Below are 56,132 nucleotides of genomic sequence, written 5' to 3' on the forward strand. Positions count from 1 at the left end.
GTCCTTCGCCTGGACCGACCGGCTCCGCCGATCCGGCGTGCGTATCTCAATGGATGGGAAGGGCCGCTACCTGGACAATATCTTCATTGAGAGGCTCTGGCGAACCCTGAAATACGAGTGTGTCTACCTGCATGCTTGGGAGACCGGATCAGAAGCGAAGGCAGGCATCCGGAAATGGATGACCTTTTACAACAACCAACGCCCACACTCAGCCCTTGGCGGCAGGCCGCCAGCCGTGGTCTATTGGCTGAGAAATGACAGAACACAACCCGATCAGCAGGAGCAGAGAGTAGCTTAATTTACGCCAGATCCTGTCCAACAAATGGGGAGTAGCTCAACTCGGACGGAAGCCCAAGATTTACACGGTTGGGTGAGGGTTCGGAAATAAGCTACGATGGGTATGTAGATATTTTCAGCACAAATGGTCTCTCCAGCAGAAAGAAATCTCTTTACCTTGTGAATGCGGGTGTAAATGACGAGCCTCTAATCGAGGCTGGCGAGCGGTCAGTCGATGAAATTATTGGCTGGTTAAAGTCCATTTCTATGGTGTGCCCGAAGTCCGTATTCTGGTCTATGCTAGATCGCGGGTTTCATGAGCGTCCGGGAACCAATCGAAGAGACGAAATCATTGATGTGGTTAATGATTATCTTGCATCTGAAATGGGCATTCGCTTCCTGAATGTCCGTGCCTACTTGGCGAGTGAGCAGGCTCTCGTGGACGCTCTTGAGTATAACCCATCATTCACCTCTACGCAGGATGATGAAGATGCTGTCGCTGGTGACTATTGCCCTCCTTCATTTCGAGCATCCAGCGGCACTGTCCATCTGAACGAACTTGGGCACTACCTTCAGTCCAAGTTTATCCTTCAAGCACTCAGAACAACACTCTCCGACCTACTGTGAAAGGTAAGTAAAATGGCGACTATTTTGAAACGACTGACCGGAAATAACCCTGCTTCTGAGGGGCTTCCGTCTATTGTTCCCAGTGACAATGAAATCTCGATCTTCAACACGTCCTCGCTCGTTCGTTGGTTTCGTGCTGAGAATGACTTCAATCCGGCAGAAGGGTGGACCTGCATAAAGTCCGGTCTTCAACTAACACCGCTTCGCACCCCTTATCTGCCCACAAAAACAGAATTGTCGGCTTACAATAATAAACCGGCACTCGTGTTTGGGTCAGGATCAACCAATGGGGGCATGACAGCCGCGAACGCACTGCCTCTAAGCAGTCGGACTTTTGTCATCATTGGTCGCTCAGGCGAAGATGATAACGCATATCTGATTGGTGACGGAAAAACTGGTGGTGGTTCCGTTATTAACCAGTTGTCCAGTCGTGAAATTAACGGCACCACGGAGGGACTGTCTGGGGTCGCTGGTTCCATAGGCAAATCCTACTCCGCTGGCCCCAGCATCATTATCTTCAGCTATAGTGCTGAGTTGCAACAAAACAATATGCGCATTGACCGTGGCGTGGCAGATGAGTCTTCTACCCCGGGGACTATTACGGCCACCCCAACGGATGCTAATTTGACCGTAGGTGCTCGTGGTCTCGCGGGCACTTTCAACGTGGACTATAACGGCACACTCGACGGTGGAGATATTGCGGAGGTTTTGGTGTTCTCAGAAGCCCTCTACCTTAACCCGACGCTCTTGGCGAAGGTCGAACAGTATTTGGGTGATAAATACGGAATTCCGCCTGTGTAGGTTGTGCAATGGCATTTCCACAAAACCATATCCCCTGACCTGTCCGCACATCTGGGAGGTCAGGGGATGATCCGTTGAGCCTACAGAGTTTCACCCTTTTTACTGAGGGAAAAACGCTGACAAATTTCTTTCGTTTTCATGTCAGAGTTTTTTTCGCGCTACAACTGCGCACAGCCACGGGACATGTTGTCACAGGATTACGCCCCCGCGACATATGCGGTCACTTAGCATGTTTTGGGAAGGGGGAGGATTGGAGCGGGCGGCGGGAATCGAACCCGCGTCATTAGCTTGGAAGGCTAAGGTCTTACCACTACACAACGCCCGCGCAGTGGACCCGTATTTAGGCGATGGAGTTTGGGGCGTCAAGTGGCCTTCCTGCCAATCGGGGAATGGGATATGACGAAATCTGCCGATCACGGTTTTTGGAGCCGTCTTGACACGGATCAAATTTCCGAGTGAAAAGCTCAAGTAAAGACGGGCCATCCGTTCCGTTCTATCGAAAGCCAACCGTCCATGACTTCCAAATTGCATGTTTCCGCTTTTGCCTGCCTTGCGCTGCTCTCGGCTCCGGCGCTCTGGGCGGAGGACCTCGCCACGCTTGAAGACCTCGGAGAGGCGTTGTTCTTTGATGTGAACCTGTCGCAGAATCGCACGCAGTCATGTGCCACCTGTCACGATCCGGACTATGGATTCGCCGATCCGCGTGGCATGGCCTCGCCGGGAGATGACGGGGTGTCTTTGGGTGATCGCAATGCGCCGACTGCGAGCTATGCCCATTTCGCTCCGATCTTTCAAAAGCGCGAGGATGGCACCTATGTCGGGGGTCAGTTCCTTGACGGGCGGGCGGCGACCCTTGCGGATCAGGCGGGCGGGCCACCTGTGAACCCGATTGAAATGGGCATGCCCGATGCCGCCTCTGTCGTGGCGCGGCTGGAGGAGAATCCGGCCTATGTCGTGGCGTTCAAGGACCTGTTCGGGGAGCGTGTCTTTTCCGATCCGAATGAGGCCTATGCCGCGATGACCAAAGCGATTGCGGCTTTCGAAGAGACCGATCTGTTCTCGCCGTTTGATAGCAAATACGACCGTTATCTGCGCGGAGAGGTGGTGTTGACGCGTCAGGAGCTTTTGGGTGAGACGCTGTTTTTCTCGCAGCAGTTCACCAACTGTAACCTCTGCCACCAGTTGAAACCTCAGGCGGGGTCGGAAGGTGAGACCTTCTCCAATTACGAATATCACAACATCGGCGTGCCGGAGAATGTCGATCTGCGCGAGATGAACGGCGTGGGACCGGGGGTGCCCGATCTCGGACTGGCGCATAATGACATGGTGTCAGAGACCGCAGGGCTTGAGGGCAAGTTCAAGGTGCCGACGCTCAGAAATGTCGCCGTGACCGCGCCTTATATGCACAACGGTATTTTCCAGGACCTGCGCACGGTTGTCCTGTTTTACAACACCTACAACACGAAATCCGAAGCGCGGATGATCAATCCGGAGACGGGAGAGCCCTTCGGCCCGCCGGAAGTGGCGGAGAACCTGTCGCTGGAAGAGCTGGAAACAGGACCGGCCTTTGAGGATCGAGACATTGATGCGCTGGTGGCGTTCATGAAAACGCTGACGGATGCACGGTACGAGCATTTACTCGATGAGTGAGGGCGTGGGCGCGCGTCTCGGGTCTTGAGATGCCTAATCCAGTGAGCGTGCGGTGATGGCCTCGGCCACCTCATCGGCGGTCTTGAGGGTGCGGACCACCAAAGGCACCACAAGCGCCAGCATGTTGCGGTCCAGACCTCGGGCGCGTTGGGCCTCGCGCACCTCGTCGAACTGGGCGCGGATCATCGGGATGAACCGCCAGACAAGCGAGATGGCCAGCGCGATTTTTGCCTTGGGCACCCAAGAGGGAGCGCGGGAGAGGAGCGCGAGAAGGCCTTCGGTAAACTCGCTGGCCCGTGTGGTGTAGGTCACCAATGCGGCAGCCATAAGCAGGGCGAAAAGGCGCAGCGTGACGTAGATCGCCAGCCAGAGTGTTTCGAGCCAAAGCTGGGCCGCGAAAATGATCGCCAGAACAAAGAAGGCCGGACGGATGGCCGTATAGGCGGCGCGCGGGCCGAGGCCTGCGACCGCGTAGCCAAGCGCGATCGTTACAAGACCGATGGCGAGCATCACGGGGTGCGTGACGACGAACAGGAGCGTGCAAAAGAGAAAGAGCAGCACCAGTTTCCACGCGGGGCGGGCACGATGCAGCGGGCTGTCGCCGGAGATATAGAGATCCGTCAGCATCCGCTTACATCTCGCACAGGGCGCGATAGGCGGGGATCACCTCTTCGGGGCGTCCGTCGGCATGGATGCGCCCGTCTGCAATATGCAGGATGCGGTCGAACCCAGCGAGCAGGTCAAGGTCATGGGAGACCACCACAGCGGGCTGGGGCAGGGTGGCAAGGGTGCGCATGAATTGCATCTTGTTGCGCAGGTCCAGAAGCGTGGTCGGCTCGTCAAAGCAGATCAGATCGGGCTTTGTCACCAGAACCCCCGCGAGGGCAACCATCTGTTTCTCGCCGCCGGAAAGCTGATGCGTCAGGCGGTCGCGCAAATGGGTGAGCGAGAGATCATGGAGCACGCGCTCGATACGCTCCGTCACCTCCGCCTTTGGCAGTTTGCGGGACTTGAGACCGAAGGCGAGGTCTTCTTCGACCATCGGGTATACGATCTGGTTGTCGGGGTTCTGGAACATGAACCCGACATGGCGGCGCAGATCGTCCGTGGTGTCGCCAAACCGCACCGTGCCCGAAGAGGGCGTTTCCAACCCGTTGAACAGGCGTAGAAAGGTGCTTTTGCCCGACCCGTTGTTGCCGATCACGCCGATGCGATGCTCGGTCAGTTCCAAAGTGATCTCGGACAGGATCTCCCGCGCAGCTTTGGTCACGCAGACCCTGTCAAAGCGCATTCCCATGGATCAGGCGGCCCCGTGTGTCTGGCCGATGATCGGGTAGGATTTCTTCACCGTCACCATCACCGCAGCGGAGATCAGGGCTTTCACAATGTCGCCGGGGATGAAGGCCACGGACCCCATGAAGGCTTTGGAGAGCGGGACACCGGCCACGAGGGAGATGCCGGGGATGCCGATGGCATACATGACAACGATACCGCCCGTGACGCAGATCAATGTGGCCGAGACAAAGGACAGCCCGTCCCAGAATTTCTCGGTCATCCAGCCGATCGCGAAAGCGGCCACCAGCCACCCCAGAAGGAAGCCCGACGTCGGGCCGAAGAAGACGGACAGCCCGCCGCGCCCGCCGGAGAGAAGTGGCAGGCCCATAGCGACCAGAACGAGCAGCAGCAGAATGGCAAGCCCACCGCGTTTTGCTCCGAGAACGCCGCCTGCGAGCATCACGCCCAAGGACTGCGCGGTGATCGGCACAGGTAGAAGCGGCAGCGTCACCGGTGGGAAGATTGCCATCACGGCGGTGAGGGCGGCAAACAGGGCGATCAGTGTGATGTCGCGTGTGGTCATGAGGAGTCCTCCAAAGGGCACGTTCATATGGGCCGTTTCTTTGGGATGGAGTGATAGGACTATCTTCGCTCGATGGTAAAGCCCTTTTGGGTTTGCGGCGGCTTTGCTTTGCAAATCTGCGGAAAAACTCTGCAAACCTCCGCACCACGGCGAAGGGCTGCAAAGTTTCTCAGCGCCCGATCCGCCGCGCTGCGATAAAGCTCAGGCCGGAGAGCACGCCTGCGGTGGCCAGACAGAGGGGCAATCCGCCGATCTGGTAGGACAGGCCCGACAGCAATGTGCCCAATAGCCGACCGGCGGCATTGGCCATGTAGTAAAAGCCCACATCCATCGTCACCCGCTCATCGCCGGAAAAGGCCAGAATGAGATAGGAATGGACCGAGGAGTTCACGGCAAAGACAAAGCCGAAGAGCAACAGCCCCGCGACCAGCGAGAGGGTCAGCCACAGTGTTGGTGCCCCCGCGATCAGGGCCAGTGCGGCCAGAGCAAAGGGGATGGGGGTCAAAAGCCCCACCCATTTCACAGCCATAGCCGTGCCCGCGGCATCATCTCCGGCCGCCCCTTTGAGAAAGCGCGGCGCGATGCCTTGGACAAAGCCGTAGCCGATGATCCACGCGGCCATGAAGGCCCCGACGATGAAGAATGCACGCTGTGCGCCTTCAGGCGTGCCGTCGGAGAAGATCGCCTTGAAATAGATCGGGATGCCGACCACGAACCAGACATCACGCGCGCCAAAGAGGAACATGCGGGCGAGCGACAACTGGTTGATCCGGCGGTCCTTGGACCAGATCGCGGAAATCTTGGTGCCTTTTTTGCCGGTGGGAAGCCCTTTGGCCATGAACACCGCAACAGCCACAAGGATGACGATCAGGACCGCAGCCATGCCCCAAACCGCCGTTTTGAACCCTGCCACGGCCAGCAGGGCCGCGCCGAGGAAAAAGCCGAAGCCCTTGACCGCGTTTTTCGATCCGGTCAGCACTGCGACCCATTTGAACAGGCTGCCGTCGCCTTTCGGGGCAAGGATCTTGACTGCCGATTTGGACGACATTTTTGCCAGATCCTTCGCCACGCCGGAAGCCCCTTGCACGGCCATGACATAGATGACGGAGGCCGGGACTGACCACGCGGGATCAAGCCCCGCAAGCGCGGCCAAAGCGCCAATCTGGATGAGCAGCCCCGCGTAAAGCGTTGAGGTCAAGCCGAAACGCGCGGCCAGCCAGCCGGCGGAGAGGTTGGTCACGATGCCCGCGATCTCGTAGAAGAGGAACAGATAGGCCAGCTGGATGGGGGTGAAGCCCAAGCCGTTGAAATGTAGCAGGACCAGCATACGCAATGCACCGTCCGAGAGCATGAAGGCCCAATAGGCCGCCGTCACGGCCATATAGGCGCGCAGAGGGTTGCCCTCCGGCGCGCTGTTCGGCGTGCTTGCGGGGCTGTCCATACCGGATGCCATCACATCGCCCCCGCAACCATCCGCGCCACGTCGGCCAGACGGCAGGCATAGCCCCATTCATTGTCATACCATGCGTAGATTTTCACCTGTGTGCCATTCACCACCATGGTCGATCCCGCATCCACAATGGAGCTGCGCGGATCGTTGATATAGTCGCAGGACACAAGCGGGCGGGTCTCATAGCCAAGAATGCCCTTGAGGTCGCCTTCGGAGGCCGCTTTGAACAAGGCGTTGACCTCCTCGGCGGTGGTCTCGCGGTTCACTTCGAACACGCAATCGGTCAGCGAGGCATTGAGCAGAGGCACACGCACCGCATGGCCGTTCAGCTTGCCTGTGAGTTCGGGGTAGATCAGCGTGATCGCCGTGGCCGATCCGGTGGTGGTCGGGATCAGGTTGGTCAGCGCGGAACGTGCGCGGCGCATGTCTTTGGCGGGGCGGTCCACGATGGTTTGTGTGTTGGTCACGTCATGGATCGTGGTGATCGAGCCATGTTTAATGCCGAGGTTTTCGTGGATCACCTTGACCACCGGCGCGAGGCAGTTGGTGGTGCAGGAGGCGGCTGTGACCAGGTCATGCACCTGCGGGTCATAAAGATCGCTGTTTACGCCATAGACCAAGTTCAGCGCGCCGCCGTCTTTCACGGGGGCGGATACCACGACTTTTTTGACGCCGGCCTCGTAATAGGGCGCGATTTTCGCGGCGGTTTTGAACACGCCCGTGCAGTCAATCACCAGATCGACCCCCATCTCGGCCAACGGCAGGTCTTCGATGCGAGCCTGACGCGTGAGGCGCATCTTGGTGCCGTTGACGGTGAGACTGTCCGCCTCGGCGCGGATGTCCGCCGACCAGCGACCATGCACGGAGTCAAATTCGAGCAGGAGCGCATGTTGCTCCGCGTCTCCGGCCAGATCGTTGATGAGCACAATGTCCTCGCCAAGACCACGATCAAACAGATCACGCAGCGCGAGTTTTCCCATACGGCCAAGGCCATTCAATGCGATTTTGGGCATGTTCGTTCCTTAAACCCTTTTGCAGTTCACTTGAGACACAGGTGGATTGCAGACGGTCCACGACATCAGTGTCTTGTGCGGAGCTTCCCGAAAGCCCGTGGTGCAGGTCTTTCGGGAAACGTTTTATATTTCAGAAAGATCGTCGATTTTCGCCTGAAGCGACATGCGATCCAGCTTGTCGAGGGGCAGGGCGGTAAAGACCTCGATGCGGCGGCGCAGCGCGTCATAGGCTTTGGCAAAGGTCAGCGCGCGTTCGGCTTCGGTGCCTTCGGCCTTGACCGGATCTGGCAGGCCCCAATGTGCGCTTAAAGGTTGCCCGACCCATGGGGCGCATTCCTCGCTCGCCGCCGCGTCGCAGACGGTGAAGACGAAGTCGAAGTCCGGCGTGTCGTCGGCTTGATAGATCGAGATGTCTTTGGAATGCAGGCCTTCGGTGCTGTGGCCGTTGCGTTCCAGAAGGGCGAGGGTCTGTTCATTGACCGCGCCACTGGGCTGTGTGCCAGCCGAGAAGACATCGAACCGGCCTTTGCCGAGATCGCGCAGGAGGGCTTCTGCCATGATCGAGCGGGCGGAATTGCCGGAGCAGAGGAACAGCACCCGATAGGGGCGCGTTGTCGCGTCCGGCAGAGCGCTCAGGCAGGTTTCCGGGCGTCCGCGGCAGCAGTCCATGACCAGATAGCTGACCAACGCGTCACAGTTTTCCATGTTGATGCGATAGAATAGCGATCTACCCTCGCGCGTGGCGTCGATCAGCCCCGCTTGCGCCAGGTCGGCGAGATAGCCCGACAGGGTGTTGGGCTTCATGTCGAGAGCATCCGCGATTTCGGTCGGCCGCGCGGGGCGCGGCGCGAACCGCATCAACAGGCGAAAGACGGAAAGACGACCGGCATGGCCGAGAGCGGCAAAGGCGTGCGGGGCGGTGTTCGTGTCGAAGGTCATGGCCGTCTCACTTTAATAATTCGATAATTCGTGAATAAAGGAACCATATAAGAAAACCAAATCAAATCGAAGAAAACCGGATGAAACTTTTATGACAAAATGCTGTTTGTCCGAGGCAGCCGACAGGTGAGGCACCCCGCCGCAGTCGGGGGAGAAAGCCGCCGTTGCGATTGCACTTCGCGGCGCAACGTGCCAGCAAAGGGCACTCGCATAATTTATAACGCACGCTCGGATCACAGGCGCATGACACGACACAAGAAAAGCCGGCCGGTCAAACCGGAGCGGCAGATGCTCAAAACACTTCTGTCCGGTCAGCAACGTGCGATCAAGACCGCCTCCTATCTGACGGCGCTCTCCGCTCTGTTGTGGTTGCCGCAGGCGGCGTTTGTCGCCGGTGTATTCTCCCGCTTGCTGACAGGCGAAGGGGGCGTCGGAGTTGCCACCGGTGCCGTGGCCTTTCTGGCCTTTGCCGCTGTGCGCCTCGTGCTGAACTATCTCGCCGAAGGTTTGTTGTTTCGCGCCGGTCAGGCCATTGTCACGCAGACGCGGCAGGAGATTTTGACCCGCGAGGCACGCACGCATGGCGTGTCGCCTCTGGGTGGTCCCGGTGCGCTGGCGGCGCTGGCGGGGGAAAAGCTCGACGCCTTGTTGCCCTATATCACCCGCTATGCGCCCGCGCAGACCCGCGTGATGACCGTGCCCTTCGCGATCCTCGCACTGGCTTTCTGGCAAAGCTGGGCGGTGGGGGTGGTCTTCCTGATCGCCGCGCCGCTCATTCCGGTGTTCATGGCGCTGGTGGGCTATGCGGCCCAAGAGGCCTCCGAGCGCCAGATGAAGGAAATCGGCTCCTTGGGCGATCTTCTGGTGGACCGTCTTGCGGCTTTGGCCGACATCCGGCTCTTGGGCGCGGCCCCGCGTCTTATCGGGCAATTCGAACAGGCGGCAGACGACCTGCGCGCGCGCACGATGGCCGTGCTGCGCATCGCCTTTCTGTCCTCGACCGTGCTGGAACTCTTCGCTGCGCTGGGCGTGGCAATGGTTGCGGTCTGGGTCGGGTTCTCGCTTTTGGGCGAGTTGTCCTGGGGCGCTTATGGCGGCGGGATCACGCCTTGGGGCGGGATTTTCCTGTTGCTCTTGGCCCCTGACTATTTCCAACCGCTGCGCGATCTGTCGACCGCATGGCATGACAAGGCCGCGGGGCTGGCCGTTGCCGGTGAATTGGCGACATGGAAAGCGCATGAGGCCGAAGCTCTCATGGGCACGGGTGAGAAGGTCGCACCTTTGTCCGGTTCTGCGGATATTCATCTGCAAGGCCTCACAGTCCAGCGTGGCAGTCGCTCCATCGCCTATCCGGAGGCCCACATCCCCGCAGGGGCGCGGGTGGCGCTGTCCGGACCGTCCGGTTCCGGCAAAACTACGTTGTTGCGTCTGATTGCGGGGCTGGAGCGTCCGGCCTCCGGCAACGTGCAGGTTGCTGGGCAGGTGTTGGGCGAGGACATCGCCGATGCATGGCGGGCGCGGCTCGGCTGGATGCCGCAAGCGCCGATGTTCATGGGCCGCTCCTTGCGTCACAATATTGCTTTCGGTGCACCTGTGAGTGCGGATCTGATCGACGAGGCGGCGCTCAAACTGGTGCTCGACGCGCTGCCCAAAGGGGATTTGACCGTTCTGGGTGAAACCGGTGGCGGTCTGTCCGGCGGAGAGGCGCGGCGTGTCATGCTGGCGCGGGCGTTGGCGGCAAAACCGGATGTTGTGCTGGCCGACGAGCCGACCGCCGATCTCGACCGTGAGACCGCAGATCGGGTCACGGAGGCGCTTCTGGCGCTGGCGGAGCGCGGTGCGACGCTGATCGTGGCAACCCATGACGCGCGGCTGATTGCCAAGATGGATCAGGTGATCGAGGTCGCGCCGGAACGTTCTGTGACAGGCCCCCAAGGGCAGGAGGCCGACCATGCGTAAGCTCTGGCATATCTTCCGTCTGATGGTGCAGGGCGAGCGCAAGGCGCTTTTGCGCGGTCTGGCCCTGTCGATTCTTGTCCTGATCATGGGCGTCTCGCTTCTCGGCCTGTCGGGCTGGTTCATCGTCGCTGCCTCTGCCGCCGGACTGATCGGCACAGGGGCCGTGTTCGACGTGTTCCGCCCCTCCGCGATGGTGCGGTTTCTGGCGATCGGGCGCACGGCGACGCGCTATGGCGAACGTATCCTGACCCATGACGCCACGCTGCGCGCCTTGGCCAAGCTGCGGGTGACGTTGTTGGCCGCCTTGTCGACCCGCTCGCATGACCGGCTGATCCGGCTGCGCGGGGCGCAGGCGTTGAACCGGATTGTGGCCGATGTGGATGCGCTGGACGGGGTGCCCTTGCGCCTCTTCCTGCCGCTGATTGCAGGCGGGATGACACAGCTTCTGGCGTTGGTCGTGTTGTCATGGCTCGTGGACTGGCGCGTGGCGGTGGTCATCTTTGCAACTTTCACCTGTGGCGGTCTGGCCGTGGTGCTTTGGGGCATCCGGCAGGCCCGCCAGCCCTCGCGTCGGGCAGAAAGTGCGGCGCAGGCCTTCCGTTCGCGTTTCATCGACCTTGTCACCAGCCGCGGAGACCTCACGGTTTACGGGCAATTGCCGGATCAGGTCGCGGCCTGTCAGGTGGCGGAAACACGGCGTCAGGCGGCGGCGACAACGACCGATCTTATCGAACGTCAGGCTGGGGCGGGGCTGATGGTCATCTCGGCTCTGGCAGCCGGTGCCGCGCTCTGGATCGGTGGTGGTTTGGCCGAGGCTGGCGAGATCACGCCAGCCCGCGCCGCCATCGGGTTCTTCGCGGCTTTGGCGCTCATGGAGACCGTTGCGCCCTTGCGCCGTTCCGTGGCCGAAATGGGCCGGATGATCGGAGCCGCGCGTCGCGTGACCGAACTGACAGATGTGCCGGAGCAGCCGGAGCGCCGTGTTGCGCCGAGCGGGCCGGTCAGTTTGCGCTTTGACGCTGTGACATTCGGACGCGGTACGGCGGCCCCCGTGCTCAAGGATTTCACCTTGTCCGTGGAGCCCGGCGAGTGGGTTGCGCTCAAAGGCCCGTCGGGCGTGGGGAAAAGCACCGTGCTTTTGCTGGCCGCAGGGGCGCTTGTGCCCGCAGAGGGGCGTGTGTGTCTCGATGATCTGGATGTGGCGGATTTTTCAGATGGGGCCACGACCTTGGTGGGGCAAAGGGCGGCTCTGGTTCAGGACAGTCTGGCCGACAACCTGCGACTGGCCGCACCAGAAACCAGTGACGCAGAGCTTTGGGCCGCACTGGATGCGGTGGCCCTGCGGGCTGTGGTAGAGGCTAAAGGCGGGCTTGAAGCGCAGCTCGGGCCGCGTGGCGCGGGGCTGTCAGGCGGGGAGGCGCGGCGCCTGGTTCTGGCGCGGGCGGTTCTGCGCAAACCTTCTGTGCTGCTTCTGGACGAGCCGACCGAAGGGCTGGACACGGCGACTGCGGATCAGGTTTTGGCCGGTCTGCGGCGAATGCTACCCGACTCAGCCGTCCTGATGGCGGCGCATCGGGCCGAAGAGCAGGGCGCAGCCGACCGGATTGTGACGCTCGGGGCCTGAATTTCCTGCACAAACCGTGAATTTCACGCCGATGTGATGCGGAGATTGCCCGCAAAGGGCCGCACCGCGCCGCCATGTCGCGGTCCGTTTAATGTATATTTCGAATATTGAATTTGTTGACATGGGTCAAAGCCGCTCATGCCGTGGCATATTATGGAGATGCCACAAACATGCATCTGCGAGACATCTTTACCTCGCGCAATAGGAGCAAGGGAACATGGAGTTCGGACTAGTTGAGCTGTCGCGCCTGCAATTCGCGATGACAGCCATGTACCACTTCCTCTTCGTGCCGCTCACACTTGGTCTTTCGATCATCGTGGCGATCATGGAGACGGTCTATGTCATGACCGGTCGGCCAATCTGGCGGCAAATGACAAAATTCTGGGGCACGCTTTTCGGGATCAACTTTGTTCTCGGCGTGGCGACAGGGATCACGATGGAATTCCAGTTCGGAATGAACTGGTCTTATTATTCCCATTATGTCGGCGACATTTTCGGCGCGCCTCTGGCAATTGAAGGGCTTATGGCCTTTTTCTTGGAAGCAACCTTTGTGGGGTTGTTCTTCTTTGGTTGGGACAAACTGTCGAAAACCGCGCACCTTATTGTAGCCTGGCTTGTGGCCATTGGCTCCAATTTCTCTGCGCTTTGGATTTTGATCGCAAACGGTTGGATGCAAAACCCGATCGGGTCCGAGTTCAACCCTGATACAATGCGGATGGAGATGACCAACTTCTTCGAAGTGGTCTTTAACGAAGTGGCACAAGCCAAATTCGTGCACACGGTTTCGGCCGGATATGTGACGGCTTCTGTGTTCGTGTTGGGCGTGTCCGCGTGGTATCTGCTCAAAGGGCGGCACACGGAGCTTGCCCGTCGCTCGATCGCGATTGCAGCGGCCTTCGGACTGGCGTCGGCCTTCTCCGTGGTTATTCTGGGCGATGAAAGCGGCTATTCTGCGACCCATACCCAGAAAATGAAACTCGCGGCCATCGAAGGCATGTGGGAAACACAGGATGCTCCGGCCTCCTTCACGCTGGTCGGTATTCCGGACACAGAGGCGCGTGAAACCCATTATGCCATTCACATTCCTTATGTGATGGGGTTGATCGGGACACGGTCGCTTACGGATGAAATTCCGGGTGTGGACCAACTTGTGGCAGAAGCGGGCGAGAAAATCCGCTCCGGCATTGTGGCCTATGACGCCTTGATGACCATCCGCGAGCAACGCGATGCAACGCCCGCCGAGGTGCGCGCCACGTTCGAGGAACATTCGGGCGATCTCGGTTTCGCGATGCTTTTGAAACGCTACGTTGATGATCCGCGTCTGGCCACTGACGCACAAATCACAGAGGCCGCCAATGACACCGTGCCAAGCGTAGGCCCGTTGTTCTGGTCGTTCCGTTTGATGGTGGGGCTGGGCTTTAGCTTTATCGCTGTGATGCTCTATTTCTTCTTCCGCACGGCGTTCAAAGGGATGAACTACCCGCGCTGGGCCTTGCGCCTTGCCGTGATCATCATTCCTGCACCATGGATCGCGGCGGAGCTTGGATGGTTCGTGTCCGAGTTCGGGCGTCAGCCGTGGACGGTTGACGGTGTGCTACCGACCGCTTTGTCGGTCTCGCAACTGTCGATCGCGGATCTCTTGATCACTCTGGCGGGCTTCATGATCTTCTACACGGTGCTCTTCATCGTCGAGATGGGTCTGATGCTCAAATACATCAAAAAAGGTCCCTACATGGATGTCGCTGAAACCGACTCGTGGACAGAGCGTCATACGCAACGTCTGCGCGCCGATGACGGCAAGGGCCCCTTTTCTGAAACACCAGCGGAGTAACGACAATGATCCTGCATGAATTTATGAGTTTCGAAGTCCTGCGCGTGATCTGGTGGTTGCTTTTGGGCGTCCTTCTGATCGGGTTTGCACTGACTGACGGGTTCGATTTGGGGGTGGGTGCGCTTCTGCCCTTCGTTGGCAAAACCGACAAAGAGCGTCGCGTCGTCATCAACACCATCGGGCCGGTCTGGGAAGGCAACCAGGTGTGGTTCATTCTGGGGGGCGGTGCGATCTTTGCCGCATGGCCGCCGCTCTATGCGGTGTCCTTCTCGGGCTTCTACCTCGCGATGTTCCTCATTCTGGCTGCGTTGATCCTGCGTCCTGTCGGGTTCAAATATCGCTCCAAGCGTGAAAGCGCCACATGGCGCCGGAGTTGGGACTGGGCGCTCTTCGTAGGCGGTGCCGTGCCGGCGCTGGTCTTCGGTGTGGCGGTCGGGAATGTGCTGCAAGGTGTGCCGTTCTACCTGACGCCTGATCTGCTGATGCCGATGTATGAAGGCAACGCGATCATGAAGCTTCTGCTTCTGCTCAACCCCTTCGCGCTTCTGGCTGGTGTGGTGTCGCTTTCGATGCTCCTGATGCACGGGGCGGCATGGCTGGGTCTGAAGGCCGAGGGCACAGTGCAGAAACGGGCGCAGAAAATCGGCGTCATCGCCGGTATTGTTGCGGCTGTGGCCTATGCGCTGGCCGGTGTCTGGCTTGCCTTCGGGATCGACGGTTACCAGATCGTCAGTGAGGTCGTGAAAGACGGGCCGAGCAATCCGCTCTACTCCGAAGTGAGCCGTGGCGGATCGTGGCTGACGGCCTATTCGGAACGTCCGTGGATCGTGATTGCCCCAGCGATGGCTTTCATCGGGATTGCTCTGGCCGTGCTTGGTCTGAGCAAGGGCAAAGAGGTCTCCACGCTTCTTTGGTCGAAACTCGGCATCACGGGGATCATTTCCTCGGTCGGGCTGACGATGTTCCCCTTCATCCTGCCCTCGACAGTTGATCCGAACAGTTCGCTCACCGTCTGGGACAGCTCAAGTTCGCACCTGACCCTGTTTGTGATGCTGGTCTGTGCGATCATCTTCATGCCGATCATTCTCGCCTACACCTCATGGGTCTACAAAGTGCTCTGGGGCAAGGTCAAAGAAGAAGATCTCGACAACAACGCTCAGAGCTACTGAGAAAGGAACACAGATGTGGTATTTTGCTTGGATACTCGGACTTCCGCTCGCCGCCATGTTCGCCGTTCTCAACGCGATGTGGCTTGAGATGCGCGAAGACACGCGTCTCACCGAAGAGCATAACGACACCGCCTGACCATACGCCAGCAAGGCCATTCGACCTGGCCTTGCCCGCTCGGTCCCTTCAGGTGGCTTGCTTCGGGGAGAATGTTCCACACTTCCCGAAGCGCCTTTAAAAACCGCCTTTGCCCGCAATTTCCCGTGGGCAGGGCTTTTCCGCACCAATAACATGCATACATATGCATAAGTATAAAGGGAGAGAGACATGTATTCCTCACATTCCCCGCAGATCGGCCGCCGAGGGTTTCTCGGCCTTGCCGCAGGGGCGACAGTACTTGCCGCGAGTTCGGGAGAGGCCCGCGCAGCTTCGGTCAAGACCAACGCAAAAATCGTCATCATCGGCGCAGGCGCGGGCGGCACGGCTTTGGTCAACCGTCTTGTGGACCGTCTCGATGGTGCGCAGATCACCCTCATTGATCCGCGCAAGGAACACCTTTACCAACCGGGGCTGACCCTTGTGGCGGCGGGTCTGAAATCCGCCGATTATGTGGTTTCGGAAACGACCGACTGGTTGCCCAAAGGCGTGACGCTCATCGCGGAGAAAGCCGCCGCCATTGATCCGGAAGCGAAAACTGTCGCGACCGAGAGCGGTCAGACGCTGTCCTATGACTTCCTCGTTGTGGCACCGGGGCTGATCCTCGACCATGACGCGATTGAAGGCTTCTCCCTCGACATGGTGGGAGAAAACGGCATCGGCGCGCTCTATGCCGGCCCGCAATATGCCGCCGCCACATGGAAAGCCGCGTCGAAATTCGCCGACGAAGGCGGGCAGGGCATTTTTACCCGTCCGGGCACAGAGATGAAATGCGCCGGTGCGCCTTTGAAACACGCTTTCCTGATTGATGACCGCCTGCGTCGGGCGGGCAATCGTGGCAAGGCCAAAATCACCTATGGTGCCCATGACAGCGCGCTTTTCGGGGTGCCGATTGTGTCGGAGAAAGTGCGCATGATCTTCGAAGATCGTGGCATTGATCCGGTGTATAACCATACGGTGAAAGGCATTGATGCGGGCGCGAAACGCGTGACCTTCAACACGCCCGATGGTGAGCAGGAGATGGATTACGACTACATCCACCTGATCCCGCCGCAACGCGCCCCTGAGGTGATCCGCCAGTCCGGCCTGTCATGGGCTGACAAGTGGACGGATCAGGGCTGGGTCGAATGTGACATGGCCACACTGCAGCATCTGCGCTATCCCGACATCTGGGCGCTTGGCGATGTTGCGGGCGTGCCGAAGGGCAAAACCGCAGCCTCCGTTAAATGGCAGGTGCCGGTGATCGAGGACCAGATCGTCTCCGCCATCGCCGGCACGGATCCCACCGAGATCTATGGCGGCTACACCTCCTGTCCGATGATCACCAAGATCGGTCGGGCGATGCTCGTTGAGTTCGATTACAACAACAACCTGACACCGTCTTTCCCGGGGATTATCCCGCCGCTCGAAGAGTTGTGGATTTCCTGGCTGATGGAAGACGTAGCGCTGAAGGCAACGTATAACGCCATGCTGCGCGGCAAGGCCTGAGGAGGGACGACAATGAAAGATCTGACGCTTCAAACCATGATTGCCGTGTTCGAAGAAATCTTCGGACGCGGCCTGTTCTGGGCCATGGTGGTGATCGCGGCTGTGGTCACGCTGGCCTATGTCTTCGTGCTGATCCGTGACCGTGCCGTGAGTTGGCACAAATTCCTCTGGGCGCAACTGTCGATGCCCGTGGGCGCGGTTCTTGCTGTCTGGTTCGTGATGGCGATTACCCAATCCTCGCCCGCCGACATTGGCGGGGGGGTGGACCTTATCGTCTTCCTCGGCGTTGCGGCTTTGGGGGCGATCGGCATGGCCATCCTCGTCTACACAGCGGGGGCCCTGATCTATCCGCCGAAGAAACATAGCGAATCCTGAAGGTCGTCTCGTTCCGAACGATCTGAAGGGTGGGCGCTCCCGGTGTGCGGACCGGGGGCGTCTTTACGCATTTGTGCGAGAGGGCGGGCAGGGTCAATGTGCCTTGGAAACGCCCTGTCTCTTGGGCCGTTTGCGGGCGTGTTTCTGCGCACGGGTCGCGTGGGGCAAGCGGCGTTTGACTTTACATCCACGGGCGGCTCCGGTAAGCGCGAAGGCAATCAATTAAGGGCCAAGCCGACTTATGTGTGACACTTCCATCATCATTCCCTGCCGCAACGAAGCGGAAAACATTGGCGCTCTGCTCGAAGAGATCACAGGTGCTTGCACAGATATTGGCCCGTTCGAAATCATCGTGATCGACGATGCTTCCGATGACGGCATGGCGGATATTCTGGCGGCGCGGATGCGCGAGATGCCCAATCTGCGGGTGATCCGCCATGATCGCTCCGGTGGTCAGTCTGCGGGGGTTCACTCCGGCGCACGCGCCGCACGCGGAACGGTGATCTGCACGCTGGACGGGGATGGTCAGAATCCGGGAACGGAAATCCCGAACATGATCGCGCCATTCAAAGGGCCGAATGCCGAGAAAATCGGTCTGGTGGCCGGACAGCGCGTAGCGCGGCAGGATACGTTTTCCAAACGCTACGCCTCGAAAATCGCCAATGCAGTGCGGGCGAAAATCCTCAAGGACGGCACCCGTGACACGGGCTGCGGCCTCAAGGCTTTCCGCCGCGATGATTTCCTGAGCCTGCCCTATTTCGATCACATGCACCGCTATCTTCCGGCGCTCTTTGCCCGTGACGGATGGGAAATCTGCCATGTGGATGTCTCCCACCGTGCGCGTGGGGGGGGGCGGTCGCATTATTCCAACCTGCAACGTGCGGTTGTCGGGGTGGTGGACCTTCTCGGCGTGGCATGGCTGTTGCGCCGCCGCAAGAAAGCGCACCCGACCGAGGTGACAACGGATCGGGCCGAGGGGTGAGCTCATGCAATGGCTGATGACGATCCTGCATGTGGATACGGTGGGCGAGCTTTGGTGGGTGCTTTTCGGCCTCTCCGCGCAGCTCATGTTCACGGCACGGTTTCTGTTGCAGTGGATCGCCTCTGAACGTGCGCGCCAATCCGTGGTGCCGGTGGCGTTCTGGTATTTCTCTTTGGTGGGCGGATTGATGCTGTTTGCCTATGCGCTCTATCGCAAGGATCCGGTCTTTGTGCTCGGACAATCGCTGGGCGTTGTCATCTATTCCCGCAATCTCTGGCTGATCTATGCCAACCGGAACACCGAAGATGACCCTTCAAAAGACGCAGCTTAAAGACTGGTTGCCTCTGGCACTGGGTTTTGTAGCCGTGGCGGTGGCGCTGCGGCTTCTGGCTTTGGCCTTTGATCGCACCGATCTGTTTGTCGATGAGGTGCAATACTGGTTCTGGGGGCAGAACCTTGATTTCGGCTATTATTCCAAACCCCCTCTGATCGGCTGGCTGATCCGCGCCGTGACCGATCTGGCCGGTTCTGACGCGGTGTTCTGGGTGCGGATGCCCGGGGCCGTTCTGCATGGCGTGACGGCATTGCTGCTCGGCGCTCTGGCCGCCCGTCTGGTCGGGCGCACTGCCGCGCTCTGGACGGTTGCGCTCTATCTGAGCCTGCCTTTTGTGGCGCTCGGCTCGGTGATGATCTCCACCGACACCGTGATGGCGCCGTTTTTTGCCGCCGCCTTGTTGTTCTTTTTTCGCCTGAGCGACACCCGTGCGCTGCGCGATGCCTTGGCAGTTGGTGTCTTTGCCGGCCTTGCCTTCATGGCAAAATACGCGGCGATCTATTTTCTGGTTGGAGCCGCGCTGGTCATGCTGACCCAGCCCGCCTTGCGACCGGGGTGGCGTAACTTGGCGGGGATGCTGGCAGGGTTTGCTGTCATGATCCTGCCGAATGTGCTTTGGAACCTGTCCCATGATCTGACCACCGTGTCGCATACGATGGATAACGCAGGTTGGCTTCGCCACGGGGCGCAGTTGGGGTTCGGCTCTATGGCCGAGTTCTTCTTCAGCCAGTTCGGAGTGTTCGGGCCGATCACGATGGGGGCTTTGCTTGTTGCCTACCTGCGCCCCAAGGGCAGTCCGCGTGCCGCGCTGGTGCTGTTTTCCATTCCTGCGCTTTTGACCGTGACCGTGCAGGCCCTGCTGGACAAAGCCTATGCAAACTGGGCGGTTGCGACCTATTTCTCCGGTGTGATCCTCGCGGTCATGGTTCTGCCGCGCATCTGGCGCTGGGTGGCGCTTGGCGTCAATCTGGCTCTGTCCGCGACCTTGCCGCTGTTCATCGTGCTGGCCCCTTGGCCGGAGGTGGGGGGCGAGCCCTTGCTCAAGCGCTATCTGGGGCGACATGCCCTGTCCGAGAGTATCCTTGAGCTTGCGGAGGCAGAAGAACTGCCCGTGGTTTCAAGTGATCGGGATATCATTGCGGATTTGTTCTACATCGGACGCAACCGCGATGTGTTGCTCTATGCGATGCCGGAAACGGGGCGCGCCTCAAGCTATTATGCGCAGAATTTCGCACTCACAGAGGCGGTGACAGGGGATGTTCTGGTCATCTGGTCCGGCAACCTGCGCTGTGAGGCGGAGCTCTTGGACGGGTTGGTTCTGACCGGATTTTACGCAGGGTCCGACCTTCATGCCGGTCGCGTGTCTGCCGATTGCCTGCTGGGCAAGTCGGGGACTTGAGCGACTGAGCATTAGGTCCAGCAGGGCTTGACCTCTGATCCGTTGGTGTATGGGGTTTGCAGCGAGTTGCGCGTGGCTTCGGTGTCACGTTCAATGCATAGGTGTGGCGTCACTGTGAATGGTGACGGGCTTTAGTGGCCCGTGCTTTTGAACACAACGCTCACCGTGCGCAGGATCAGATTGATGTCGGTGAGGAAGCTCTGTTTGCGATAATAGAGGTTGTCATATTTCACGCGCGCGACAAAGCTGGTTTCACCACGCCCCGATACCTGCCACACGCCCGTAATGCCGGGGCGCATGTCGAAATAGGCTTCCCCGCGGGCTTTTTCATAAAGCATCTGTTGGCTGGGCATGAAGGGACGGGGGCCGACAAAGCTCATGTCGCCTTTGAGCACATTGAGCACCTGTGGCAACTCGTCGAGCGATGTCTTGCGGATGAATTTTCCGACCTTGGTGATCCGCGGATCATTGCGAAGCTTCTGGTAGGTTTCCCATTCTTTCGCGATCTCGGGGTCTTCCTTGCAAAGCTGCACCAGATAGGCGTCGGCATTCACACGCATGGAACGGAGTTTGTAAAACTGAAAGGTCTTGCCGTTCCGCCCGATCCGCCTTTGCGCGTAAAACGCCGGTCCGCCATCCAGTTTGACCAGAACGGCAAGGATCAGAATGGTGGGAATGACAATCGGAGAGACCAGCGCGAGAAAGATCAGATCGAACAGGCGTTTGCCGAATTTTTCGTATAGAGAGAATGTGACTTTGGGCGCATCCACAGCATTTGATGATGCACTAAAAACCTGTTCGCTCTTTGTAGGAAATACCATATTCGCCCCCGAAATGACTTTCAATTTTATGCACAAAACCGTTTTGACTTGGTGCTGCATATAACGCAGCGTCGTCTAATGCTGCACTTGCATCGTATATGACTTATGTGACGATTCCTACTGTGTGGATGCCGAAAATGGTGAATGGCCAGTTAACCTCGGATGTTTTTTGGAACAAATTTGAAAAAAGTTCTAAGAAATATGCATCTTACAAACGTGGAGGTAGGGAATACAAAAGTATACATCCGTGATGCAAACGCATAGGTGCACGAAATATATGTGAAGACGTTTCGGCTGTGCGCTAAAATGGGATAGGTCTGTAAAGACGCGCCGTCAGAGTGGTATATGCCACGCGAATCTGTGGGCATGGCTGGGAACTGGGTTTGCACGCTGGTTAGTCCTGCGGGGCATAGTCGAATAGGGGTAAAAACGCGGGATGATGACGAACACCGCACAGCACATCATGATGCGACAGAGTGAGTCGCACAGCCGGACGGGTGTTGTCAAAGCCGCGGCGCGGCGCGGCGCCTTGTGTGTCCGGCGCGCGCTTTGATCATGGAGGGCACATTGGGGCCGGAGGAATGGCAGGCCGTTGCGCTTTCGCTCAAGGTGGCGTTCTGGGCCGCGCTGGCCAGTTTGCCGCTTGGCATATTTGTGGCCTATGCGCTGGCACGCTGGCGCTTTCCGGGGCGCGAAATTCTCAACGGTCTGGTGCATCTCCCGCTGATCCTGCCGCCCGTTGTGACCGGTTACCTGCTTTTGATCTCTCTCGGAAGCCGTGCGCCGCTCGGGGCGTTTCTCCAGAACTTCGGCATTGTGTTTTCCTTTCGATGGACGGGGGCGGCGCTAGCCGCTGCGATCATGGGGTTCCCGCTCATGGTGCGGGCGATCCGCCTGTCTATTGAGGCCGTGGATACGAAACTGGAAGAAGCCGCGTCCTCGCTGGGCGCATCGCCTCTGACCGTGTTCTTTCGCGTGACCTTGCCGCTTTCCTGGCCCGGTATTCTTGCTGGCGCGGTTCTGGCCTTTGCCAAGGCGCTTGGTGAATTTGGCGCGACTATCACCTTTGTCTCCAACATTCCGGGCCAGACGCGCACGTTGCCTTCGGCCATCTATGCGTTCTTGCAAGTGCCGGGCGGGGAGGGGGCAGCGCTGCGTCTTGTGATGATTTCTATTGCCTTGGCGATGGGGGCGCTGATCCTGTCTGAAATTCTGGCGCGGCGCATGTCCGGTGGTGGGCGCTCATGAGCCTGCATGTCGATCTCAAACACCGGTTCCGGGATTTCGCGGTCGATCTGGATTTCGAGGTGCCTGAGGGGATCACCGTCCTGTTCGGGCGGTCGGGATCGGGAAAGTCCACAGTCATTCGGGCCATTGCGGGCCTGTTCAAACCCGACCATGCGCGGATTTCGTTGGACGGGCGTGTTCTGTGTGACAGCGAGGCCAAGCTGTTCCTGCCGCCGCACAAGCGCAGGGTTGGCACGATCTTTCAGGACGCGCGCCTGTTTCCACATCTCACCGTGGCACAGAACCTCGATTTCGGGAGGCGGTTCTCCCGCCGTGATGTGCCCGAGCGCGAGGTGGCGCAGATGGTCGAGATGCTCGGGATCGGGGCTCTTTTGGAGCGTCGCCCTGATGGCTTGTCGGGCGGGGAGCAGCAACGGGTGGCCATCGGGCGGGCCTTGCTCTCGGGGGCCGAGTTGATCCTTGCCGACGAGCCTCTCGCGGCGCTTGACGAGGGGCGCAAGGCGGAAATCCTGCCCTATTTCGAACGGCTGCGCGACGAGATCGCCATTCCGGTCCTCTATGTCAGTCACAGCCCCGCCGAGGTGGCACGTCTTGCTACCACTGTGATTGCGCTCGAAGCCGGTCGGGTGATCGGGGAGGGGGCCGCCGATCTGGTGCTCAGCGATCCGGCGGTGTTGCCCGTGGGCACTGCAGGCGCGGGGGCCTTGTTGCGGGCCACGGTCCATGCCCATCACGCGGACGGGCTGACGGAGCTTTCGGCAGGCGGCGCGGCCTTGTTCCTGCCGCATCTGGAAACGCCCGTGGGTCATCCCGTGCGGCTGCGCATCGCGGCGCAGGATGTCATGCTGTCGCTGGATCGGCCAACAGGCTTGTCCGCCCTCAATATCCTGAGCGGTGTGGTCTCCCAGATCAGCCCGACACAGGGTGCAGGCGTGTTGGTTGTGTTGGACACCGATGCGGGGCGGGTGCTTTCGCAAGTGACGCGGCGCTCGGTTGCGGCACTGAACCTGCGCGAAGGGGTGCGCTGTCATGCCGTCATCAAAACCGTGTCGATCGCGCGGGACAACATCGGCGCGTGACCGGACCGGCGCGTGACGGCAAGTCTTGATCCCGCCTTCGCGATGACGCGCGGTTTCACGGAGCAGTGTTGACCGCAAATCTGCGAGACGCGACAGAACGCCGGATTTTCCAGCTATAGTGAAAAATGCTATACTTGCGGATGACAAAAAACTTGCTACATATGCAATAAATTGAATACTAATGTCCGCTTAAAGCGTTTCTTGAGAAACCTGAGCTATAGACTTCGGGAAACGTCGCACACGGATGGATATCGTGGGCCTTTCACGTCAAGCTTGTGAGGCAAGTGCATCGCGAAGGGCTTTCAACCTGAAACAGAGGTCAAAATGCGCCGCACCCATTTGCTTACGATACTTCTGCCGGGGATGCTCCTGATCGGAACGCCCATATTTTCGGAAACCCTCACCCTGACACCGCAGGCGATCACAGAATGGAAGCCGGTCTATGCCGAGGTGGAGCCGCGTGACCGCGTGCCTGCGCGTGCGCGGATCGGGGGGACGATCACCACACTTGATGTGACCGAGGGCGATGTCGTCGAGGCGGGGCAACGTGTTGCCTTGATCGAAGACACCAAACTTTTGTTCCAAATCGAAGGCATCGACGCGCAACTCGACGCGCTGAACTCCCAACTTGAGAAAGCTCAGGACGATCTGACGCGTGGTGAGTCCCTGTCCGAACGCGGGGTGATTTCCACCTCCAGCCTGCAAGCCCTGCAAACCAATGTGACCGTGCTCGAAGGCCAGATCACATCGCTCAAAGCCGAACGTCAGGTCGTTTCGCGCCAGATCGAAGAGGGCGAAGTGCTCGCCCCCGAGGCCGGTGTGGTGCTGGATGTGCCGGTGTCTAAGGGCGGTGTCATCATGGCGGGCGAGGAAGTTGCAACCATCGGCTCCGGCGGGACATTTCTGCGCCTTGGTGTTTCCGAGCGCTATGCGGACACGCTGACCGAAGGCGACACGATCCAGATTTCCGGCGCGGGTGAGGCGCGTGAGGGACGGCTTGCTAAAATCTACCCGCTGATCGAAAGCGGACGGGTTGAAGCCGATGTCGAGGTCGAGGGGCTGGACGCCCGCTTTGTCGGCCGTCGCGTGCAGGTGCGTTTGCCCGTTGGCAGCCATGATGCCTTTCTGGTGCCGCAAACCGCGCTGACGCAATCGGGCGGGCTGGACTTTGTGCAGATCGAGCAGGACACGGGGACGAGCGAACGTGTCGTCGTGCCGGGCAATGAGGTGATGCGCGACGGTGTCACCTATGTGGAAATTCTCAGCGGGCTGGCCGCGGGGGACAAGGTGGTGACGCGCCATGAGTAATCCCAAAGGACCAACGGGTGCGCTCGGCATCGCCGGCCATCTGACCCGCAATTTCATCCTCTCCCCGCTCACACCGCTCTTTCTCATGGCCGCGCTGGCCGTGGGGATGATTGCTCTGGTGTCGCTTCCGCGCGAGGAAGAGCCGCAAATCTCTGTGCCTTTGGTGGACATCCATGTGGACACCTCCGGTTTGAAGGCCCAAGACGGGCTGAAGTTGGTCACAGAGCCTTTGGAAACCATCGTCAAAGGCATAGATCAGGTCGAGCATGTCTATTCCGAAAGCCGCGACGACTATGTGATGGTGACCGCACGGTTCAACGTCGGTGTGCCTTCCGAGACCGCGATTGTGCGGGTGCGTGACAAGATCCTCGCCAATATCGACCGTTTGCCTGTTGGCATCAACGAACCGCTCGTGGTCGGGCGCGGGATCAATGACGTGGCCATCGTCGCCCTGACCTTTAGTCCCTCCGAGGGCAACGAGACCATGACCGCCGCCGATCTGACGCGGGTGGTCAAAGAGGTCGAGGTGCAATTGGCGCGGATCGAGAACGTCGGGCTGACCTATGTGATCGGCGAGACCGAAGAGGCGCTGCGGATTGACCCCGATCCCGAAAAACTGGCGCTCTATGGCATCACCTTGCAACAACTGGCCGGAAAGGTCGAAGGCGCGAACTCGGCAAGCCCTGCGGGTCTGTTGCGCGATGGTGGCGAACAGGTCGGTTTGATCGTGGGCAAGACGCTCACAACGCCCGAGGAAATCGGCAATCTCGAACTGACCGCACGCGACGGGCGCACGGTCTATGTACGCGATGTGGCCGATGTCGCCTTTGTCTCCGATCTGGACGAACATTATGTCTCCACGCTCACCCGCGCTGGCGCAGATGTGGCCGAGGGGACGCATGGTGAAATGGACATGGACGCACCGATCATCCGTCGCCCTGCGGTGACCCTTGCGATTGCCAAGCGCGCGGGCGCGAATGCGGTGATCGTGGCCGATGAAATCCTCACCCGCGTCGAAGCGATGAAGGGCGAGGTCATCCCCGACAGTGTCGATGTGGAAGTGACCCGCGACTATGGCGAGACGGCCAATGAAAAAGCCAACGAGCTGTTGTTCCACCTCACGCTTGCGACTGTTTCCATCGTGATCCTTGTGTTCTTCGCCATCGGCTGGCGCGAGGCGGTCGTGGTGGCCATCGTCATTCCGGTGACGATCCTGCTGACGCTGTTTGCCTCCTATATCATGGGCTACACGCTCAATCGGGTGTCGCTTTTCGCGCTGATTTTCTCCATCGGGATTCTGGTGGATGATGCCATCGTGGTGATCGAGAATATCGCACGCCACTGGGGGATGAAGAAACCCGGACAGAACCGTTTCGGAGCGGCCGTTGAGGCAGTGGCCGAGGTGGGCAACCCGACCATTGTGGCAACCCTCACCGTGGTGGTGGCGCTGTTGCCGATGCTCTTTGTCTCCGGAATGATGGGGCCCTATATGTCTCCGATTCCGGCCAATGCATCGGCGGCGATGATCTTCTCTTTCTTCGTCGCGGTGATGATCACGCCTTGGCTCATGCTGAAAATCGCGGGCCGTGCGGAATTGCATCACGACCATGAGGGCGATGTGCCAGGCGGCAAACTTGGCAAGCTCTACATGCGGGTTGCTGCGCCACTTCTGAAGTCCAAGGGCGTGGTATGGGCCTTTCTTTTGGCGGTGATTGTGCTGTCATTCGGCTCTTTGGGCGCACTTTATACCAAAGATGTGACGGTCAAGCTGCTGCCGTTTGATAATAAATCTGAACTGTCGGTGATGATCGACCTGCCGGAAGGGGCCTCGGTCGAGGCCACTGACGCGATTGCACAGCAGGCGGCGCGGCTGGCCATGACCTTGCCGGAGGTCATGTCGGCCCAGACCCATGCGGGCACGCCTGCGGCCTTCAACTTTAACGGGCTGGTGCGGCATTATTATCTACGCGAGAACCCCGAGATGGGCGAAGTGCAGTTGAAGCTCCTGCCGAAACACGACCGTGACCGCACTTCGCATGACATTGCGCTGGAATTGCGCGAGATGTTGAGCGAAGGCATTTCCGTGCCGCCGGGCACCGCGATGAAAGTGGTCGAGCCGCCGCCCGGACCGCCGGTGATCGCTACTCTTCTGGCGGAAATCTACGGACCGGACGGGGAGACCCGTCGTGCCGTGGCCGCCAAGGTGCGCGAAGCCTTTGAAAGCGTTGATTTCATTGTCGACACTGATGACAATTACGGCACTCAGGCGCGGCGTATTCGGGCGGAGATGAAGCCTTCTGACCTGAATTTCTATCAGGTGGCGGAGGCGGATGCGGCACAGACGCTGCAACTTCTCAACAGCTACAATACGGTGGGCTATTCCCATCGTGGCGAGGGCCGTCGTCCGATCCCCATCGTGATCGGTCGGGATAAATCCGAACGCGTGCTGGATGCCACAGCGCTTTCCACTCCGGTTCCGGCCAATGTCCTGCCCGGCGGGCGCGGTGTGGTCGAACTGGGCGATGTGGTGGAGATCACCGAAGAGCAGACCTCTTTCCCGATCTTCCGGCACAACGGTTATGACGCGGTGATGGTGCAGGCTGAACTGGCCGGTGCCTATGAAGCGCCGCTCTACGGTATGCTGGCCGTGGCCGACAAGCTCGACGAGATGGACTGGCCCGAAGGGATGAAGCCGGAGATTTCCTTGCACGGACAGCCCGTTGATACCACACATCCGACTTTGCTTTGGGACGGGGAGTGGGAAGTGACATGGGTGACGTTCCGTGACATGGGCGCGGCTTTTGGTGTGGCGCTTTTGGGGATTTACATCCTTGTCGTGGCGCAGTTCGGCTCTTTCCGTCTGCCGCTGGTCATTCTGACGCCGGTGCCGCTCACCTTCCTTGGCATTATGATCGGGCACTGGTTATTCGGGGCACCGTTCTCCGCGACCTCGATGATCGGGTTCATCGCCTTGGCGGGGATTATCGTGCGCAACTCGATCCTTCTGGTCGATTTCATTCGTCACGCCGATGACGAAGGCAAGGTGACGGTGGATATCCTGCTGGAGGCAGGGGCCACGCGGTTCAAGCCGATCCTGCTTACGGCCATTGCGGCGATGATCGGCGCGGCGGTGATTTTGGCGGACCCGATTTTTCAGGGTCTGGCGATCTCGCTTTTGTTCGGGCTGTTGTCCTCAACCGCTCTGACGGTTCTGGTCATTCCGGCGATCTATCGCATCTTCAAGATGTGACGGGTCGGAGAAATCACGCAGGGAAGGGGGGCGTTTGCGCTCCCCTTTTTTGTTTGTCCGAAGGGGGCGACCGGTTCGGCCATAGCGCCGCCCTTTGAACGCTGCCATTGAACAAAGGGCGCGGCAAAGAAAAAGGACGCCCGAAGGCGCCCTCTCAATCACATTTTGGATGGCTTAGCCGATGATCGCGTTGAGCGTGGCCGAGGGGCGCATGATCGCCGCCACTTTGGCCGGATCGGCGTGGTAATAGCCGCCCATATCCGCCGGTTTGCCCTCATTGGCTTTCAGCTCTTCAAGGATCACCGCTTCCTTCTCGGCCAGTTCTTTCGCAATCGGGGCGAAATGCGCTTTCAGCTCCGCATCGTCATCCTGCGCGGCAAGGGCCTCGGCCCAGTAGCGGGCGAACCAGTAATGCGAGGAACGGTTGTCGTTCTGGCCGACCTTGCGCTCCGGTGACTTGTTCTCAAGAAGCAATTTCTGTGTCGCGTCTTCCACCGCTGCGCCAAGGACACCGGCTTTGGTTTTGCCTTTGGAGGAGGCGAGGAAGTTGTAGCTTTCGCCAAGCGCACAGAACTCGCCAAGGCTGTCCCAACGCAGGTGGTTTTCCTCGATCACCTGCTGGACGTGTTTCGGCGCGGAGCCGCCTGCGCCCGTCTCGAACAGACCGCCACCGTTCATCAGTTTGACGATGGAGAGCATCTTGGCGGAGGTGCCAAGTTCGAGGATCGGGAACAGATCGGTGAGGTAGTCGCGCAGCACGTTGCCGGTGATGGTCACGACGTTCTTGCCCTTGCGCATTTCTTCCCATGTGAAACGGGTGGCTTCGCGCGGGGCCATGATCGGAATGTCTTTGCCAGCCGCTTTCAGCGCCGGTTCGACATATTTGATCAGTTCGGCGTCATGGGCCCGGTTCGCATCAAGCCAGAACGCGCCGGTGCCTTCGACGTCAAACCGCTCGATACCGGTTTTGATCCAGTCGAGGATCGGCGCTTTCTTCGCTGTGCACGACCGCCAGATGTCGCCTTTTTCCACGTCATTGGACAAAAGCACTTCGCCACTGTCGAGCACGATCGAGACGGTGCCATCGGCAGGGACTTCGAAGGTGGTCGGGTGAGAGCCGTATTCTTCCGCCTTCTGTGCCATCAGACCAACGTTGGACACAGCACCGCAGGTGGTGACATCCAGCGTGCCGGTTTCTTTGAAATATTCCACGGTCTCGTCATAGACGCAGGAATAGGAATTGTCCGGGATGCAGCATTTGGTGTCTGCCGCCTTGCCGTCCGGGCCCCAGCCGATGCCACCGGCTTTGATGACCGCAGGCATGGAGGCGTCGATGATCACGTCAGAGGGCACATGCAGGTTGGTGATGCCCTTGTCGGAATCAACCATGTAGAGCGGCGGTTTCGCGGCGAGAGCGGCCTTGAGATCGGCTTCCATCTCGGCATTGCCTGCGATGAGTTTTTCGAGCGCGCCGATGCCGGAGTTCGGGTTGAAGTCCAGCTTGTCGCCGTGTTTGGCAAGGAAGTCTTCGAGATAGACGGAGACGAAATGGCCGAAGATGATCGGGTCGGAGACCTTCATCATCGTCGCCTTGAGGTGCACGGAGAACAGCACACCCGACTCCATGCTTTCGACTTCTTTCTTGATATAGGCGCGCAGGGCCTTGGCGGAGAGGAAGGTCGCATCGACGATCTCGCCTTCAAGATAGTTCAGCCCGTCTTTGAGAACCGTTTCGGAGCCGTCTTTGCCCTTGAACACGATTTTCGCGCCACCGGCCTGTGCGGCCGTGACTGTCGCGGCTTTCTCGTTGGCGTAGAAATCATCGCCCGGCATGGCGGCGACGGTGGTTTTCGATGTGGATTTCCACTCGCCCATGCGGTGCGGGTTGGCTTTCGCATATTCCTTCACGGCCTTGGCAGAGCGGCGGTCCGAGTTGCCTTCGCGCAGCACGGGGTTCACAGCGGAACCTTTCACCGTGTCGTATTTGGCGCGAACGGCTTTCTCTTCGTCGGTTTGCGGATCGGCGGGGTAGTCGGGAATGTCGAAACCCTGCGATTGCAGTTCCTTGATTGCGGCTTCAAGCTGCGGCACGGAGGCCGAGATGTTGGGCAGTTTGATGACATTGGCGTCAGGGGTTTTCACCAGCTTGCCAAGTTCGGCGAGATCGTCGGAGACGCGCTGGTCTTCGGACAGACGCTCGGGGAAAAGCGCAAGGATGCGGCCCGCCAAAGAGATGTCTTTCGTGGCGACCGAGATCCCTGCGGCATTCGAGAAGGACGAGATGATTGGCAGGAGCGACCCGCGGGCAAGCTCGGGAGCTTCGTCCACGATGGTGTAAATGATGTCAGGGGTGTTCTTGTCGGCCATTTGGTCCTCCACTTGGTTCTGCATCAGCGGCTCTCGCCGACTGTATCTGGCTTGCCATGCGGGTAGCCCAGCAGGGGCCACAAGTCAATGTGTGCCGTTGTATACATTGATCTTGCGCGATGTTTCGACGCGCCCTTGCGAGGGGCCGAAAATCTGTTGGCGCTACCGGATGGCGGGATGCTGCGGATGCATATGTCGGAAGTGATTAAAATTTGATCATATGCGCAGGTTTTGACCGCCTTTCCGTAGGGGAAAGCGCGAATCCAATTGTGGAGCAGATGCGGGCAGGTCAAAATTTACTCATGAGCGAGAAACACATCTTTGACGAAATGTGGGGAAGCGACGAAGTTCTGCGCGGTCCCTATAGCGAATTTCAAAACTGGTTTCAGGACGAAGACCTGAAGCGTCTCAGGGCAAAGCAACGCGAAGCCGAAGAGGTGTTCCGCCTTGCCGGCATCACCTTCAACGTCTACGGGCGTTCCGAGGCGGAAGAGCGGCTGATCCCCTTTGACATTATTCCGCGCATCATCGCAGGACGGGAATGGCAGAAACTCTGCAAGGGGATTGAACAGCGGGTCCGCGCGATCAACGCCTTTTTGCATGATATTTACAACCGTCAGGAAATCATCAAGGCGGGGCGTCTCCCCAAAGAGATGATCGCGAAGAACGAAGCCTTCCTGCCGCAGATGATCGGTATGACGCCGCCGGGCGGGGTCTACACCCATATCGTCGGGATTGATCTGGTGCGCACCGGCCCCGATCAGTTCTATGTGCTTGAAGACAATGCGCGCACGCCTTCGGGGGTCTCCTATATGCTGGAGAACCGCGAGACGATGCTCCAGATGTTCCCCGAACTGTTCTCGCGCAATCGGGTGCAGCCGGTGCAGAACTACCCTGCCAACCTGCGCCGCTCTCTGGCCGCCTGTGCGCCGCCCAATTGTGAAGGCCGGCCTACGGTGGCGGTGCTGACCCCCGGCATCTACAATTCTGCCTATTACGAACATGCGTTTCTGGCCGATCAGATGGGCGTCGAACTGGTGGAAGGGCATGACCTGCGTGTGATCAATGGCAAGGTCGCGATGCGCACCACCCACGGCTACAAACCGATTGACGTGCTCTACCGCCGGATTGACGACGACTTCCTCGATCCGCTGAATTTCAATCCCGACAGCGCCCTGGGCGTGCCGGGGATCATGGATGTCTATCGTGCGGGCGGGATCACCATCGCCAATGCGCCGGGCACGGGGATTGCCGACGACAAGGCGATCTACAGCTACATGCCCGACATCGTGGAATTCTATACCGGCGAGAAGGCGATCCTTGAAAACGTGCCGACATGGCGCTGTTCGGAGCCGGACAGTCTGGCCTATGTGCTCGACAATCTTTCGGAGCTGGTGGTCAAGGAAGTCCACGGCTCCGGCGGTTACGGCATGTTGATCGGCCCGACGTCCTCCAAAAAAGAGATTGAGGAGTTCCGCAAGAAACTCACCGCGCGGCCCGCAAATTACATCGCCCAACCGACGCTGGCGCTGTCCACCGTGCCGATTTTCACCAAAACCGGACTGGCACCGCGCCATGTGGACCTGCGTCCATTTGTGTTGTGCTCGCCCGAAGGGATTAACATCACGCCGGGCGGTCTGACCCGCGTGGCATTGGAGAAAGGCTCGCTCGTGGTGAATTCAAGCCAAGGCGGCGGGACCAAGGACACTTGGGTTCTGGAAGACTGAGGGGAGGACGGAGATGCTAGGAAAAACGGCAAATGGCCTCTACTGGATGTCACGCTATCTGGAGCGCGCGGAGAACACATCGCGGCTTGTGGAAACAGGGCAGCGGATCGGTCTGACCCGTCTGGGACAGGATGACGACGAATGGGCTTCTGTGATGCGCTCGGCCTCGGTTCTGGAGGGATATGCGGAAAATCACGACGAAGTCACAAAAGACGCGGCAATCAACTGGATGCTGCGCTCCAAGGACAATCCGGCCTCTGTGCTGTCCACCATTTCGGACGCGCGCCAGAACGCGCGGCTGGTGCGCACGGCGCTGACCCATGACGTGTGGGAGGCGATCAACGGCTGTTACATGGCGGTGAAAGAGGCTCTTGCGCATAAGGTCTCCGAGCGGGATCTGCCTGCGGTTCTGGGGTTGATCCGCCAACGCACCGCCTTGGTGCGCGGTGCGACCCACGGCACGATGCTCCGAAACGACATCTATGACTTCACCCGTATGGGGACATTCATCGAACGCGCCGATGCCACCGCGCGGATTCTCGATGTGAAATACTATGTGCTGCTGCCCTCGGCCTTTGCGGTCGGGTCCTCCATCGACAATGTGCATTGGGAAACCATTTTGCGTTCTGTTTCGGCACGCGGCGGCTTTCGCATGGCTTACGGATCACAGGTTAATGCCCATGACATTGCGCAATTCCTGATCCTCGACAAACGTATGCCGCGGTCGCTGAATTTCTGTGCCACGAAAATCCACAACAACCTGAGCTATCTTGCCTCTGATCGCGCCGAGGCGCCGCAATCCTCGCTTATGTCGCAAGCGCTGGTCGAACGGTTCATGAATCACAGCATCGAAGATGTGTTCGACTACGGGCTGCATGAATATATCCAGACGATTCTGGGGATGCTGTGTAAGCTCGGACAACAGATCGAAAAAGATTACCGGTTTTATGAGTGAGCCAACATGCGCCTGACCATTCGCCACACAACCCGATATGCGTTTGAAAGCCCTGTCACCTACGGGCTGGAACAACTGCGGAAAACGCCGAAATCCGGCTACGGTCAGGAGGTCATCCGCTGGGAGACCTCCGTCTCCGGCGGACGCAAAGAACTGAGCTATCACGACCACATGAACAATCTTGTGGAGTTGATCTCTTTCGATAAAGGCACCACGGAACTGGTGATCTCCTGCGAGGGCGAGGTCGAGATGGCCGAGACCCACGGGGTTGTCGGGCAACATCGCGGCCCGTCGCCGCTCTGGCTGTTCGACAAGGTGACGCCGCTCACCAAGCCGGGGGCAGGGGTGCGTGCCCTGATCAAAAAGGTCGAGGGCGAGACCGAACTCGAACGTCTCCATGCGCTCTCGCGTCTGGTGGGCGAGGCGGTCAAATACGAGGTCGGCAGCTCGCATCCCGACGAGACCGCCGAAGAGGCGCTCGCGGCAGGCAAGGGCGTCTGTCAGGACCACGCCCATGTATTCATCTCTGCGGCCCGCGAAATGGGCCATCCGGCGCGCTATGTCTCCGGCTATCTGATGATGAACGACCGGATCGAACAAGAAGCCACCCACGCATGGACCGAAGCCCATGTGCGCGGCCTTGGCTGGGTCGGATTCGACGTCTCCAACGAGATTTGCCCCGATCAACGCTACGTCCGTGTCGCAACAGGGCTGGACTATAAGGAGGCAGCCCCTGTAACTGGAACCAGATACGGTGGTGAGGGCGAATCCCTTTCTGTCGAGATTGAAGTCGTACAGCAACAAGACCAACAATAAGGACGCCCCATGACCTATTGCGTGGGTATGATGCTCGATCAGGGCCTCATCATGATGTCCGATACCCGCACGAATGCCGGTGTCGATAATATTTCGACCTTCAAGAAGATGTTCTCGTGGGAAGTCCCCGGAGAACGTATTCTCACGATTATGACTGCCGGAAATCTGGCGACGACGCAGGCGCTTGTGTCGCTCATCGACGAGCGCACCAAAGCGCCCGAAGACCGCGAGCCGTCGATCCTCTCGGCCCCGTCGATGTTTCAGGTCGCCCGCCTTGTCGCCCAGACCCTCAAGGACGTGATCGCCACCCATGCCGACGAGGGCCAGCGCGCCGACAGCGCCTTCAACGCCACCGTCATTTTGGGCGGCCAGATCAAAGGCTCCGAGCCGCGGCTGTTTCTGATCTATCCCGAAGGAAATTTCATCGAAGCCGGAGACGAGACGCCGTTCTTCCAGATTGGCGAAACCAAATACGGCAAGCCCATTCTGGTGCGTGCCTACGATCCGGCGATGTCTTTCGAGGATGCTGTGAAACTGATGCTTGTGTCCTTCGACAGCACGGTCAAAGCCAACCTCTCCGTGGGGCTGCCCTTTGATCTACAGGTGATCGAGAAAGACACATACGCGGTCGCCTATCAACGGCGCATCGCGCCGGATGATCCTTATTATCTCGATATTTCAACGGGATGGGGTGAGGCGCTGAAGTCCACTCTGGACGGCTTGCCCAGCTACAAGTTCTAAGGACGCGCCGTTTTATGCGGCCCGACCTCAGGGCGTTTCAAGGCTCAGGTTCGGTTTCGGTATCAACTCCGGCTGCACCCCGCGCTCGACATAATCCCATGTTGCCATAGCAATCATTGCTGCATTGTCTGTCGCCCATTTCATCGGCGGCAGGCACAGTTCGACGCCATGTCTGCCCGCAACTTCACCCATCGCCTCGCGCAGTTGCCGCGATGCTGCCACACCGCCGACAATGACCAGAGAGCGCGGCTTGCATTCGGTGAGCGCCCGATCCGCCTTTGCGGTCAGAACGTCCATACAGGCGGCGACAAAAGAGGCCGACATATCTTCAATCGAGACATCGGGATGTTTTTCAATATGGCGGGCGACGGAGGACTTCAGCCCTGAAAAGGAGAACTCGTAGGCGTCATTCTTCATCGGACGCGGCAGGCGCAGAACGGGTGTGCCGGCCTGTGCGGCCCTGTCGATGGCCGGACCACCGGGCATCCCGAGCCCCAGCATCCGCGCCACCTTGTCATAGCTTTCGCCCACCGAGTCGTCGCGAGTGCTGCCAAGCAGGCGGTAGGACCACGGGTCTTTCAACTCCGCGATCAAGGTGTGCCCTCCGGAGACCAGCATGATCACAGCGGGAAACTCCGTCTTGCCGCTTTCCAGCTCGACTGACCGGATATGCCCGCGCAAGTGGTTCACCCCGTAGGCTGGCACGCCCCATCCCATCGACAGCGCCTCCGCCGTGGACAGGCCGACCAGAAGCGAGCCGATCAACCCCGGTCCACGGGTCACGCCGATGGCGGTGAGATCATCGGGCGTCACTGAGGCGGCGGTCATGACCTCCTGAATCGTCGGCAGGATGGCTTCCAGATGGGCGCGGGAGGCTAGTTCGGGATAGACGCCGCCAAAGGCTTCGTGAATCTCGAATTGCGACACGGTCTTGATCGCCGCGGCATGGCCGGAGCGATCCACCAGCGCCACAGATGTGTCGTCGCATGAGGTCTCGATGCCAAGGATTAAATCGCTCATGCCAGAACCTCTTTGATCTCTGCCTCGGACACCGCACCGTTGCGGATTATGCGGGCGGGGGATGTTGTGCAGTCGACAATGGTCGAAGGGGCAGGGGCCTCGCCTTTGCCCGCCACTGTCAGATCAGGTGCGCCGTGCAACTGCGCCTCGGCTTCAACCGTGGTGGCAGGCGGCTCCGAGCCGGACAGGTTGGCCGAGGTGACCATGAGCGGACCGGCGTTCTTCAAAACCTCGCGCAGAAGGGCATTGTCCGGAATACGCAGGGCGATCTCTTTGCGCCCTTTGAGCCAAGCGGGGGCACGTATCGGATCAAGGGCCAGCACCAAGGTCAGCGCACCGGGGACAAAGCGGCTGGACAGCAGTTTCAAAGCACTTTCGGAGAGAACCGCGCCCAGTTCCGCGATCTGATCCGCACCGGCCACCATGATCGGCAGGTTCTTTTCCCGCGGGCGTTGTTTGAGCGCATAGATGCGGTCCACGGCTTGCGGATGCGCAGGCGAGGCCGCGAGGCCAAGCACAGTATCCGTGGGCAAAAGCACCACGCCGCCGGTGGTGAGCACTTCGGCAATCCGGTCGGAGGAAGGTGTCATTCTAGCACCTCCACAATCGGATAGGCCCGCGCCTCGGCATCGGGAAGAGGCGCGGCAAGCGCCAGTTTCAGCATGGTTTCCATCGTCGCCATATTGGTCAGAGGAGCGGCGTGGCCTTCAACCTCGACATTTCCGGCAAGATCGTAATCCTTCAAGTCTGAAAGATAATCCTGCGCAGTTTGGGCGGTGCAATGTTCGTAATGTGCAAGTTTTCCATCGGCATAAATCCCGAAATGCACATGCGGGCGGGCCGCGCGGCGCAGGAGTGCGACGGGTTTGCCTTGATCCACATCGGCCCCCAAAAGGATGAAGGCGGGCAGGGCTTGCACCGGAATGTGGCGGGCAAAGCCCAAGGCATTGGCAAAGGCCGCCGCCGTGCGCGTGACGCCCAGACCACCCGGTCCGATGTCGCAGGCAATGAGGCCAAGCTCCGCCAGCGTGGATTGGCTGCGGGCAAGGCCGGTTTCCAACAGCATCCGGTAGTCGCGTGATCCGTTCAGGGCCTCGTCCTTGGAACTGTCAAAGACAATCTCTACGCCCTGTCCGAGCGCCAGCGCAGGCACCCCGTTCGAAGCCTGAATCAAAAGTGTCAGCGTCATGCCAATGCCTCCAGAACAGCTGTCCAGCGCGGTGCGGAGGCGCTGAGCGTGACTGTGCGTGCCGTGTCCGTGTCGCCAAATCCGATGCGGATCGACAGTGGTGCGTCAAAGTAATCCTTGATGCGTTCGCCCCATTCGATCACGCAAATGCCTGTGTCAAGATAATCTTCCAGACCAAGGTGATAGAACTCCTGTGCACCTTTCAGACGATAGGCGTCCACATGCAGGAGCGGCCCTGCGGGGGTCTCGTAAACATTCGCAATCGTGTAGGTCGGGCTTGTCACCGTCTCGTCGGAGCCAAGCGCCCGCACCAACGCACGGGTGAAAAAGGTTTTCCCCGCCGCCAGAGCCCCGTCCAGAAGCACAATGTCGCCCGGATGCAAAAGACCGGCCAGTGCAGAGGCGATCTGCGCCGTGTCTTCTTCTGAATGGACGTGTTTGACGATTTCGCGCGCCACGGAGGCCCCCTTGCTGCTTTACAAGCGATTTAGGGCATTGCCGCGCAAAGGTCCATGAGTCAGCTGTCGGTATCGAGCCAGATCGTAACCGGCCCGTCATTGAGCAGCGAGACTTTCATATCTGCGCCAAAAATCCCCGTCTCGCAGGGCACTCCCTCCGCGACGAGGCGCTGGGTGAAATAGTCGTAGAGTGTCTTGCCGAGGTCTGGTGCGGCAGCGGTCGAGAAACCGGGGCGGTTGCCCTTGGTGTCGGCGGCCAGCGTGAACTGGCTCACCACCAAAGCGGTGCCGCCGATGTCGCGCACGGAGCGGTTCATCTTGCCTGCGTCATCCTTGAAAATCCGCAGCTTGGCAATCTTGGCGGCGAGCTTGTCGGCCTGTTGCTCGGTGTCCTCCCGCATGGCGCAGACAAGCACCAGAAGACCTGGCCCGCTTTGTCCGACGGTTTCGCCATCGACCTGCACGGAGGCTTGCGAAATGCGTTGAACCAAGGCCCTCACGACGTGGCCTCCAATTCCTCCGCCCATGGGGGATTGGCGCCAGCGCGCGAAACGGTGATGGCGGCGGCGCGGGAACCCAGCTGGAGCGCGGCGCGCAGAGACTCTTCGTCAAGATCGGCCACGGCGGCCTTGGTCAGCTTGCCTGCGCGTTGCAGGCCGGCCAGAAGACCGGCGTTGAACGTATCGCCCGCGCCGACCGTATCCTTGACCTCTACGCGGGTGCTTTGAATATGGGTGGTGCCGCGTGCCGTGACCCCTTTGACGCCCTCGGCCCCCATGGTCAGGCAGACCAGCTTGACGCCCTTGTCCAGAAGCGCCGCGACATGGGCATCAATATCGCCCTCTCCCATGATCCAGAGCAGGTCTTCGTCGGAGACTTTGACAATATCCGCATGGGCCAGCATATGGTCCAACCGTGCACGGTAACGCGGCTCATCGCGGATAAATCCGGGCCGGATGTTCGGGTCAATCATGGTAACGCGGGTGCCGGAGGCATCGACCAGCAGGGTTTCATAGACTGCGCCGCAGGGTTCCACAGCGAGCGAGATGCCACCACAGAACACCGCGTCGATCGCCTCTGGCAGGACGGGCAAGTCGGCTTCGGTGAGCATCCGTCCGGCGGAGTTTTCGTCATAGAACGCATAGGTCGCATGGCCGTCCACCAGTTTGACAAAGGCCACGGTGCAGGGCCGGTCCACCGTGATTGCAAGTGTGCCGTCCACATGGCTCTCGGCCAGTTTCTCTTTGAGCAGATCGCCAAAGAAATCGGCGGAAAATCCGGAGAAGAACCCCACATCCGCCCCAAGGCGGCCAAGCGCGATGGCGGTATTGAACACAGCCCCTCCGGCATAGGGGGCGTAGGCGTCTTCACCCAGTGTCGATGTTCGGGGCAACATATCGATCAGGGCTTCACCGGCACATAGGATCATCGGTTTTCCTCGGGCTAAGTGTTGAGTTGTGATAGCGCTACCACATTCGGTATGGCGGCGTAAATCGCCTTCCTGCCAATCCGGCGCAGCGCGATCATTGGTTCATGGCGACAAAATAGCCGATCACACCGGCAACGATGAGCCCACAGATCACCGCAAAGGCAATTTTCCACGCCGAATAGGGGCGTTCCCCCTGAACCCGACCCGTGCGGCCATTGACGACGAAGCGATAGCTTTTGCCCCGATATTTATACGCGGCCATCCAGATCGGCAGCAGGATATGTTTGAACGTCACGTCGGAGACCGCAGTGTGCATGTCATGCACCCGCTGTCGGTCCCCGCCAATGTCGAATTTCACATCGCGCAGGATGAGCCGGTCCATATAGGCGCGGGCGTCCTCGTAGCCTTCCTCCAGTTCGACCGAATAGGCGGTGGCGCGGAAACCGGCGAGGTAATCGGGAATATAGGGTTCCAGCTCCGAAAGATCCCACGGCTCCAGCCCTTCGGAAAACTTGCGCGGCAGGGCGCGTGAGGCGAGCACCAGCACATCATCGAAGAAACGCGACACCCGCCCCGAAGCAGCTCGCCAGCGTGTGCGGCGTTGGCGGATGGTCTGGCGCTTGCCGTTCCGGACGACGGTGCGGCTCGTGTAATAGTCGTCGCCGCGCTCCCCGCGATAGCTGGTCCGAGTCTGGGCATCGAAGGTCCAGTAGGGCAGGTAGACGCCGGACAGTTTGCGTCCCTTGCGGGCGTAGTCCTTGAGCCCGTTGGGCGCGAACCACAATTGCCCGAGCCAGTCGACCATCGCGTCGCGGGCCTGCTCCTCGGTCAGGGCAAAGGGCAGCAGACCGTGGGGTTTGATCTGGCGGTGTTGTCCTGTGTCCGTGACAACAGGCGTGGCGCAGAAAGGACATTCCGTGGCGTGGAGATCGGCATCAAACTCCACCTCCGCGCCGCAGTTCGGACAGCGGGCCGTGCGCGTGTCCTCCATCGCTTGTGCGGGAAGCTGGGCGGCCAGCGCCGTTTTGAAGTCCAGCTCGCGTGGCGGTGTGGCGTCTCCCGTGTCCAGCGCCATTTGCGCGCCGCAGTGGTCGCAGGACAGGAGCCCTTTCGCCGGATCGAACCGCATGTCCGCGCCGCAGGTTGTGCAGGGAAACCGGTGTTCTTCGGTCGCCGAGGGCGCGGGCGTCTCCAACTCCATCTGTCTCTTCCTCATCTCGTTCTGGCGCAGTTTGCGGGTTTTTCCTGTCCGCAAGGCGTTCGTCAGGCGTGTTGTCTTTCGCCCCGCAAGGGGCGGGGCTATTCTTTTTGTTCGACGCTCACGATCTGGGCAATCTGCCTGCGCGAGGCCGGTGCAAACCGCAGGATCTGGCAAAACATGAACAGGCCTTCCCCGTCGCGGGTCAAACGTCCGGAGACGGTGGCGGCTTTGCCTTGCACGACGATCTGCGTGACCGAAAGGCTGACGGGCGCACGGACATGCGCAAGAGCCGCAAGGACTTGGCCGCGCCCGACGATGCCGGGGCGGTTTGAGGCGTCCCAACTGGCGGTCTCCGACAGATCATCCTCGTCCAAGGTGCCTGCGCCATTGAAAGCCAGCGCGAGCATGGCCGCCTGTCTTTCCTCCGGCGTGGGATCGCAGGCGAAATTGATGCGGGTCGGGGTCTGGTGAACCTTCGCGCGCGTTTCGGTCATGAGACCATCCTGTGTCATGTGACCATCCATGGTTCACCAAGCGGCCCGAGGCGTCACGCGCCCGGCGGCGGGGGCGGCGGTGCGACGGTGAAAAGCTGTGCCAGTTCGGTCACGTCTTCGGCCCTGAGCCAGCCGTCCTGACCGGGTGTCCAGACGAAGCTTTCACGTTTCAGCAAGCCTTTCGCCGCCATCTGACCCATTTCCGCCTTGGAGTAGGGGCCTTTGGTCTCGCCGTTCTGGGCGATGTGCCAGACATGCTCCACGGGCGGCGGGGGCGGCGGAGTTTGTGCCGCAGGCGCGCTGGCAGCGGGACGGGCGCCCCACGGGCCTTGCTGCGCGCTTTGGCCGGCCATCGCCATGCCTAGCCCCGCGCCCATGCCGGCCCCCATCGAGGCGGCCATAGCGGAGTTCTCGGCGCTCATAGCTTCGGCGGCGTTGAATTTCATGTAATTGTCGAGATTTCCGACGATGCCCATGGAGGTGCGCTTGTCCATCGCTTTTTCAACGGCTTCGGGCAAGCTGATGTTTTCGATGTAGAATTCCGGAATGGTCAGGCCGTATTCCGCCACCACTTTGGAAATCTCGGTGGCGACCATCTTGCCCAGATCGGCGGTGTTCGCCGCCATGTCCAGAACCGGAATGTTGGACCCTGCCACGATGCGCGAGAAGGCCTGAACGATGATGTTGCGGATCTGGTAGGAGATTTCGTCCATAGTGAATTCGCCATCCGTGCCGACGATCTCGGTCAGGAACAGCGAGGGGTCGGAGACCTTCACAGTATAGGTGCCATAGGCGCGGATGCGCACGGGGCCGAACTCGGGGTCGCGGCACATGATCGGGTTTTTCGTGCCCCATTTCAGGTCCGAGAACCGCGTGGTGTTGACGAAATAGACCTCGGATTTGAACGGGGATTTGAACCCGTGATCCCAGTGATACAGCGTCGTCAGGATCGGCATGTTGTTGGTTTCCAACATGTAGAGCCCCGGCGTGAACACATCCGCCAGTTGCCCCTCATGCACAAACACCGCCGCCTGTCCTTCACGCACGGTCAGCTTGGCACCGTATTTGATCTCATGGCCTTCACGTTCGAACCGCCATACCATCGTGTCGCGCGAGTCGTCGGTCCAGTGGATGACGTCAATAAATTCGCCGGAGAGAAAATCAAAAATACCCATGGGGTCTCCTGTTGGTCATATTTCCTCGCCCATCAGCTCGTAGGCCAAAGCCGTGGCGATCGGGCGGGCGGTTTCCGGGGTCATGCCGGGGGCAAGCCGCCGGTCATATAGCATACGCAAGAGCAACTCGTCATGCCGTGTGAGCAGGGCGAATTCCTCGTCGTCATTGAAGATCGAAGGGCGCGCATAGGGGCTGTCATTGGCAAGCCCCAAACCTTGCGAGATTTCTTCGTGATAGCAGGATTTGCGGAGCAAATCGGGGTGTTCGGCGCGAATGACGGCCACGGCGGTGCGATAGGCCCCGTCATTGTCGGGATCGGATGCCACAACCAGACAATAGGAGGATCGAGGCATGTCCACCACAGAACGGATGGCGTCCTGACCGATGCCGGGGATCAGTTGCGCCAGACGCGGCCCGATGGCGCGGCGCTCGTTTTCATGGAGCACAAGCACATGGAAATTGGGCTGTGACGAGCGCGAGATCGAATGACCCGTGGCGCGGGAAAGCTGGGCGAGCAGGCTGTTGATCGTCTGTTCGTCCTGTGTGCGTTTCTCTTCGGGCACCGTGGCCCCGAATTCGACCCCGACACGCACCGGAACCTGCCAGCGGTGCAGGTTCGAGGGAGTCTTTTGCGCCACAAACTGCCCGTTCACCGAGGTATATTCGTCATTGAGCGCGATGGCTTCGAAATTCGCCGCCAGTTGACGGGCGTTGAACGGCGTGTCCGGCCCGCCGCGATCGGTGCGCAACAGGTCTTTGTTCAAAAGATCCGCCTGCATCCGCGCATAATAGCGTTCAAGCGCATAGCTTTCTTCGCTGCGCTCGGCGGGCACCTGTAACACAGGTTTCACCGCCGCAGACGGACGGGGCAGGGGCTTGATGTCTTGAGGGGTGGGCGTGCAGGCAACCAGCGCGAGCAGGGCCAGCCCGCTCACGCCTTTGCACATGCTATGCCGCACCCCTTGGATCATTTCGCCGGCACGGACGGGCCAGAGGCGTTGCCTGTGGCCTTGGCAGATGCCAGCGTGTCGCGCAGCTTGGCTTCCATCGACTTGAGTTCCACCTCGGCCTCGGCCCGCTTGCGCTTGCCTTCGTCGGCGATCTGGAGGCTTTCTTCGATTGTGGCCACCAGTTCCTCGTTGGCGGTTTTCACGGCCTCGATGTCGAACACACCGCGTTCCATTTCCTCGCGCACAACCTTGTTGGCTTCGCGCAGGTTCTTGGCGTTGGCAGTCAGAAGCTCGTTGGTCAGATCGGTCGCCTCACGCACGGATTTCGCCGCTTCGGAAGACCGCTGGATCGTCACAGCCTGCGCCAGTTGGGTTTCCCAAAGCGGCACGGTGTTGACCAGCGTCGAATTGATCTTTGTGACCAGAGACTTGTCGTTTTCCTGCACCAGACGGATGGAGGGCAGGGATTGCATGGTCACCTGACGGGTCAGTTTCAGGTCATGCACACGGCGTTCCAGATCGTCACGCGCGGCCCGCAAGTCGCGCAATTCCTGCGCCTTGATGACCTGATCGGCTTCCGGTGCGGCATCCACAGCGGCGGCAAGCGCGGGAATGTCGGTCTCGTCCAGTTCCTTGAGCTTCAACTCCCCCGCCGCGATGTAAATCGCCAACTGGTCGTAGAAGGTCAGGGTCTTATCATAGAGCATGTCCAGCGACTTGATGTCCTTGAGCAGCTTGTGCTCATGGGTCAGCAGGTTGTCGGTGATCTTGTCGATCTGGCTTTGCACATCCTCGAAACGCGCGACGAATTTCGCCATCGGTGCCGCGCGGCCCAGAAGTTTTTCCCACCAGCTGCGCTCGCGGCGCACGTCCAGTTCGGACACGGAAAAACCGCGAATGGTCGTCACGATGGAGCGCAGGCTGTCGCCCGCCGGACCGACATCCTTGTTCTTCACATCCTGCAACATGGCTTGTGAGATTTCCTGCAACTCGGCCTGTGCGGCAGAGCCGAAGCTGACGATGGAATTGGTGTCTCCCATGTCGATCTCGGCCTTGGCCTTTGCCACTTCAGCGGCCACGGGAGCCTCTGCGGCACTCGGGTCGATCAATTCGCCTTTCGGCTCGGCAAGGACGACAGAAGTGACTTCTTCCACGTCTTTCAATGCGGCTTCAGCCTGCTGGCGGATGGTGTCGGACATTGTTGTTTTTCCCTGATACAAACTCATGACATAATTTCATCTTTGACGCCTTCACGCGCCAGACGATCACGCAGCACCTCGATTTCGATGTCGAGGTCTGTCTTATCGTCCAAAAGCAACTTTTTATGACGGGCGTCGAAATTCGCCTCCAGATCATCCAGAAGCGCAAACCAGTCTTCGCGCGCCTGCGCGTTGCGGCTTTTGCTCCAGAGGTCGGCGTATTTCACCGTCGCATCACGCGCACCCAAAAGATAGACGCCAAGATATTTGCGCGCCGCCGTCAGATCGCGCGGGTCGTCCTCGACCGTGCGGAACATGGCGCGGGCGGTGGTGATGAAACGCTCCAGCCGGTCTTCGGCCTGACGGTCGCCGGTGCGCTCCAGTGCCGTGCGCATGTCCTTGAGATGGGCTTCGGCCTCATCCACGGCTTTGGCGACGCGGTCTTGCTGGAACAGGTCAAGCTCGTCGAAGCCCTTGTTCTTTAGCGGATCGAGACCAAAGGCGAGGCTATGGAGCACAATGCCCAGTACGGCAAACAGCGCGGTTTCCATTGCACCCCAGCCGAACCAGCCGACAATGCCCAGCCCAAGACCGGTGAGAACAGAGCCGAAGATTTTGCGCGGAATGGCAGGGCGGCGAGAGACCTTGCGTGCCTCATAGGCTTCTTCGGCCTTGAGACCTTCGCGGGTGAGATAAGCCGCGCCAACCAGACAGCCCAAGGCGACGAGGTAGCCGGTCATGACTGTAGGCGGGGCAAAAAATGCTTTCCACGCCAGAGGCAGCGCCGCGAAGAACAACAGATTCGAGCGCGCACCGACGCGAGTCGGTTTCTTGCCGTCAAACGGGCGCGGCGAGGAGGGCGGCGCAATGTGATCCGAGGCAGCGTGATCCGACTGCGCGGCACGTCCTTTCGGGGAGTAGGTGGACCCGTAGCGTTTTGCCATTACATCCCCTGCGCCTTGATCGTCACGTAAAACGTGAGCGCGACCAGCAGATAATAGGCGAGTTTTGAAAACACGCTGTCGCTCATGGGCACCCTTTCCAAAGCGGTTCTTTGCTCAAGATATAGAAAGGAATCGCCCTCGGTGAAAGGGTTAAGGGGAGCGCTTGACGCGCTTTCCCCCTCTGTCCGGTCTTATCGGCCGGATTTCGGCGGTTTGCCGCCTTTTGCCCCGCCTGCGCGGCCAGCGGAATTTCCGCCGTGGGATTTGAAGCCAGCCGAGCGTGGTTTGCCACCGTCTCCGCCGCCGTGGGATTTGAAACCGTGGGATTTGAAGCCGCCCGGTTTGCCCGACGGTTTGCCAGACGGTTTTCCGTCACGTTGCTGACCCGGTTTTCCGCCGGGTTTTCCGTCACGGGGCTTGCCTTTGAAGCCCTCGCCACGCGGTTTGAAACCACCCGGTTTGCCATCGTCATCATCGCGGCGTTTGTATCCGTCGCGCGGTTTGCCCTTGAAGCCTTCGCCGCGCGGTTTGAACCCGTCGCGGTCATCGCGCTTGCCTTTGAATGGCGGCTTGCCACCGCGATCATCGCGCCCCTGTTTCGGGCCGCGGGCATCGTCGCGTCCACGGACTTCCTTGCGGGGGCCACCGGGTTTGTCGCCGCGCATAACCGTGCGTTTGGCCATGCCGCCTTCCCCGACTTGCAGGTCCATTCCCAACTGGTCGCGCAGCACGCGGGCGCGGACTTCTTCGACCTGTCCGGGTTGCAACGTGCCAAGGCGGAAGGGCCCATAAGACAGCCGAATCAATCGGTTAACGGTGAGGCCGACATGTTCCATTGCGCGGCGGATCTCGCGGTTGCGGCCTTCGCGCAGCCCGATGGTGAGCCATGCATTCGCGCCTTGCTGGCGGTCAAAGGTGACTTCCATCGGCTGGAAATGTTCGCCGTCGATGGTCACGCCCTTGCGCAGAGGCTCAAGCGTGGCTTCGGAGGCCGTGCCTTTGACCCGCACACGGTATTTGCGCAGCCAGCCGGTGTCTGGCAGTTCGAGCTTGCGCTTCAACTCGCCATCATTGGTCAGCAGCAGCAGCCCTTCGGAATTCAGATCGAGACGCCCGACAGACATCACACGCGGCAGCTCTTTGGGAAGCTGGTCGAACACCGTATCGCGGCCTTTTTCGTCCTTGGCCGTGGTCACAAGCCCCAGAGGTTTGTGATAGAGCCAAAGCCGTGGCGGTTCCGGTTCGCCCACCTCTTTGCCATCGACGAAAATCTTGTCTTTGGGCAGGACGTTGAGTGCAGGGGAGGCCACCACGCGCCCGTTGACCATCACGCGACCTTCTTCGATCATCGCTTCGGCTTCGCGGCGCGAGGAAATGCCGGCGCGCGACAGCACCTTGGCGATGCGGTCGCCCGGCGGGGTTTTCTTGGGCGGGGTGTTCTTGTCAGCAGATTTTGGCGTGTCGGTCATGAGAAAGGCCTTTCTTTGGCGCGCTCATACTCTGCACGAGTCTCTATGGAAAGGGCAAAGAAAAACGGCCCGCTGTTGTGCGGGCCGCAAAAGTCGATGTCATAAGGCCTCAGAAGGTCATGACATAGGAGACGCCGAAGACCCACGGGTCGATCTCTGCCTCGCCGATTTTCTCACCGTTGAGCTTGACGTCACTGTTGATGTCGATCCAGCGCACATCCGTCCGCAACGCGCCGCGTTCGCTGACCTGATAGTCAAAACCGGCATGGAGCGCGACGCCCCAGGAATCCGTGAGGTCAAGGTCAGAGCCTGCGATATCGCCTGTTGCGGTTTCATCAAAGAAGGCCGTGTAGTTCACACCAACCCCGACGAACGGTGTGAAAGCAGCACCATTGTCGAAGTGATATTGCAAGGACACCACCGGCGGCAGATGTTGTGTGGAGCCGATTTCGCCAAGCCCGTCTGCACGGATATTATGCTCGAAAGGCCAAGCGCCCAGAACCTCGATGCCGAGGTTGTCCCGAATGAAATATTCAAAGGTGATGGTCGGGCGGAGGTTGTCGCCGACATCTAGTTCTTTGGTGCCTTCAAGAATGTCGCCATTGTCCGATTTCGGCATCACATAGCCCAGCCCGAGACCGAGGGTCATCGTCCCTGCGTCTTGCGCTGCGGCAAGTGTCGGAAGGGAGAGGGCCAGAGCCATGGTTGCGGCAATTACGGAAGTTTTGTTCATCTTTTTTGTCCCATATGTGTCTTATGCTAAGACGAATTCGCGCGCAGTTGCACAGGTGTCAGAGGCGGGCGTTTGGCACTTTGACCTGCATCAATTTCCGCCGGACTGCGGCAATCTGCCATCGTGGGACATGGCGCGGGCTTGCCTTTGGCAAAGTTGCACGGCAGGAAAGGGCATGACGTTTCGCTCTTATATGGATGAGGCTTTGCAAGAAGCCCGATTGGCCGAGGCCCGTGGTGAAGTGCCCGTGGGGGCGGTGGTCGTGTCTCCCGAGGGCGAGATCGTCGGACGGGGCGGCAACCGGACGCGCGAGGATCGCGATCCGACGGCACATGCCGAAATCGTGGCGCTGCGCGCAGCCTGTCGGGCTGTCGGGCAGGACCGTTTGTCCGGCTATGATCTCTATGTGACTCTGGAACCGTGCCCGATGTGCGCGGCGGCAATCTCGCATGCACGCATCCGCAGGCTGTATTATGGCGCGGGCGATCCGAAATCCGGCGGTGTGGCTCACGGGGCGAAAGTGTTCAGCCATGCGCAATGCCATCACGCGCCGGAGATTTATGACGGCATCGCAGGGGAGGAGGCCGAGGCGCTGCTCAAAGCATTCTTTGCCCTCCGCCGCTAAAGCGGGCTGCCCGCGCGGTCGGTCTTAAATCTCGATCGGCTTGAGCACTTCCGGCACTTTCACCACGCCCTCTTTGAGCGCATAGACCAGCTCGTCGCAGCTTTGTGCCAGAAGCGGGAAGGTGCCCCAGTGACAGGGAATCACTGTTTTGAAATCGAAGAATTTCTGACAGACGTAGGCGGTGCGTTTCATGTCCATCGTGTAATGCCCGCCAGCGCAGAGAATGCCGATGTCGGGCTGGTGCAGGTCCGCAAACCATTCCATGTCCGCCATGATGTCTGTGTCGCCGGAGACATAGATCGTGTGCCCTTCGCCGGAGATCATGAACCCCGCAGGCTGGCCTGCATAGAGCGGTGCTCCGTCTTTGTAATCAATCGAAGAGGAATGAACCGCGTTGACCATGGTGACGGACACGGTCTTCTCCCCGTCGCCCAGAGTGATCGTGCCGCCCTTGCCAAAGCCTGTGACTTGCGCGCCTTCCGCACCAAGGATCAGCGAGAGTTCGTGGATGCAGTAGATCATCGCATCTGTGTCACGCGCCACCGGAAGCGTGGAGGAGGCATGATCGCCATGGCCGTGGGTCAGGAAAATCGCACTCGCCCCTTCGGTTGCCTCTTTCTCGCGGCCTTCGGGAAAGGCGGGGTTGCCCTCCAGCCACGGGTCGATGAGCAAAACCTGATCGGAAATCTCGATGCGAAAGCCGGAATGGCCAAGCCAGGTGATTTTCATGAGACAACTCCCTCTGTTTCCGACCCAATATATCGCGCAGCATCGCGCTCGGGAAGGTGTCTGGGGCGTCAGGCGTCTTTCAATGGTCTTTGGGATGGTCGGTGATCGGGATTTGTGCATTGAGAGGACGCGGAAGGGCGCAGAGAAGGGGTGGATCGTGGCCCAAACCCGCCCAGACGTGTAAAACGGCGGCGATGATCCATGTTTATATCACGCATATGCTTGAAGGCCGGACGCAGGGGCGCTAAAGCCTCAACTGACCAAGAATACGGAGCATTGCCCCATGTCCATCGACATTGATACCGCCCGCCGGGTCGCCAAGCTCGCCCGCATCCGCGTCGAGGAAGACGCGCTTCCGGCTCTGGCTGACGAATTCAACGCCGTGCTCGGCTTTATCGAACAGCTTTCCGAAGTGGATGTTGACGGCGTCGAGCCGATGACCTCTGTGACGCCCCAGCGTCTCAAACGCCGCAAGGACGGTGTGACAGATGGCAATATGCAGGAGAAAATCCTGTCGAATGCGCCCGATGCGCGCGAGGGCTTTTTTGCTGTGCCGAAGGTGGTGGAATAATGTCTGATCTCAATAAACTGACCCTGTCTGCCGCCCGTGACGGGCTGCGTGCCAAAGAGTTTACCTCTGCCGAACTGACCGAAGCCTGTCTGGGCGAGATTGAAGCCGCAGGTGCCTTGAACGCTTTCGTGCACAACACGCCGGACATTGCGCGCACGCAGGCCAAGGCGGCCGATGCCAAGCTCGCCTCCGGTGACGCGCCGGCCATGTGTGGCCTGCCCATCGGGATCAAGGATCTGTTCGCCACCAAAGGCGTGCCGACACAGGCGGCCTCCGCGATTCTCGAAGGTTTCAAACCCGAGTATGAAAGCACCATCACGGCAAAGCTTTTTGACGCGGGTGCGGTGATGTTGGGCAAGCTCAACATGGATGAGTTTGCGATGGGGTCTTCGAACGAGACCTCGACCTATGGCAATGCGATCAACCCGTGGAAACGCACGGGGGATGCGACCGACATTACGCCCGGCGGGTCTTCGGGCGGGTCTTCTGCGGCTGTGGCGGCGGACCTGTGTCTGGCCGCAACCGGCACCGACACGGGCGGCTCCATCCGTCAGCCTGCGGCGTTCACCGGTATCGTCGGGATCAAGCCGACCTACGGGCGGTGTTCGCGCTGGGGTGTGGTGGCCTTTGCATCCTCGCTGGATCAGGCGGGTCCGATGACAAAATCCGTGCGCGACGCGGCGATCATGCTTGAGGCCATGTGTGGCCACGACATGAAGGATTCGACCTCCGCCGATCTTCCGGTGCCGAATTTCGAAGCCATGCTGACCGGCGACATCAAGGGCAAGAAAATCGGCATCCCGAAGGAATACCGTCTCGACGGCATTCCCGACGAGATTTCCAAACTCTGGGACGAGGGCGCGGCCATGCTGCGTGATGCGGGAGCCGAGATTGTCGATATCTCCCTGCCGCACACGAAATATGCGCTGCCGACCTATTATGTCATCGCACCTGCCGAAGCCTCGTCGAACCTCGCGCGCTATGATGGCGTGCGCTACGGTCATCGGGCCAAGCTGTCTGCGGGCGAAGGCATTGACGACATGTATGAAAAAACCCGCGCCGAAGGGTTCGGCAAAGAGGTGCAGCGCCGCGTGATGGTCGGCACCTATGTGCTCTCTGCGGGCTTCTACGACGCCTACTACAACAAGGCGCGCAAGGTGCGCACGTTGATCAAGAAGGATTTCGAGGATGTCTTCGCGCAGGGCGTGGATGCGATCCTGACGCCTGCCACTCCGTCTCCGGCCTTCGGTCTGGGCGAGGTGTCCGATTCCGATCCGATCCAGATGTATCTCAACGACGTCTTTACCGTTACCGTGAACCTAGCAGGGCTTCCGGGGATTTCCGTGCCTGCGGGCCTGTCCTCGAACGGTCTGCCGCTGGGGCTTCAACTGATCGGGAAACCGTGGGAAGAGGGCGATCTGCTGAATATTGCACATTCGCTTGAGGACGCGGCGGGCTTTGTTTCCAAGCCTGAGAAATGGTGGTAAGAAACGGGCCAACCTGTTCATTTCGGAGCGTTAGCCCCTATGCGTCTGACTGTTGCTATGATCTCTCTCGCGGCTCTGGCCGCCTGTGAAACTCCGGTCCCCGACAGCGGGGCCGGTGTGGGATTTGGCTCTTACGCCGAATATCAAGCGCAGCGTGAAGCCGAGTTGATCGCCATTGGCGAAGGTTCCGGCGTGGCGACGGGTCTTGATACGCAGACCATCACGCAAGAGGCCGCTGCCGCGATTGACGCGGCGGAGAGTTCCTCTGTGACCTCCACGACGAGCAAGCCTGCGGTGGTGACCAACGCGGCGGGAATTTCGGCGGAGAATGATTTTTCCGCCGTATCGTCTGAGCGCTCCATCGAAGAAGATGCCGCACTCGTGGAGGCCAACAAGCAAGCCTATGTGACGATCCAGCCGACCGCTGTGCCAGAGCGTCCTGCGGGCGATGCTGGCACGATTGTGGAGTTTGCGCTTTCGACCACGAACAATGTCGGTGAGGCGCTCTATTCGCGGCTCATCCCCGGTGCGGCGGCGCGGGCTGCGCGCAACTGTGCGAAATACCCCTCCGCCGATCTGGCGCAGGAAGATTTCCTGAAAAACGGCGGGCCGGAACGCAACGCCAAGGGGCTGGACCCCGATGGCGACGGTTTTGCCTGTAGCTGGGATCCTGCGCCTTTCCGTCTGGCCGCCCAAGCGCGCCGGTAATTCACAAATGACCTTGCAGATCACAGACCACCTCTCCCCGAATTTCGGAGAGCGGCGTGGCGGGGCGCGTCCCGAGCTTGTGGTGATCCATTACACCGCGATGCAGACCGCTCAGGCCGCACTCACCCGTCTTTGTGCGCCGGAGTTCGAAGTGTCGGCCCATTACCTGATTTGCGAAAAGGGTCGGATTTACCGTCTTGTGGACGAGGAACATCGCGCGTGGCATGCGGGCGCAGGGGCATGGGGGCAGATCACGGATGTGAACTCCCATTCTATCGGGATCGAGCTTGCCAATGATGGCCAAAGCCCCTTCGCGGCCGATCAGATGGACGCCTTGGAATATTTGCTTGCCGATATTCTGCGACGCCGGAACATCCCGCCCGAAGGGGTCATCGGACATTCCGACATGGCACCGGAGCGCAAGATTGATCCGGGTCCGCGTTTTGACTGGGCGCGGCTCGAATTGCGCGGGCTTGGGCGGGTGCGGCGCTTTCCCGTTGACCGTCAGGCTCCGAGCGCCTAAGTCGCATTTGACGCGGATGGCTGGATAATCGCCGCTTCGAGCAATCGGAGGGGAGGAAAGTCCGGACTCCCTTGAGCAACGGTGCCGGGTAACGCCCGGCGGGGGCAACCCCAGGGATAGCGCCACAGAGAACAGACTGCCCTCTCATACGGGGGTGATGGTGAAACGGTGGGGTAAGAGCCCACCGCGCGACTGGCAACAGGAGCGGCACGGCAAGCCCCACCGGGAGCAATGCCAAATAGGGGTTCTACGCGAGGACTGTGTGCGCAAGCATACCGCTCGCAAGGTCGCTCAAGCCTGAGAACCCGGGTTGGCAGCTTGAGCCGTCTGGTAACAGGCGGCCTAGAGGAATGGTTATCCAAGGCGGGTTTCCCGCCGGGACAGAATCCGGCTTACAGGCCATCCGCGTCATAGTTCTTTCAACTCCACCCGGATCAAACGCGCCCCAGTGCCTTGACGGATCATCTCACGGATATGCGCCGCCAAACGGTGGTGCGGCTTTTGCCCTGTTGGCAGGTGGCGGTTTTCGACGCAGTATAGGGCAAATGGGTTTGAAAAAGGGAGAACCGTGATGAGTTTCGTGAAAACATTGACGACTTTGGCGATTGGCTTTGCTGCGGCCAAAGGTGTCGAAAAGGTCAAGAAAATGGGCGGTGTAGACGGGATGCGCGAGGCGCTGCGCCAGTCCGGTGCGCCGGGTAGCATGGCTGACCAGATGGGACAGATGGCGGAAAAATTCGGCTTTCCCGGTGGTGCAGATGCCCTGCGCGACATGATGGGCAAGATGGGCACTCAGGCTGCCGATATGTCGGAGGCGACGGAAGCCGGGCTTGGTTCACTGTTTTCTGCCATGTCCGGTGCTGCGGCGACAGGGGCCAGTTCCATGTCGGATATGTTTGCCTCAGTGACAGCGGGCACGCCTGTTGGAGAAGTCGCGGAAGAAAATGCCAAGCTGATGATCCGCTCGATGATCATGGCCGCGAAAGCGGATGGCGAGATCGATGCGGAAGAGCGCACGAAAATCCTTGATCAACTGAAGGATGCCTCCGAGGAGGAAATGGCCTTTGTGCAGGCGGAACTGGACGCGCCGGTTGATCCGATGGCCTTGGCAAAGGATGCCGGCACCACAGCGGCGGCTCAGGTCTATGCGGCGGCATTGATGGCGATTGCCGTGGATACGGAGGCGGAGAAGGTCTTTCTCAACGGTCTGGCGCAATCCCTGATGCTGGACCCCGCGAAACAGGCGGAGATTCATCGGTCGATGGGCAAGCCGGTTTTGTGAGTGTATCGTTATAACGACATGGAGAGGGCGGCTCATAGGGCCGCCCTTTGCTTTTCTCGGCTTATTGTGGACCCTTATGCGGGTTGCGCTGTGCGGCTTTCCTGACGCAAGAGATAAAAAGACGCGCCGAGGATCATCAGCGATCCGATCCACATGGAACCGGGTGGCACAAAGCCAAAGGCCAGCACGCCGAAGCCTACGTTCAGTGGCAGCTTGAGGTGGTCGAAGGGCTGCAAATAGGCCGCGTCCGCGATGGCATAGGCCTTGGCGATGGCATATTGCGCCAGCGCGGTCAGAAGCCCCGCCGCGATCAGGATCAGCGCCGTCACCCCGCCACCGGGCGCGACACCGCCTTCGAGTGCGAGGCCGAAGTTCACAGGGGTGAGCAGGAGCAGCAGATAGACCGTGAGGCTCTCCGGGCTCTCTGTGCGCGTCATGCGCTTCGTCAGGAGCGAGGTGAGCGCCCAGAAGGCGGCCGCGCCGACAGGGTAGAGCACATAGAGCGAGAAACTCTCCGACCACGGCGCTAAGATGATCATGCCTCCGGCAAAGCCCGTGGTGACGGCCAGCCATCTTTCAAGCGTTGCCGCCTCGTCAAGAAACAGGTTGGCGCCGAGGGTGACGAAGAAGGGCGAGAGCATGATAAGCGCGATGGCCTGCCAGATCGGCACATGGGCCAGCCCCGCAACCCAAAGCTGCACCCCGATCACGGCGGCGGCCACGCGGATGAGGTGGAGCATCAGGCTATTGGTTTTCATGGCACGCAGCCCTTCGCGGATCACCCAAGGCAGGGAAAACAGCAAGGCAATGAAATATTGCCAGAACGCCATGCGTGCCGAGGGCACGGCCAGCATCATCGTGGCATATTGGGTCATAAGGTTGATCAGCGCGAACAAGGTGCCGGCGATCACCATCAACAACGCACCGGAACGCGCGGGGCCCATGGTCGCAATCAGACCGGTCAGGCGGGTGGGAAGAGTCATGTATCAAGTCCTTTCATTTCTTGCACATAACTCAAGGCATGAGGGACTGAGGCGCGGGCCACTGGCCTTGGCGCTTGATCCTTCTCTCTTTCATCCGGACTGTGACCGTCGGCTCCGGAGTTGCACCGGATCTGCTGTCCCTGCATCCCTCGCAAGAGAGGCACAGGCGCTCGCGGGCTTACGAAAGGTGTTGGCCTTTTGCTTACCGCCGGTGGGGAATTTCACCCCGCCCTGAGAGGTTACACGGCCCAAATGGCCGCCCGACCAATCTAGGCGGCGGCGCGTCCTCGTGCAAGCGGGCAGGGGTGCAGAGCCATTGTGCGCAGAGGAAAGATCATTCTCTTGGCGGATTTTTCCGCTTACCCCATTGACTCGGGCGGTGGAGGGCTTAAAAGGCGGGCTTCAAGGATTCCACGGGCTGGCTTACGATTTCTGCGGCCCCCGTTGCACGCGATTATTGGAGTAATGAAAAATGGCGAAGCCGACGACGATCAAAATCCGTCTCAACTCGACCGCGGACACGGGGCACTTCTATGTGACCAAGAAAAATGCCCGCACAATGACCGAAAAGATGGTCGTAAAGAAATACGACCCGGTTGCGCGTAAGCACGTCGAGTATAAAGAAGGCAAAATCAAGTAAGCCCTTCGGACATACCAGATTTGATAGCCGCGCAGCCCGAGAGGGAAGCGCGGTTTTTCTTTGCCAGCTTCTCCTCTCCAGCCAGCGGATCACGATTTCCCGAACCCGCCAACACAAAGGAGAGACAAGATGTTGGAATGTTATGATCATGATTTCAGGGAGCCGGAGCGGCCTGACAGCTCCTGCCCGTTACCCTCCAGCCTGAGTGAAGCTCTGGCGATGAGCGCGCAGGAGATTCGCAAGAGCGTGCCGTTCACCGTACGCGCCGCGATGCCGGCGGATACGGCGGAGATCGACACGCTTTTCCGTGCCTCCTACGGCCTGCTCCTCAAACAGGATTATCCGGCGGAGATTTTGGACGCGGCCTTGCCCGCGCTCTTGCAGACTGCCCCGCGTTTGCTGAACTGCGGCACGTTTTTCGTGGCGGAGACTGGCGGCGGCGAGATTCTCGGGGCGGGGGGCTGGACACAGGCCTCGCCCTTTGGTGGCGTTGGGCCGCGCGAGATCGGTCATATGCGGCGCGTTGCCGTGCATCCCGATTATGTGCGGCGCGGCATTGGCTCGGCCTTGATCGACCATATCCTCGACAATGCGCGGCTGACGGGTGTGAAGCGGATGTGTAGCCTGTCTACGCTCACTGCACAGGCCTTCTACGCAGCACACGGGTTCACGGCATCAGGCGATGTCGATCTGGCGCTGAGGCCCGGTGTGTATCTGCCTGCGGTGCAGATGGCGCTGGACCTGTAAAGGCTCAGAGGAGCGCAAGAACGGCACCGGCCGAGATCAGGCCGATGCCGACCCAGATTAGTCCGCTCATGCTTTTGCTTGCATTATTCGACGGATCATCAGCGATCGCTTCGCCTGTCGCGCTGATCGTGGAAGGTCGGCTTCGGATCACTCGGAATTGTCAGCAGTCCGTCATGGTTGTGCCCAAAAGAAAAGGGCCGGTAAAACCGGCCCTTCATATACTGGATCAATGCCTGCCTTAGTCGCGATTGCCAAGGAATTGCAGCAGGAACATGAAGAGGTTGATGAAATCGAGGTAGAGGTTCAATGCCCCCATGATCGCCGATTTCGCCAGCCATTCACCGTCCATCGCATGGGCGTGGCTGATGTAGTCGGTTTTGATCTTTTGCGTGTCATAGGCGGTGAGCCCAGCAAAGATCAGCACGCCGATGGCAGAGATCGCGAACTCAAGACCGGAGGACTTGAGGAAGATGTTGACGATCGACGCCAGAACCAGACCGATCACACCCATGATGAGGAAAGAGCCCCATCCGGAGATGTCTTTCTTCGTAGTGTAGCCCCACAGGGACAGGCCTGCGAATGCCGCAGAGGTCACGAGGAAAGTCTGTGCAACGGACGCGCCGGTGAACACGAGGAAGATGGAGCTAAGCGACAGGCCCATCATTGCGGCATAGGCGTAGAAATAGGTCTGGGTGGCCGCAGCGGAGAGACGCGACACGATGGCACCGAAGCCGAAGACCATCGCCAGCGGCGCGAACATGATCACCCACTTGAGCGGGGAGACATAAAGCGCATAGCCAAAGCTTGTCAGATATTCATTGGCGCTGATCTGGTATTCGGTCGGTGTCGGGCTCACAGCCAGATTGGACAGCGCCCAAGCGGCCAGAGCCGTCACCAGCAGACCTACGGACATTGTGCCGTAGACCTTGTTCATATGGGCGCGAAGGCCGGCGTCGATCTCAGCCGAGCGTGCGCCGACACCAGCATTGATCGTTCTGTAGTCAGCCATTGAATCTTGTCTCCTGTGCGTAAAACTCACTCTTCCCCACGAAATGCAGGGTCTCGCTTCCGATATTGGCAGAGGCAACCCGAATTTCAAGGCGTCAGCCCCCAGAAAACACTCTGTTTTCATCAAAGAGAGGCGATCTTTTGAGGGAGCGGTGCGGCGATTGGCCCATAGGCGCGTCAGATTGCACAGATTGGCAGCAAACCGGCAGTCAAAAAGTAACCGCGACACCTTTGGGCATCGCGGTTCGGGGGGCACTAGTCTTGACCCAATCGGAGGGAACCCCGATCAGAAGGGCTTAACGCATCCAGTTCCGCGGGGCGTCCCA

55 protein-coding genes, 1 tRNA gene, 1 other RNA gene, 1 pseudogene and 1 riboswitch (1 of these 59 running past the window's edge) are annotated in these 56,132 nt (G+C 59.7%); of the genes and pseudogenes, 31 read left to right on the top strand and 27 right to left on the bottom strand.

Annotated features, from left to right (window positions below; all coding sequences use genetic code 11):
• The 3 genes from BM152_RS12035 to BM152_RS18990 all read left to right on the top strand — a co-directional run.
• Positions 1–298, top strand: a 298-nt coding sequence (locus BM152_RS12035; RefSeq protein WP_139222499.1) for an integrase core domain-containing protein, incomplete at its 5' end; no start/stop codon positions are given.
• A gap of 68 nt (positions 299–366) precedes the next feature.
• A complete protein-coding gene (locus tag BM152_RS12040; protein ID WP_066605022.1) occupies positions 367–903 on the top strand; it encodes a hypothetical protein in 537 nt (178 codons plus the stop codon).
• A 12-nt stretch (positions 904–915) separates the two neighbouring features.
• Positions 916–1,704, top strand: a complete 789-nt coding sequence (locus BM152_RS18990) for a hypothetical protein (protein WP_139222500.1) — start codon at positions 916–918, stop codon at positions 1,702–1,704.
• Positions 1,705–1,955: 251 nt separating this feature from the next.
• On the opposite strand, the gene BM152_RS12050 is transcribed toward BM152_RS18990, so the two are convergent.
• A tRNA-Gly gene (locus BM152_RS12050) sits at positions 1,956–2,029 on the bottom strand.
• 188 nt (positions 2,030–2,217) lie between these two features.
• Here BM152_RS12050 and BM152_RS12055 point away from each other — a divergent pair.
• Positions 2,218–3,354 carry a cytochrome-c peroxidase gene (locus tag BM152_RS12055; RefSeq protein WP_066605017.1) on the top strand — a complete coding sequence of 379 codons (1,137 nt, stop codon included), beginning with the start codon at positions 2,218–2,220 and terminating at the stop codon, positions 3,352–3,354.
• Positions 3,355–3,387: 33 nt separating this feature from the next.
• Here BM152_RS12055 and BM152_RS12060 read toward each other — a convergent pair whose 3' ends face one another.
• The 6 genes from BM152_RS12060 to BM152_RS12085 all read right to left on the bottom strand — a co-directional run bounded on the left by BM152_RS12060 (position 3,388) and on the right by BM152_RS12085 (position 8,614).
• Positions 3,388–3,981, bottom strand: a complete 594-nt coding sequence (locus tag BM152_RS12060; protein ID WP_066605014.1) for an energy-coupling factor transporter transmembrane component T family protein — start codon at positions 3,979–3,981, stop codon at positions 3,388–3,390.
• Between the two features lie 4 nt (positions 3,982–3,985).
• Positions 3,986–4,651, bottom strand: coding sequence for an energy-coupling factor ABC transporter ATP-binding protein (locus BM152_RS12065; RefSeq protein ID WP_066605011.1), 666 nt, complete (start codon positions 4,649–4,651; stop codon positions 3,986–3,988).
• A 3-nt stretch (positions 4,652–4,654) separates the two neighbouring features.
• Complete coding sequence (locus tag BM152_RS12070) at positions 4,655–5,212, bottom strand: biotin transporter BioY (protein ID WP_066605009.1); 558 nt, start codon at positions 5,210–5,212, stop codon at positions 4,655–4,657.
• A gap of 169 nt (positions 5,213–5,381) precedes the next feature.
• Entirely contained in the window at positions 5,382–6,665 is a 1,284-nt protein-coding gene (arsJ, locus tag BM152_RS12075; RefSeq protein WP_066605007.1) for an organoarsenical effux MFS transporter ArsJ, read from the bottom strand.
• Positions 6,665–7,675, bottom strand: coding sequence for an ArsJ-associated glyceraldehyde-3-phosphate dehydrogenase (locus BM152_RS12080; RefSeq protein ID WP_066605004.1), 1,011 nt, complete (start codon positions 7,673–7,675; stop codon positions 6,665–6,667). Before BM152_RS12080 ends, arsJ begins: the two co-directional genes overlap by 1 nt.
• Positions 7,676–7,798: 123 nt before the next feature.
• Positions 7,799–8,614 carry an arsenate reductase/protein-tyrosine-phosphatase family protein gene (locus BM152_RS12085; protein ID WP_066605002.1) on the bottom strand — a complete coding sequence of 272 codons (816 nt, stop codon included), beginning with the start codon at positions 8,612–8,614 and terminating at the stop codon, positions 7,799–7,801.
• Between the two features lie 288 nt (positions 8,615–8,902).
• On the opposite strand from BM152_RS12085, the gene cydD reads away from it, so the two are divergent.
• From cydD to BM152_RS12135, 10 genes are all read left to right on the top strand, one after another.
• Positions 8,903–10,573, top strand: coding sequence for a thiol reductant ABC exporter subunit CydD (gene cydD, locus BM152_RS12090; RefSeq protein WP_231730539.1), 1,671 nt, complete (start codon positions 8,903–8,905; stop codon positions 10,571–10,573).
• Positions 10,566–12,197, top strand: a complete 1,632-nt coding sequence (cydC, locus tag BM152_RS12095) for a thiol reductant ABC exporter subunit CydC (protein WP_066604997.1) — start codon at positions 10,566–10,568, stop codon at positions 12,195–12,197. The genes cydD and cydC overlap by 8 nt, the downstream gene beginning before the upstream one ends.
• A 217-nt stretch (positions 12,198–12,414) precedes the next feature.
• The gene (locus BM152_RS12100) at positions 12,415–14,028 is read left to right on the top strand and encodes a cytochrome ubiquinol oxidase subunit I (protein WP_066604994.1); all 1,614 of its coding nucleotides are present in this window, start codon (positions 12,415–12,417) and stop codon (positions 14,026–14,028) included.
• 5 nt (positions 14,029–14,033) lie between these two features.
• The gene (cydB, locus tag BM152_RS12105) at positions 14,034–15,197 is read left to right on the top strand and encodes a cytochrome d ubiquinol oxidase subunit II (protein WP_066604992.1); all 1,164 of its coding nucleotides are present in this window, start codon (positions 14,034–14,036) and stop codon (positions 15,195–15,197) included.
• A 13-nt stretch (positions 15,198–15,210) separates the two neighbouring features.
• A complete protein-coding gene (gene cydX, locus BM152_RS12110) occupies positions 15,211–15,333 on the top strand; it encodes a cytochrome bd-I oxidase subunit CydX (protein WP_066604989.1) in 123 nt (40 codons plus the stop codon).
• A 189-nt stretch (positions 15,334–15,522) separates the two neighbouring features.
• Complete coding sequence (locus BM152_RS12115; RefSeq protein ID WP_066604986.1) at positions 15,523–16,839, top strand: NAD(P)/FAD-dependent oxidoreductase; 1,317 nt, start codon at positions 15,523–15,525, stop codon at positions 16,837–16,839.
• A 12-nt stretch (positions 16,840–16,851) separates the two neighbouring features.
• Complete coding sequence (locus tag BM152_RS12120; protein WP_066604983.1) at positions 16,852–17,214, top strand: DUF5368 domain-containing protein; 363 nt, start codon at positions 16,852–16,854, stop codon at positions 17,212–17,214.
• A gap of 241 nt (positions 17,215–17,455) precedes the next feature.
• Complete coding sequence (locus tag BM152_RS12125) at positions 17,456–18,196, top strand: glycosyltransferase family 2 protein (RefSeq protein ID WP_066604981.1); 741 nt, start codon at positions 17,456–17,458, stop codon at positions 18,194–18,196.
• Positions 18,197–18,200: 4 nt separating this feature from the next.
• Complete coding sequence (locus BM152_RS12130; protein ID WP_066604978.1) at positions 18,201–18,527, top strand: lipid-A-disaccharide synthase N-terminal domain-containing protein; 327 nt, start codon at positions 18,201–18,203, stop codon at positions 18,525–18,527.
• Positions 18,502–19,929 carry an ArnT family glycosyltransferase gene (locus BM152_RS12135; protein WP_066604975.1) on the top strand — a complete coding sequence of 476 codons (1,428 nt, stop codon included), beginning with the start codon at positions 18,502–18,504 and terminating at the stop codon, positions 19,927–19,929. Before BM152_RS12130 ends, BM152_RS12135 begins: the two co-directional genes overlap by 26 nt.
• 131 nt (positions 19,930–20,060) lie before the next feature.
• On the opposite strand, the gene BM152_RS12140 is transcribed toward BM152_RS12135, so the two are convergent.
• The gene (locus tag BM152_RS12140; protein WP_082715400.1) at positions 20,061–20,750 is read right to left on the bottom strand and encodes a sugar transferase; all 690 of its coding nucleotides are present in this window, start codon (positions 20,748–20,750) and stop codon (positions 20,061–20,063) included.
• Positions 20,751–21,305: 555 nt separating this feature from the next.
• Between BM152_RS12140 and modB the strand changes: the two genes are divergently transcribed.
• From modB to BM152_RS12160, 4 genes are all read left to right on the top strand, one after another.
• Positions 21,306–21,998, top strand: coding sequence for a molybdate ABC transporter permease subunit (modB, locus tag BM152_RS12145; RefSeq protein ID WP_066605079.1), 693 nt, complete (start codon positions 21,306–21,308; stop codon positions 21,996–21,998).
• Positions 21,995–23,077, top strand: a complete 1,083-nt coding sequence (gene modC, locus BM152_RS12150; RefSeq protein ID WP_066604970.1) for a molybdenum ABC transporter ATP-binding protein — start codon at positions 21,995–21,997, stop codon at positions 23,075–23,077. The genes modB and modC overlap by 4 nt, the downstream gene beginning before the upstream one ends.
• Positions 23,078–23,401: 324 nt before the next feature.
• Positions 23,402–24,385: an efflux RND transporter periplasmic adaptor subunit gene (locus BM152_RS12155; protein WP_082715399.1), complete on the top strand. Its 984-nt coding sequence runs from the start codon at positions 23,402–23,404 to the stop codon at positions 24,383–24,385.
• Positions 24,378–27,635 (top strand): efflux RND transporter permease subunit, encoded by a 3,258-nt coding sequence (locus tag BM152_RS12160; RefSeq protein WP_066604968.1) that lies wholly within the window; start codon positions 24,378–24,380, stop codon positions 27,633–27,635. The genes BM152_RS12155 and BM152_RS12160 overlap by 8 nt, the downstream gene beginning before the upstream one ends.
• 174 nt (positions 27,636–27,809) lie before the next feature.
• On the opposite strand, the gene BM152_RS12165 is transcribed toward BM152_RS12160, so the two are convergent.
• Positions 27,810–30,002, bottom strand: a complete 2,193-nt coding sequence (locus tag BM152_RS12165) for an NADP-dependent isocitrate dehydrogenase (RefSeq protein ID WP_066605073.1) — start codon at positions 30,000–30,002, stop codon at positions 27,810–27,812.
• A gap of 302 nt (positions 30,003–30,304) precedes the next feature.
• On the opposite strand from BM152_RS12165, the gene BM152_RS12170 reads away from it, so the two are divergent.
• From BM152_RS12170 to BM152_RS12185, 4 genes are read left to right on the top strand one after another with little or no spacing between them, the layout of a single operon-like run.
• Positions 30,305–31,729 (top strand): circularly permuted type 2 ATP-grasp protein, encoded by a 1,425-nt coding sequence (locus BM152_RS12170; RefSeq protein WP_066604966.1) that lies wholly within the window; start codon positions 30,305–30,307, stop codon positions 31,727–31,729.
• 13 nt (positions 31,730–31,742) lie between these two features.
• Positions 31,743–32,684 carry an alpha-E domain-containing protein gene (locus tag BM152_RS12175; protein ID WP_066604964.1) on the top strand — a complete coding sequence of 314 codons (942 nt, stop codon included), beginning with the start codon at positions 31,743–31,745 and terminating at the stop codon, positions 32,682–32,684.
• A 6-nt stretch (positions 32,685–32,690) separates the two neighbouring features.
• Positions 32,691–33,500: a transglutaminase family protein gene (locus BM152_RS12180; protein WP_066604962.1), complete on the top strand. Its 810-nt coding sequence runs from the start codon at positions 32,691–32,693 to the stop codon at positions 33,498–33,500.
• A 9-nt stretch (positions 33,501–33,509) separates the two neighbouring features.
• Complete coding sequence (locus BM152_RS12185) at positions 33,510–34,241, top strand: proteasome-type protease (RefSeq protein ID WP_066604961.1); 732 nt, start codon at positions 33,510–33,512, stop codon at positions 34,239–34,241.
• A 27-nt stretch (positions 34,242–34,268) separates the two neighbouring features.
• Here the strand turns inward: BM152_RS12185 and tsaD are convergent, their stop codons facing one another.
• The 14 genes from tsaD to BM152_RS12255 form a co-directional block, all read right to left on the bottom strand.
• A complete protein-coding gene (gene tsaD / locus BM152_RS12190) occupies positions 34,269–35,261 on the bottom strand; it encodes a tRNA (adenosine(37)-N6)-threonylcarbamoyltransferase complex transferase subunit TsaD (RefSeq protein ID WP_066604960.1) in 993 nt (330 codons plus the stop codon).
• Positions 35,258–35,851 carry an L-threonylcarbamoyladenylate synthase gene (locus BM152_RS12195; RefSeq protein WP_066604958.1) on the bottom strand — a complete coding sequence of 198 codons (594 nt, stop codon included), beginning with the start codon at positions 35,849–35,851 and terminating at the stop codon, positions 35,258–35,260. Before BM152_RS12195 ends, tsaD begins: the two co-directional genes overlap by 4 nt.
• Entirely contained in the window at positions 35,848–36,450 is a 603-nt protein-coding gene (locus BM152_RS12200) for a hypothetical protein (protein ID WP_066604955.1), read from the bottom strand. Before BM152_RS12200 ends, BM152_RS12195 begins: the two co-directional genes overlap by 4 nt.
• Positions 36,447–36,908 (bottom strand): tRNA (adenosine(37)-N6)-threonylcarbamoyltransferase complex ATPase subunit type 1 TsaE, encoded by a 462-nt coding sequence (gene tsaE, locus BM152_RS12205; protein WP_066604953.1) that lies wholly within the window; start codon positions 36,906–36,908, stop codon positions 36,447–36,449. Before tsaE ends, BM152_RS12200 begins: the two co-directional genes overlap by 4 nt.
• A gap of 59 nt (positions 36,909–36,967) precedes the next feature.
• Positions 36,968–37,408 (bottom strand): D-aminoacyl-tRNA deacylase, encoded by a 441-nt coding sequence (gene dtd / locus BM152_RS12210; RefSeq protein ID WP_066604952.1) that lies wholly within the window; start codon positions 37,406–37,408, stop codon positions 36,968–36,970.
• Positions 37,405–38,337, bottom strand: coding sequence for a carbohydrate kinase family protein (locus BM152_RS12215; RefSeq protein WP_066604949.1), 933 nt, complete (start codon positions 38,335–38,337; stop codon positions 37,405–37,407). Before BM152_RS12215 ends, dtd begins: the two co-directional genes overlap by 4 nt.
• A gap of 94 nt (positions 38,338–38,431) precedes the next feature.
• Positions 38,432–39,538: a TFIIB-type zinc ribbon-containing protein gene (locus BM152_RS12220; RefSeq protein ID WP_066604947.1), complete on the bottom strand. Its 1,107-nt coding sequence runs from the start codon at positions 39,536–39,538 to the stop codon at positions 38,432–38,434.
• 98 nt (positions 39,539–39,636) lie between these two features.
• Positions 39,637–40,032: a hypothetical protein gene (locus BM152_RS12225; protein WP_066604945.1), complete on the bottom strand. Its 396-nt coding sequence runs from the start codon at positions 40,030–40,032 to the stop codon at positions 39,637–39,639.
• Between the two features lie 53 nt (positions 40,033–40,085).
• Positions 40,086–41,207: an SPFH domain-containing protein gene (locus BM152_RS12230; RefSeq protein ID WP_066604942.1), complete on the bottom strand. Its 1,122-nt coding sequence runs from the start codon at positions 41,205–41,207 to the stop codon at positions 40,086–40,088.
• 15 nt (positions 41,208–41,222) lie between these two features.
• Complete coding sequence (locus BM152_RS12235) at positions 41,223–42,179, bottom strand: DUF2927 domain-containing protein (RefSeq protein WP_066604939.1); 957 nt, start codon at positions 42,177–42,179, stop codon at positions 41,223–41,225.
• Positions 42,176–43,357 carry a toxic anion resistance protein gene (locus BM152_RS12240; protein WP_066604936.1) on the bottom strand — a complete coding sequence of 394 codons (1,182 nt, stop codon included), beginning with the start codon at positions 43,355–43,357 and terminating at the stop codon, positions 42,176–42,178. The genes BM152_RS12235 and BM152_RS12240 overlap by 4 nt, the downstream gene beginning before the upstream one ends.
• 23 nt (positions 43,358–43,380) lie before the next feature.
• Positions 43,381–44,301, bottom strand: a complete 921-nt coding sequence (locus BM152_RS12245) for a 5-bromo-4-chloroindolyl phosphate hydrolysis family protein (protein ID WP_066604934.1) — start codon at positions 44,299–44,301, stop codon at positions 43,381–43,383.
• A gap of 191 nt (positions 44,302–44,492) precedes the next feature.
• Positions 44,493–45,770, bottom strand: coding sequence for a pseudouridine synthase (locus BM152_RS12250; protein ID WP_066604931.1), 1,278 nt, complete (start codon positions 45,768–45,770; stop codon positions 44,493–44,495).
• A gap of 109 nt (positions 45,771–45,879) precedes the next feature.
• Positions 45,880–46,503: an OmpW/AlkL family protein gene (locus BM152_RS12255; RefSeq protein ID WP_066604928.1), complete on the bottom strand. Its 624-nt coding sequence runs from the start codon at positions 46,501–46,503 to the stop codon at positions 45,880–45,882.
• Between the two features lie 175 nt (positions 46,504–46,678).
• Between BM152_RS12255 and BM152_RS12260 the strand changes: the two genes are divergently transcribed.
• Positions 46,679–47,128 (top strand): nucleoside deaminase, encoded by a 450-nt coding sequence (locus tag BM152_RS12260; RefSeq protein ID WP_066604926.1) that lies wholly within the window; start codon positions 46,679–46,681, stop codon positions 47,126–47,128.
• 24 nt (positions 47,129–47,152) lie between these two features.
• On the opposite strand, the gene BM152_RS12265 is transcribed toward BM152_RS12260, so the two are convergent.
• Positions 47,153–47,857: a metal-dependent hydrolase gene (locus BM152_RS12265; RefSeq protein WP_066604924.1), complete on the bottom strand. Its 705-nt coding sequence runs from the start codon at positions 47,855–47,857 to the stop codon at positions 47,153–47,155.
• Positions 47,858–48,140: 283 nt separating this feature from the next.
• On the opposite strand from BM152_RS12265, the gene gatC reads away from it, so the two are divergent.
• The 6 genes and pseudogenes from gatC (at position 48,141) to BM152_RS12300 (ending at position 52,428) form a co-directional block, all read left to right on the top strand.
• Positions 48,141–48,428: an Asp-tRNA(Asn)/Glu-tRNA(Gln) amidotransferase subunit GatC gene (gene gatC, locus BM152_RS12275; protein ID WP_066604916.1), complete on the top strand. Its 288-nt coding sequence runs from the start codon at positions 48,141–48,143 to the stop codon at positions 48,426–48,428.
• Complete coding sequence (gene gatA / locus BM152_RS12280) at positions 48,428–49,915, top strand: Asp-tRNA(Asn)/Glu-tRNA(Gln) amidotransferase subunit GatA (RefSeq protein WP_066604914.1); 1,488 nt, start codon at positions 48,428–48,430, stop codon at positions 49,913–49,915. The genes gatC and gatA overlap by 1 nt, the downstream gene beginning before the upstream one ends.
• A 39-nt stretch (positions 49,916–49,954) precedes the next feature.
• Positions 49,955–50,623 carry a hypothetical protein gene (locus tag BM152_RS12285; protein ID WP_066604911.1) on the top strand — a complete coding sequence of 223 codons (669 nt, stop codon included), beginning with the start codon at positions 49,955–49,957 and terminating at the stop codon, positions 50,621–50,623.
• Between the two features lie 7 nt (positions 50,624–50,630).
• Positions 50,631–51,098 (top strand): annotated as a pseudogene (locus BM152_RS12290) (N-acetylmuramoyl-L-alanine amidase); the annotation flags it as partial.
• 60 nt (positions 51,099–51,158) lie between these two features.
• Positions 51,159–51,557: RNase P RNA component class A (gene rnpB, locus BM152_RS12295), an RNA gene on the top strand.
• Positions 51,558–51,717: 160 nt separating this feature from the next.
• Positions 51,718–52,428, top strand: a complete 711-nt coding sequence (locus BM152_RS12300; protein WP_066604908.1) for a DUF533 domain-containing protein — start codon at positions 51,718–51,720, stop codon at positions 52,426–52,428.
• A 74-nt stretch (positions 52,429–52,502) separates the two neighbouring features.
• Here the strand turns inward: BM152_RS12300 and BM152_RS12305 are convergent, their stop codons facing one another.
• Complete coding sequence (locus BM152_RS12305) at positions 52,503–53,411, bottom strand: DMT family transporter (RefSeq protein WP_082715397.1); 909 nt, start codon at positions 53,409–53,411, stop codon at positions 52,503–52,505.
• A 78-nt stretch (positions 53,412–53,489) separates the two neighbouring features.
• Positions 53,490–53,654: riboswitch (FMN riboswitch) on the bottom strand.
• Positions 53,655–53,883: 229 nt separating this feature from the next.
• On the opposite strand from BM152_RS12305, the gene rpmG reads away from it, so the two are divergent.
• Both rpmG and BM152_RS12315 read left to right on the top strand, forming a co-directional pair.
• On the top strand, positions 53,884–54,051 hold the full coding sequence (gene rpmG / locus BM152_RS12310) for a 50S ribosomal protein L33 (protein WP_009572866.1): 168 nt from the start codon (positions 53,884–53,886) through the stop codon (positions 54,049–54,051).
• A 129-nt stretch (positions 54,052–54,180) separates the two neighbouring features.
• The gene (locus tag BM152_RS12315) at positions 54,181–54,798 is read left to right on the top strand and encodes a GNAT family N-acetyltransferase (protein ID WP_066604906.1); all 618 of its coding nucleotides are present in this window, start codon (positions 54,181–54,183) and stop codon (positions 54,796–54,798) included.
• A gap of 238 nt (positions 54,799–55,036) precedes the next feature.
• Here the strand turns inward: BM152_RS12315 and BM152_RS12320 are convergent, their stop codons facing one another.
• Positions 55,037–55,807 carry a Bax inhibitor-1/YccA family protein gene (locus tag BM152_RS12320; RefSeq protein ID WP_066604904.1) on the bottom strand — a complete coding sequence of 257 codons (771 nt, stop codon included), beginning with the start codon at positions 55,805–55,807 and terminating at the stop codon, positions 55,037–55,039.
• 295 nt (positions 55,808–56,102) lie between these two features.
• Positions 56,103–56,132: the 3' end of a DUF1127 domain-containing protein gene (locus tag BM152_RS12325; protein WP_066604898.1), read on the bottom strand. It continues 201 nt past the right edge of the window; 30 of the gene's 231 nt are visible here — the last part of the coding sequence; its start codon lies off the right edge, out of view; the stop codon is at positions 56,103–56,105.

This window comes from Celeribacter halophilus (assembly GCF_900114135.1).
Classification (GTDB): Bacteria; Pseudomonadota; Alphaproteobacteria; order Rhodobacterales; family Rhodobacteraceae; genus Celeribacter; species Celeribacter halophilus.

Excerpts from the sequence above, each read along its gene's own strand:
- BM152_RS12315 (WP_066604906.1), top strand. The coding sequence starts at position 54,181 with ATGTTGGAATGTTATGATCATGATTTCAGGGAGCCGGAGCGGCCTGAC.
- BM152_RS12160 (WP_066604968.1), top strand. The coding sequence starts at position 24,378 with ATGAGTAATCCCAAAGGACCAACGGGTGCGCTCGGCATCGCCGGCCAT.
- BM152_RS12155 (WP_082715399.1), top strand. The coding sequence starts at position 23,402 with ATGCGCCGCACCCATTTGCTTACGATACTTCTGCCGGGGATGCTCCTG.
- BM152_RS12255 (WP_066604928.1), bottom strand. The coding sequence starts at position 46,503 with ATGAACAAAACTTCCGTAATTGCCGCAACCATGGCTCTGGCCCTCTCC.
- arsJ (WP_066605007.1), bottom strand. The coding sequence starts at position 6,665 with ATGGCATCCGGTATGGACAGCCCCGCAAGCACGCCGAACAGCGCGCCG.
- cydD (WP_231730539.1), top strand. The coding sequence starts at position 8,903 with ATGCTCAAAACACTTCTGTCCGGTCAGCAACGTGCGATCAAGACCGCC.
- BM152_RS12225 (WP_066604945.1), bottom strand. The coding sequence starts at position 40,032 with ATGACCGAAACGCGCGCGAAGGTTCACCAGACCCCGACCCGCATCAAT.
- BM152_RS12285 (WP_066604911.1), top strand. The coding sequence starts at position 49,955 with ATGCGTCTGACTGTTGCTATGATCTCTCTCGCGGCTCTGGCCGCCTGT.
- BM152_RS12060 (WP_066605014.1), bottom strand. The coding sequence starts at position 3,981 with ATGCTGACGGATCTCTATATCTCCGGCGACAGCCCGCTGCATCGTGCC.
- BM152_RS12125 (WP_066604981.1), top strand. The coding sequence starts at position 17,456 with ATGTGTGACACTTCCATCATCATTCCCTGCCGCAACGAAGCGGAAAAC.
- cydX (WP_066604989.1), top strand. The coding sequence starts at position 15,211 with ATGTGGTATTTTGCTTGGATACTCGGACTTCCGCTCGCCGCCATGTTC.
- BM152_RS12250 (WP_066604931.1), bottom strand. The coding sequence starts at position 45,770 with ATGACCGACACGCCAAAATCTGCTGACAAGAACACCCCGCCCAAGAAA.
- BM152_RS12120 (WP_066604983.1), top strand. The coding sequence starts at position 16,852 with ATGAAAGATCTGACGCTTCAAACCATGATTGCCGTGTTCGAAGAAATC.
- BM152_RS12260 (WP_066604926.1), top strand. The coding sequence starts at position 46,679 with ATGACGTTTCGCTCTTATATGGATGAGGCTTTGCAAGAAGCCCGATTG.
- BM152_RS12130 (WP_066604978.1), top strand. The coding sequence starts at position 18,201 with ATGCAATGGCTGATGACGATCCTGCATGTGGATACGGTGGGCGAGCTT.
- cydB (WP_066604992.1), top strand. The coding sequence starts at position 14,034 with ATGATCCTGCATGAATTTATGAGTTTCGAAGTCCTGCGCGTGATCTGG.
- BM152_RS12170 (WP_066604966.1), top strand. The coding sequence starts at position 30,305 with ATGAGCGAGAAACACATCTTTGACGAAATGTGGGGAAGCGACGAAGTT.
- BM152_RS18990 (WP_139222500.1), top strand. The coding sequence starts at position 916 with ATGGCGACTATTTTGAAACGACTGACCGGAAATAACCCTGCTTCTGAG.
- BM152_RS12195 (WP_066604958.1), bottom strand. The coding sequence starts at position 35,851 with ATGACACCTTCCTCCGACCGGATTGCCGAAGTGCTCACCACCGGCGGC.
- rpmG (WP_009572866.1), top strand. The coding sequence starts at position 53,884 with ATGGCGAAGCCGACGACGATCAAAATCCGTCTCAACTCGACCGCGGAC.
- BM152_RS12065 (WP_066605011.1), bottom strand. The coding sequence starts at position 4,651 with ATGGGAATGCGCTTTGACAGGGTCTGCGTGACCAAAGCTGCGCGGGAG.
- BM152_RS12235 (WP_066604939.1), bottom strand. The coding sequence starts at position 42,179 with ATGATCCAAGGGGTGCGGCATAGCATGTGCAAAGGCGTGAGCGGGCTG.
- modC (WP_066604970.1), top strand. The coding sequence starts at position 21,995 with ATGAGCCTGCATGTCGATCTCAAACACCGGTTCCGGGATTTCGCGGTC.
- BM152_RS12305 (WP_082715397.1), bottom strand. The coding sequence starts at position 53,411 with ATGACTCTTCCCACCCGCCTGACCGGTCTGATTGCGACCATGGGCCCC.
- BM152_RS12175 (WP_066604964.1), top strand. The coding sequence starts at position 31,743 with ATGCTAGGAAAAACGGCAAATGGCCTCTACTGGATGTCACGCTATCTG.
- BM152_RS12115 (WP_066604986.1), top strand. The coding sequence starts at position 15,523 with ATGTATTCCTCACATTCCCCGCAGATCGGCCGCCGAGGGTTTCTCGGC.
- BM152_RS12215 (WP_066604949.1), bottom strand. The coding sequence starts at position 38,337 with ATGATCCTATGTGCCGGTGAAGCCCTGATCGATATGTTGCCCCGAACA.
- BM152_RS12230 (WP_066604942.1), bottom strand. The coding sequence starts at position 41,207 with ATGGGTATTTTTGATTTTCTCTCCGGCGAATTTATTGACGTCATCCAC.
- BM152_RS12165 (WP_066605073.1), bottom strand. The coding sequence starts at position 30,002 with ATGGCCGACAAGAACACCCCTGACATCATTTACACCATCGTGGACGAA.
- BM152_RS12265 (WP_066604924.1), bottom strand. The coding sequence starts at position 47,857 with ATGAAAATCACCTGGCTTGGCCATTCCGGCTTTCGCATCGAGATTTCC.
- tsaD (WP_066604960.1), bottom strand. The coding sequence starts at position 35,261 with ATGAGCGATTTAATCCTTGGCATCGAGACCTCATGCGACGACACATCT.
- BM152_RS12135 (WP_066604975.1), top strand. The coding sequence starts at position 18,502 with ATGACCCTTCAAAAGACGCAGCTTAAAGACTGGTTGCCTCTGGCACTG.
- BM152_RS12085 (WP_066605002.1), bottom strand. The coding sequence starts at position 8,614 with ATGACCTTCGACACGAACACCGCCCCGCACGCCTTTGCCGCTCTCGGC.
- gatC (WP_066604916.1), top strand. The coding sequence starts at position 48,141 with ATGTCCATCGACATTGATACCGCCCGCCGGGTCGCCAAGCTCGCCCGC.
- BM152_RS12185 (WP_066604961.1), top strand. The coding sequence starts at position 33,510 with ATGACCTATTGCGTGGGTATGATGCTCGATCAGGGCCTCATCATGATG.
- BM152_RS12300 (WP_066604908.1), top strand. The coding sequence starts at position 51,718 with ATGAGTTTCGTGAAAACATTGACGACTTTGGCGATTGGCTTTGCTGCG.
- BM152_RS12320 (WP_066604904.1), bottom strand. The coding sequence starts at position 55,807 with ATGGCTGACTACAGAACGATCAATGCTGGTGTCGGCGCACGCTCGGCT.
- BM152_RS12200 (WP_066604955.1), bottom strand. The coding sequence starts at position 36,450 with ATGACGCTGACACTTTTGATTCAGGCTTCGAACGGGGTGCCTGCGCTG.
- BM152_RS12220 (WP_066604947.1), bottom strand. The coding sequence starts at position 39,538 with ATGGAGTTGGAGACGCCCGCGCCCTCGGCGACCGAAGAACACCGGTTT.
- BM152_RS12070 (WP_066605009.1), bottom strand. The coding sequence starts at position 5,212 with ATGACCACACGCGACATCACACTGATCGCCCTGTTTGCCGCCCTCACC.
- BM152_RS12240 (WP_066604936.1), bottom strand. The coding sequence starts at position 43,357 with ATGTCCGACACCATCCGCCAGCAGGCTGAAGCCGCATTGAAAGACGTG.
- BM152_RS12245 (WP_066604934.1), bottom strand. The coding sequence starts at position 44,301 with ATGGCAAAACGCTACGGGTCCACCTACTCCCCGAAAGGACGTGCCGCG.
- BM152_RS12180 (WP_066604962.1), top strand. The coding sequence starts at position 32,691 with ATGCGCCTGACCATTCGCCACACAACCCGATATGCGTTTGAAAGCCCT.
- BM152_RS12055 (WP_066605017.1), top strand. The coding sequence starts at position 2,218 with ATGACTTCCAAATTGCATGTTTCCGCTTTTGCCTGCCTTGCGCTGCTC.
- gatA (WP_066604914.1), top strand. The coding sequence starts at position 48,428 with ATGTCTGATCTCAATAAACTGACCCTGTCTGCCGCCCGTGACGGGCTG.
- cydC (WP_066604997.1), top strand. The coding sequence starts at position 10,566 with ATGCGTAAGCTCTGGCATATCTTCCGTCTGATGGTGCAGGGCGAGCGC.
- BM152_RS12080 (WP_066605004.1), bottom strand. The coding sequence starts at position 7,675 with ATGCCCAAAATCGCATTGAATGGCCTTGGCCGTATGGGAAAACTCGCG.
- BM152_RS12140 (WP_082715400.1), bottom strand. The coding sequence starts at position 20,750 with ATGGTATTTCCTACAAAGAGCGAACAGGTTTTTAGTGCATCATCAAAT.
- BM152_RS12100 (WP_066604994.1), top strand. The coding sequence starts at position 12,415 with ATGGAGTTCGGACTAGTTGAGCTGTCGCGCCTGCAATTCGCGATGACA.
- modB (WP_066605079.1), top strand. The coding sequence starts at position 21,306 with ATGGAGGGCACATTGGGGCCGGAGGAATGGCAGGCCGTTGCGCTTTCG.